General features: G+C 66.5%; 59 protein-coding genes, 2 pseudogenes and 1 riboswitch (1 of these 62 only partly in view). Of the genes and pseudogenes, 28 read left to right on the top strand and 33 right to left on the bottom strand.

Annotation, left to right across the window (positions count from 1 at the left end; translation table 11 throughout):
- Both G9373_RS12390 and G9373_RS12385 read left to right on the top strand, forming a co-directional pair.
- Window positions 1-257 (top strand): annotated as a pseudogene (locus tag G9373_RS12390) (MHS family MFS transporter); the annotation flags it as partial.
- The gene (locus G9373_RS12385) at window positions 254-1,006 is read left to right on the top strand and encodes a 3-hydroxybutyrate dehydrogenase (RefSeq protein WP_133986097.1); all 753 of its coding nucleotides are present in this window, start codon (window positions 254-256) and stop codon (window positions 1,004-1,006) included. The pseudogene G9373_RS12390 and the gene G9373_RS12385, both read left to right, overlap by 4 nt.
- An 81-nt stretch (window positions 1,007-1,087) precedes the next feature.
- Here the strand turns inward: G9373_RS12385 and purD are convergent, their stop codons facing one another.
- A complete protein-coding gene (purD, locus tag G9373_RS12380) occupies window positions 1,088-2,341 on the bottom strand; it encodes a phosphoribosylamine--glycine ligase (protein ID WP_005566389.1) in 1,254 nt (417 codons plus the stop codon).
- Between the two features lie 138 nt (window positions 2,342-2,479).
- Here purD and G9373_RS12375 point away from each other — a divergent pair, with 138 nt between their 5' ends.
- Together G9373_RS12375 and G9373_RS12370 are read left to right on the top strand one after the other, a co-directional pair.
- The gene (locus G9373_RS12375; RefSeq protein WP_206032098.1) at window positions 2,480-3,442 is read left to right on the top strand and encodes a serine hydrolase; all 963 of its coding nucleotides are present in this window, start codon (window positions 2,480-2,482) and stop codon (window positions 3,440-3,442) included.
- On the top strand, window positions 3,439-3,912 hold the full coding sequence (locus G9373_RS12370; protein WP_005573431.1) for a metalloregulator ArsR/SmtB family transcription factor: 474 nt from the start codon (window positions 3,439-3,441) through the stop codon (window positions 3,910-3,912). The genes G9373_RS12375 and G9373_RS12370 overlap by 4 nt, the downstream gene beginning before the upstream one ends.
- A gap of 7 nt (window positions 3,913-3,919) precedes the next feature.
- On the opposite strand, the gene G9373_RS12365 is transcribed toward G9373_RS12370, so the two are convergent.
- Entirely contained in the window at window positions 3,920-5,854 is a 1,935-nt protein-coding gene (locus tag G9373_RS12365; RefSeq protein ID WP_120659697.1) for an FAD-dependent oxidoreductase, read from the bottom strand.
- Between the two features lie 110 nt (window positions 5,855-5,964).
- On the opposite strand from G9373_RS12365, the gene G9373_RS12360 reads away from it, so the two are divergent.
- The 6 genes from G9373_RS12360 (at window position 5,965) to G9373_RS12335 (ending at window position 12,288) form a co-directional block, all read left to right on the top strand.
- On the top strand, window positions 5,965-6,660 hold the full coding sequence (locus G9373_RS12360) for an alpha/beta hydrolase (RefSeq protein ID WP_120659698.1): 696 nt from the start codon (window positions 5,965-5,967) through the stop codon (window positions 6,658-6,660).
- A 79-nt stretch (window positions 6,661-6,739) separates the two neighbouring features.
- On the top strand, window positions 6,740-7,777 hold the full coding sequence (locus G9373_RS12355) for an extracellular solute-binding protein (protein WP_043793469.1): 1,038 nt from the start codon (window positions 6,740-6,742) through the stop codon (window positions 7,775-7,777).
- The gene (locus G9373_RS12350; protein WP_005254916.1) at window positions 7,774-8,553 is read left to right on the top strand and encodes an SDR family oxidoreductase; all 780 of its coding nucleotides are present in this window, start codon (window positions 7,774-7,776) and stop codon (window positions 8,551-8,553) included. The genes G9373_RS12355 and G9373_RS12350 overlap by 4 nt, the downstream gene beginning before the upstream one ends.
- Before the next feature lie 61 nt (window positions 8,554-8,614).
- Complete coding sequence (locus G9373_RS12345; RefSeq protein ID WP_133986096.1) at window positions 8,615-9,778, top strand: ABC transporter ATP-binding protein; 1,164 nt, start codon at window positions 8,615-8,617, stop codon at window positions 9,776-9,778.
- Window positions 9,778-11,478: an ABC transporter permease subunit gene (locus G9373_RS12340; RefSeq protein ID WP_037203392.1), complete on the top strand. Its 1,701-nt coding sequence runs from the start codon at window positions 9,778-9,780 to the stop codon at window positions 11,476-11,478. The genes G9373_RS12345 and G9373_RS12340 overlap by 1 nt, the downstream gene beginning before the upstream one ends.
- 45 nt (window positions 11,479-11,523) lie before the next feature.
- Complete coding sequence (locus G9373_RS12335; protein ID WP_005254922.1) at window positions 11,524-12,288, top strand: SDR family oxidoreductase; 765 nt, start codon at window positions 11,524-11,526, stop codon at window positions 12,286-12,288.
- 58 nt (window positions 12,289-12,346) lie between these two features.
- Here G9373_RS12335 and G9373_RS12330 read toward each other — a convergent pair whose 3' ends face one another.
- From G9373_RS12330 to G9373_RS12260, 15 genes are all read right to left on the bottom strand, one after another.
- Window positions 12,347-13,378: an NADP-dependent oxidoreductase gene (locus G9373_RS12330; RefSeq protein WP_005562143.1), complete on the bottom strand. Its 1,032-nt coding sequence runs from the start codon at window positions 13,376-13,378 to the stop codon at window positions 12,347-12,349.
- A 17-nt stretch (window positions 13,379-13,395) separates the two neighbouring features.
- Complete coding sequence (locus G9373_RS12325; RefSeq protein WP_133986805.1) at window positions 13,396-14,397, bottom strand: MBL fold metallo-hydrolase; 1,002 nt, start codon at window positions 14,395-14,397, stop codon at window positions 13,396-13,398.
- A gap of 11 nt (window positions 14,398-14,408) precedes the next feature.
- On the bottom strand, window positions 14,409-14,744 hold the full coding sequence (locus tag G9373_RS12320; RefSeq protein ID WP_169693447.1) for an EthD family reductase: 336 nt from the start codon (window positions 14,742-14,744) through the stop codon (window positions 14,409-14,411).
- Between the two features lie 75 nt (window positions 14,745-14,819).
- Window positions 14,820-15,428: a TetR/AcrR family transcriptional regulator gene (locus G9373_RS12315; protein WP_005254930.1), complete on the bottom strand. Its 609-nt coding sequence runs from the start codon at window positions 15,426-15,428 to the stop codon at window positions 14,820-14,822.
- An 82-nt stretch (window positions 15,429-15,510) separates the two neighbouring features.
- Window positions 15,511-17,019: a class I adenylate-forming enzyme family protein gene (locus tag G9373_RS12310; protein ID WP_005254932.1), complete on the bottom strand. Its 1,509-nt coding sequence runs from the start codon at window positions 17,017-17,019 to the stop codon at window positions 15,511-15,513.
- A 74-nt stretch (window positions 17,020-17,093) separates the two neighbouring features.
- On the bottom strand, window positions 17,094-18,161 hold the full coding sequence (locus G9373_RS12305) for an NAD(P)-dependent alcohol dehydrogenase (RefSeq protein WP_133986095.1): 1,068 nt from the start codon (window positions 18,159-18,161) through the stop codon (window positions 17,094-17,096).
- A gap of 15 nt (window positions 18,162-18,176) precedes the next feature.
- Complete coding sequence (locus G9373_RS12300) at window positions 18,177-18,938, bottom strand: SDR family oxidoreductase (protein WP_005562147.1); 762 nt, start codon at window positions 18,936-18,938, stop codon at window positions 18,177-18,179.
- 37 nt (window positions 18,939-18,975) lie between these two features.
- Window positions 18,976-19,737, bottom strand: a complete 762-nt coding sequence (locus tag G9373_RS12295) for a glucose 1-dehydrogenase (RefSeq protein ID WP_005254940.1) — start codon at window positions 19,735-19,737, stop codon at window positions 18,976-18,978.
- A complete protein-coding gene (locus G9373_RS12290; RefSeq protein ID WP_133986094.1) occupies window positions 19,734-20,936 on the bottom strand; it encodes an acyl-CoA dehydrogenase family protein in 1,203 nt (400 codons plus the stop codon). The genes G9373_RS12295 and G9373_RS12290 overlap by 4 nt, the downstream gene beginning before the upstream one ends.
- A gap of 50 nt (window positions 20,937-20,986) precedes the next feature.
- The gene (locus G9373_RS12285) at window positions 20,987-21,949 is read right to left on the bottom strand and encodes a phosphotransferase family protein (RefSeq protein ID WP_133986093.1); all 963 of its coding nucleotides are present in this window, start codon (window positions 21,947-21,949) and stop codon (window positions 20,987-20,989) included.
- Complete coding sequence (locus G9373_RS12280) at window positions 21,946-23,151, bottom strand: acyl-CoA dehydrogenase family protein (protein ID WP_231137814.1); 1,206 nt, start codon at window positions 23,149-23,151, stop codon at window positions 21,946-21,948. The genes G9373_RS12285 and G9373_RS12280 overlap by 4 nt, the downstream gene beginning before the upstream one ends.
- Before the next feature lie 9 nt (window positions 23,152-23,160).
- Window positions 23,161-24,309, bottom strand: coding sequence for a thiolase family protein (locus tag G9373_RS12275; RefSeq protein WP_167115304.1), 1,149 nt, complete (start codon window positions 24,307-24,309; stop codon window positions 23,161-23,163).
- Window positions 24,309-24,686 carry an OB-fold domain-containing protein gene (locus G9373_RS12270; RefSeq protein WP_005254946.1) on the bottom strand — a complete coding sequence of 126 codons (378 nt, stop codon included), beginning with the start codon at window positions 24,684-24,686 and terminating at the stop codon, window positions 24,309-24,311. The genes G9373_RS12275 and G9373_RS12270 overlap by 1 nt, the downstream gene beginning before the upstream one ends.
- Window positions 24,687-24,723: 37 nt before the next feature.
- Window positions 24,724-25,512, bottom strand: a complete 789-nt coding sequence (locus G9373_RS12265) for an enoyl-CoA hydratase/isomerase family protein (protein WP_005254947.1) — start codon at window positions 25,510-25,512, stop codon at window positions 24,724-24,726.
- Between the two features lie 121 nt (window positions 25,513-25,633).
- Window positions 25,634-26,773: an acyl-CoA dehydrogenase family protein gene (locus tag G9373_RS12260; RefSeq protein ID WP_037203393.1), complete on the bottom strand. Its 1,140-nt coding sequence runs from the start codon at window positions 26,771-26,773 to the stop codon at window positions 25,634-25,636.
- Window positions 26,774-26,873: 100 nt separating this feature from the next.
- Here G9373_RS12260 and G9373_RS12255 point away from each other — a divergent pair, with 100 nt between their 5' ends.
- The 3 genes and pseudogenes from G9373_RS12255 to G9373_RS12245 all read left to right on the top strand — a co-directional run bounded on the left by G9373_RS12255 (window position 26,874) and on the right by G9373_RS12245 (window position 28,928).
- Entirely contained in the window at window positions 26,874-27,260 is a 387-nt protein-coding gene (locus G9373_RS12255) for a hypothetical protein (protein ID WP_005573361.1), read from the top strand.
- The gene (locus G9373_RS12250) at window positions 27,244-27,642 is read left to right on the top strand and encodes a hypothetical protein (RefSeq protein WP_120659700.1); all 399 of its coding nucleotides are present in this window, start codon (window positions 27,244-27,246) and stop codon (window positions 27,640-27,642) included. The genes G9373_RS12255 and G9373_RS12250 overlap by 17 nt, the downstream gene beginning before the upstream one ends.
- A gap of 108 nt (window positions 27,643-27,750) precedes the next feature.
- Window positions 27,751-28,928: pseudogene (locus tag G9373_RS12245) on the top strand (IS3 family transposase).
- A 712-nt stretch (window positions 28,929-29,640) separates the two neighbouring features.
- Here the strand turns inward: G9373_RS12245 and G9373_RS12240 are convergent.
- The 7 genes from G9373_RS12240 to G9373_RS45890 all read right to left on the bottom strand — a co-directional run bounded on the left by G9373_RS12240 (window position 29,641) and on the right by G9373_RS45890 (window position 35,159).
- Entirely contained in the window at window positions 29,641-31,785 is a 2,145-nt protein-coding gene (locus G9373_RS12240) for an acetate--CoA ligase family protein (RefSeq protein ID WP_167115301.1), read from the bottom strand.
- Window positions 31,770-32,558 carry an enoyl-CoA hydratase-related protein gene (locus G9373_RS12235; protein WP_005262819.1) on the bottom strand — a complete coding sequence of 263 codons (789 nt, stop codon included), beginning with the start codon at window positions 32,556-32,558 and terminating at the stop codon, window positions 31,770-31,772. Before G9373_RS12235 ends, G9373_RS12240 begins: the two co-directional genes overlap by 16 nt.
- Entirely contained in the window at window positions 32,555-32,953 is a 399-nt protein-coding gene (locus tag G9373_RS12230; RefSeq protein ID WP_005262820.1) for an OB-fold domain-containing protein, read from the bottom strand. The genes G9373_RS12235 and G9373_RS12230 overlap by 4 nt, the downstream gene beginning before the upstream one ends.
- Window positions 32,943-34,067 (bottom strand): thiolase family protein, encoded by a 1,125-nt coding sequence (locus G9373_RS12225; RefSeq protein ID WP_346842821.1) that lies wholly within the window; start codon window positions 34,065-34,067, stop codon window positions 32,943-32,945. Before G9373_RS12225 ends, G9373_RS12230 begins: the two co-directional genes overlap by 11 nt.
- Before the next feature lie 198 nt (window positions 34,068-34,265).
- Complete coding sequence (locus G9373_RS12220) at window positions 34,266-34,535, bottom strand: zinc-ribbon domain-containing protein (RefSeq protein WP_167115298.1); 270 nt, start codon at window positions 34,533-34,535, stop codon at window positions 34,266-34,268.
- Between the two features lie 92 nt (window positions 34,536-34,627).
- Window positions 34,628-34,852: a transposase gene (locus G9373_RS47655; RefSeq protein WP_259465771.1), complete on the bottom strand. Its 225-nt coding sequence runs from the start codon at window positions 34,850-34,852 to the stop codon at window positions 34,628-34,630.
- Window positions 34,761-35,159 (bottom strand): transposase, encoded by a 399-nt coding sequence (locus G9373_RS45890; RefSeq protein WP_259465772.1) that lies wholly within the window; start codon window positions 35,157-35,159, stop codon window positions 34,761-34,763. Before G9373_RS45890 ends, G9373_RS47655 begins: the two co-directional genes overlap by 92 nt.
- Window positions 35,160-35,524: 365 nt before the next feature.
- Between G9373_RS45890 and G9373_RS12210 the strand changes: the two genes are divergently transcribed.
- Window positions 35,525-35,911, top strand: a complete 387-nt coding sequence (locus G9373_RS12210; protein ID WP_167115296.1) for a hypothetical protein — start codon at window positions 35,525-35,527, stop codon at window positions 35,909-35,911.
- Window positions 35,895-36,293 (top strand): hypothetical protein, encoded by a 399-nt coding sequence (locus tag G9373_RS12205; protein WP_167115293.1) that lies wholly within the window; start codon window positions 35,895-35,897, stop codon window positions 36,291-36,293. The genes G9373_RS12210 and G9373_RS12205 overlap by 17 nt, the downstream gene beginning before the upstream one ends.
- Window positions 36,294-36,352: 59 nt before the next feature.
- Here the strand turns inward: G9373_RS12205 and G9373_RS12200 are convergent, their stop codons facing one another.
- Both G9373_RS12200 and G9373_RS12195 read right to left on the bottom strand, forming a co-directional pair.
- Complete coding sequence (locus G9373_RS12200) at window positions 36,353-38,446, bottom strand: glycosyltransferase family 39 protein (RefSeq protein WP_054247156.1); 2,094 nt, start codon at window positions 38,444-38,446, stop codon at window positions 36,353-36,355.
- Window positions 38,443-39,696, bottom strand: a complete 1,254-nt coding sequence (locus tag G9373_RS12195; RefSeq protein ID WP_005573358.1) for a bifunctional glycosyltransferase family 2/GtrA family protein — start codon at window positions 39,694-39,696, stop codon at window positions 38,443-38,445. The genes G9373_RS12200 and G9373_RS12195 overlap by 4 nt, the downstream gene beginning before the upstream one ends.
- Before the next feature lie 140 nt (window positions 39,697-39,836).
- Here G9373_RS12195 and G9373_RS12190 point away from each other — a divergent pair, with 140 nt between their 5' ends.
- The gene (locus G9373_RS12190; protein WP_182623624.1) at window positions 39,837-40,262 is read left to right on the top strand and encodes an HIT family protein; all 426 of its coding nucleotides are present in this window, start codon (window positions 39,837-39,839) and stop codon (window positions 40,260-40,262) included.
- Between the two features lie 3 nt (window positions 40,263-40,265).
- Here G9373_RS12190 and G9373_RS12185 read toward each other — a convergent pair whose 3' ends face one another.
- The gene (locus tag G9373_RS12185; RefSeq protein WP_054247161.1) at window positions 40,266-41,648 is read right to left on the bottom strand and encodes a HAMP domain-containing sensor histidine kinase; all 1,383 of its coding nucleotides are present in this window, start codon (window positions 41,646-41,648) and stop codon (window positions 40,266-40,268) included.
- Window positions 41,649-41,728: 80 nt separating this feature from the next.
- Complete coding sequence (locus G9373_RS12180) at window positions 41,729-42,445, bottom strand: response regulator transcription factor (RefSeq protein WP_005561510.1); 717 nt, start codon at window positions 42,443-42,445, stop codon at window positions 41,729-41,731.
- Between the two features lie 773 nt (window positions 42,446-43,218).
- Window positions 43,219-43,280, top strand: a riboswitch (guanidine-III (ykkC-III) riboswitch).
- 10 nt (window positions 43,281-43,290) lie between these two features.
- Between G9373_RS12180 and G9373_RS12175 the strand changes: the two genes are divergently transcribed.
- Genes G9373_RS12175 through G9373_RS48155 form a run of 7 tightly spaced genes read left to right on the top strand, consistent with a single transcriptional unit; the run spans window position 43,291 to window position 46,800 of the window.
- Window positions 43,291-43,605: a multidrug efflux SMR transporter gene (locus G9373_RS12175; RefSeq protein WP_005262845.1), complete on the top strand. Its 315-nt coding sequence runs from the start codon at window positions 43,291-43,293 to the stop codon at window positions 43,603-43,605.
- Between the two features lie 48 nt (window positions 43,606-43,653).
- Window positions 43,654-44,457: a hypothetical protein gene (locus G9373_RS12170; RefSeq protein ID WP_005244499.1), complete on the top strand. Its 804-nt coding sequence runs from the start codon at window positions 43,654-43,656 to the stop codon at window positions 44,455-44,457.
- Window positions 44,458-44,498: 41 nt separating this feature from the next.
- Window positions 44,499-45,326, top strand: a complete 828-nt coding sequence (locus tag G9373_RS12165) for an LLM class F420-dependent oxidoreductase (RefSeq protein ID WP_054247151.1) — start codon at window positions 44,499-44,501, stop codon at window positions 45,324-45,326.
- 49 nt (window positions 45,327-45,375) lie between these two features.
- On the top strand, window positions 45,376-45,726 hold the full coding sequence (locus G9373_RS12160) for a hypothetical protein (protein ID WP_005561504.1): 351 nt from the start codon (window positions 45,376-45,378) through the stop codon (window positions 45,724-45,726).
- A gap of 55 nt (window positions 45,727-45,781) precedes the next feature.
- Entirely contained in the window at window positions 45,782-45,904 is a 123-nt protein-coding gene (locus tag G9373_RS48165; protein ID WP_259465606.1) for a hypothetical protein, read from the top strand.
- A 9-nt stretch (window positions 45,905-45,913) separates the two neighbouring features.
- Entirely contained in the window at window positions 45,914-46,417 is a 504-nt protein-coding gene (locus G9373_RS48160) for an epoxide hydrolase family protein (protein ID WP_259465607.1), read from the top strand.
- On the top strand, window positions 46,402-46,800 hold the full coding sequence (locus tag G9373_RS48155) for a hypothetical protein (RefSeq protein WP_037206477.1): 399 nt from the start codon (window positions 46,402-46,404) through the stop codon (window positions 46,798-46,800). The genes G9373_RS48160 and G9373_RS48155 overlap by 16 nt, the downstream gene beginning before the upstream one ends.
- A 64-nt stretch (window positions 46,801-46,864) precedes the next feature.
- On the opposite strand, the gene G9373_RS12145 is transcribed toward G9373_RS48155, so the two are convergent.
- The 3 genes from G9373_RS12145 to G9373_RS12135 all read right to left on the bottom strand — a co-directional run bounded on the left by G9373_RS12145 (window position 46,865) and on the right by G9373_RS12135 (window position 48,826).
- On the bottom strand, window positions 46,865-47,830 hold the full coding sequence (locus G9373_RS12145) for a ferritin-like domain-containing protein (protein WP_133986091.1): 966 nt from the start codon (window positions 47,828-47,830) through the stop codon (window positions 46,865-46,867).
- A 29-nt stretch (window positions 47,831-47,859) separates the two neighbouring features.
- Complete coding sequence (locus G9373_RS12140; RefSeq protein WP_167115290.1) at window positions 47,860-48,087, bottom strand: hypothetical protein; 228 nt, start codon at window positions 48,085-48,087, stop codon at window positions 47,860-47,862.
- Between the two features lie 430 nt (window positions 48,088-48,517).
- Window positions 48,518-48,826 carry a MerR family transcriptional regulator gene (locus tag G9373_RS12135; RefSeq protein WP_005262852.1) on the bottom strand — a complete coding sequence of 103 codons (309 nt, stop codon included), beginning with the start codon at window positions 48,824-48,826 and terminating at the stop codon, window positions 48,518-48,520.
- Window positions 48,827-49,066: 240 nt separating this feature from the next.
- On the opposite strand from G9373_RS12135, the gene G9373_RS12130 reads away from it, so the two are divergent.
- On the top strand, window positions 49,067-49,447 hold the full coding sequence (locus G9373_RS12130) for a hypothetical protein (RefSeq protein ID WP_133986090.1): 381 nt from the start codon (window positions 49,067-49,069) through the stop codon (window positions 49,445-49,447).
- A gap of 15 nt (window positions 49,448-49,462) precedes the next feature.
- Here the strand turns inward: G9373_RS12130 and G9373_RS12125 are convergent, their stop codons facing one another.
- Window positions 49,463-49,816, bottom strand: a complete 354-nt coding sequence (locus tag G9373_RS12125) for a helix-turn-helix transcriptional regulator (protein ID WP_051055484.1) — start codon at window positions 49,814-49,816, stop codon at window positions 49,463-49,465.
- A 288-nt stretch (window positions 49,817-50,104) separates the two neighbouring features.
- Between G9373_RS12125 and G9373_RS12120 the strand changes: the two genes are divergently transcribed.
- The 3 genes from G9373_RS12120 to G9373_RS12110 all read left to right on the top strand — a co-directional run bounded on the left by G9373_RS12120 (window position 50,105) and on the right by G9373_RS12110 (window position 51,419).
- Window positions 50,105-50,248, top strand: coding sequence for a hypothetical protein (locus G9373_RS12120; RefSeq protein WP_037206481.1), 144 nt, complete (start codon window positions 50,105-50,107; stop codon window positions 50,246-50,248).
- Window positions 50,249-50,314: 66 nt separating this feature from the next.
- The gene (locus tag G9373_RS12115) at window positions 50,315-50,461 is read left to right on the top strand and encodes a hypothetical protein (protein WP_164709551.1); all 147 of its coding nucleotides are present in this window, start codon (window positions 50,315-50,317) and stop codon (window positions 50,459-50,461) included.
- A 43-nt stretch (window positions 50,462-50,504) separates the two neighbouring features.
- Window positions 50,505-51,419 carry a SigB/SigF/SigG family RNA polymerase sigma factor gene (locus tag G9373_RS12110; protein WP_005561495.1) on the top strand — a complete coding sequence of 305 codons (915 nt, stop codon included), beginning with the start codon at window positions 50,505-50,507 and terminating at the stop codon, window positions 51,417-51,419.
- Here the strand turns inward: G9373_RS12110 and G9373_RS12105 are convergent.
- Window positions 51,404-52,168 (bottom strand): NAD(P)H-binding protein, encoded by a 765-nt coding sequence (locus G9373_RS12105; protein ID WP_005561492.1) that lies wholly within the window; start codon window positions 52,166-52,168, stop codon window positions 51,404-51,406. The genes G9373_RS12110 and G9373_RS12105 overlap by 16 nt on opposite strands.
- A 105-nt stretch (window positions 52,169-52,273) precedes the next feature.
- Between G9373_RS12105 and G9373_RS12100 the strand changes: the two genes are divergently transcribed.
- Window positions 52,274-52,289, top strand: the 5' end (the start) of a protein-coding gene (locus tag G9373_RS12100; RefSeq protein ID WP_005561491.1) for a sigma-70 family RNA polymerase sigma factor. 872 nt of this gene lie beyond the right edge of the window; only the first 16 of its 888 coding nucleotides appear in the window; it begins with the start codon at window positions 52,274-52,276; its stop codon lies beyond the right edge, outside the window.

Raw genomic sequence — 52,289 nt, 5'->3', positions numbered from 1 at the left:
GTGTCTCCCTCGGCTACCAGGTGACGTCGATCGTGGCCGGTTCGCTGGCGCCGATCATCGCGGCCAGCCTGCTCAGCAAGTACGACTCGTCCGTTCCGATTGCGATCTACCTGGCGATCGCGTGCCTCGTCACCGTCGTCGCCGTCATCGTCGCCCGGGAGACCAAGGGCATCTCGCTCGAATCGATCGACGCGGCGGACGCCCAGATCCTGGCCGACGAGAAGGCTGCCGGCGCGAAGGACGGGGTCCCCGCATGACCGAGCAGAACCTGACCGGACGCACCGCGCTCGTCACCGGCGGCGCCAGCGGGATCGGCGCGGCCTGCGCCCGAACACTCGCCGCGCGCGGAGCCCACGTCACGGTCGCCGACCTCGACGACGTGGCCGCCAAGAGCCTCGCCGACGAAATCGACGGAACCGCGTGGCACGTCGACCTCCTCGACACCGATCCACTCACCGAGCTGCGGCTGGAGACCGACATCCTCGTCAACAACGCCGGTATCCAGACCATCAGCCCCATCGAGGAATTCCGCCCCGAGGACTTCCGGCGCATCCAGACACTGATGGTCGAGGCACCGTTCCTGCTGATCCGTGCCGCCTTGCCGCACATGTATTCCACGGGATTCGGGCGCATCCTCAACGTCTCGTCCGTGCACGGGCTCCGCGCATCAGCGTTCAAGTCCGCGTACGTCACCGCCAAGCACGGACTCGAGGGACTGTCGAAGGTGACGGCGCTCGAGGGCGGCCCGCACGGCGTGACCAGCAACTGCGTCAATCCCGGCTACGTGCTGACACCGTTGGTGCAGAAGCAGATCGCGGATCAGGCACAGGTGCACGGCATCAGCGAGGCCGACGTGATCGAGAAGGTGATGCTCACCGAGAGCGCGATCAAGCGACTGGTGGAACCGTCGGAGGTGGCGTCCCTCGTCGCGTGGCTGGCGTCCGCCGACGCAGGCATGGTCACCGGCGCCTCCTACACGATGGACGGAGGATGGACCGCCCGGTGACGTGACGAAAAAGGCGTGCACCCCCGGATGTTCCGGGGGTGCACGCCTGTCGGTCGTTTGCGCCGCTGGAGCGCTTCGACCTCAGGGAAGGGCGATGCGTCCCTCGACAGCGGCCAGTCCGATGTCCTTGCGGAAGTGGCTTCCCGGCAGCTTGATCGCGGAGATCTTGGAGTACGCATCCGCGCGCGCAGCGTCGAGGTCGGCTCCGACTCCGACCACGCTGAGCACGCGCCCGCCGGCGGAGACCACCTGATCATCGACGAGCTTGGTGCCTGCGTGCAGGACGCCGTCACCGTCGGCGCCGGTGATCACGTCGCCGGTGCGCGGGGTGGCCGGGTAGTGCTCGGCCGCGACCACGACGGTCACCGCCGAGCCGTCCTGCCATTCGAGCGGCGCGACCTGATCGAGCGTTCCGGTGGCGGCCGCGTTCAGCAGTTCGCCGAGCGGGCTCTTCAGCAGGGCGAGGACCGCCTGCGTCTCGGGGTCGCCGAAGCGGCAGTTGAACTCGACCACGGCGGGGCCGTCCTTGCCGATCGCCAGCCCGGCGTACAGCAGGCCGCTGAACGCGCTGCCCCGGGCGACGAGCTCGGCCGCGACCGGCTTCACGACGTCGTCGACGATCTGGGTCACGGTCTGCTCGGGCAGCCACGGCAGCGGCGTGTACGCGCCCATGCCGCCGGTGTTGGGTCCGGTGTCGCCGTCGCCGACGCGCTTGTGGTCCTGGGCCGGCAGCAGCGGCACGACGGTCTCGCCGTCGACGACGCAGAACAGCGACACCTCGGGACCGTCGAGGAAGGACTCGAGGAGAACGGGGTGACCGTTCTCGAGCAGTTCGGCAGCGTGATCGCGGGCCGCGTCCCGATCCGTGGTGACCACGACGCCCTTGCCTGCCGCGAGGCCGTCGTCCTTGACCACCCAGTTGGGCCCGAAGCGGTCGAGCGCCTCGTCCAGCTTGGCGGGCGAGTCGACGATCTCGCTGTGCGCGGTCTTCACACCGGCGGCGGCCATGACGTCCTTGGCGAACGCCTTGGAACCCTCGATGCGCGCGGCGTCGGCCGACGGTCCGAAGCAGGCGATGCCCGCCGCGCGGACGGCGTCCGCGACACCCAGCACCAGCGGGACCTCGGGGCCGACCACGACGAGGTCGGCGTCGAGCTTCTTCGCGAGGGCCGCCACCGCCTCCCCGGACGCGATATCGACGGGATGCTGCTCGGCGATCTTGCCGATTCCGGCGTTGCCGGGCGCGCACATCAGGGCACTGACCCCTGGATCGCGAGCAAGAGCGAGAAGGAGGGCATGTTCACGGGCTCCGGAGCCGATAACGAGTACGCGCACGGGTGTCAGCCTACGGGCCGCGCCGGACGGGACGTTCGGAGCGTGCGGTCTCGACACTCCCGCCGGTACGGGTTACCGTACTTCTAGAATTCCGCAATTCCGGATTATCGAATTTCCACAGGTGAGGGGATCTTCTCGATGAGCAGGAAGCTGGGCACGGTCGCAGCAGCAGTCGCGGTCGCGGTGAGCCTGGGCGCGTGCAGCACCGACGGCACCGCCACCTCCTCGGACGAGCAGGCAGCGCCGCCGGCCGTATGCGCACCGCTGCCACCCGCCGACATCACGACCGCCGCCGGATGGGTCGGGTACGTCGGCTCCCACCCCGACGACATCGCCTTCGTCGTCGACGACGGTCGCGGCCGCACGGTCGAGCACCGCACCGGCGACACCGTTCCGCTGGCGTCCGCGATCAAGGTGGTGCACCTGGCCGCCTACGCCCGGGCCGTCGCGTCGGGTGAACTCGACCCGGCCGAGCCGGTGCCGCTGTCCGAGTGGGAACGCTGGTACCTCCCGAACACCGACGGCGGCGCCCACCCGAAGGCCCTGCAGCGGCTCGGCGTCACCGAACCCGGCGCCACGGTCCCGCTCGAGCAGATGGTGATCGCGATGATCCAGGAGAGCGACAACGCCGTCCCCGATTACCTGCGCGACCGACTCGGCGACGCCGCCCTCGCCGACGCCGCCGCGCAGTGCGGCTGGGACGACCTGGAGGTGCCGACCCTGCTGGGCTCGACCATCGCCCTCCTCGATCCGGCGATGTCGCGGGATGCCCGGTGGGACGCCGCCCGGCGCTACGCACACGACGACGCCTACCGCGAACAGGTCGTGCGGATGTCGCCCGGCGACAACTTCCCGGCGGTCACGGCCCGGGTCCAGGAGTCCGGGGTGACGGGTTCGGCCGCGGGCCTGGCGTCGCTGCACCGCGCGATCGCGAGCGGCGACTTCGGTCCCGGCTCCGATGTCGCACGCCGAACACTCGAATGGCAGCCCGCCCCGCCCGGGCTGGACGGGCCGGGTTTCAAAGGCGGCAACCTTCCCGGGGTGGTCACCGAGGCGATGACCGATCCCGACACGACGTCGCAGCTAAGTTGTGCCGTGTGAACGACGAGTACGACACCCGGCTCGCCGACCTCGAGGCCCGCGTCCACGCCCTCGAATCGGCCCGGCCCGCCGAAACCCCGACAGCCGACGTCGGCGAGAGCATCGGGCAGATCGGATATCAGGGCACCGTCGACCTGGGCGGCGAGATCCAGTGGACAATCCGCTACGACGCCGGCGCAACCCTCGACCTGTCCCCCACGGCCGTATCGAATGTCCTCGCCGCCCTGGGACATCCGACCCGCCTCGAGATCGTCCGCACACTGCTGCGCGGTCCCGCCGGCGCGGCCGAACTGCAGACCGCGGTCGGGCTGTCCTCGCCCGGTCAGCTCTACCACCACCTGCGCGCCCTCGGCGGGGCACGCATCGTCGAGCAGGAGTCGAGGAACCACTACCGCATCGCGGCGGCGAAGGTGGTGCCGTTGCTGGTCATCACCCTCGCCGCCGCGGATGTCGGCGAACACCCCCTGTGAGTACTTGTTAACCGCCCGCGGTTAACAAGTACTCACAGGCGACAGCACGGCCTTCGGAGATGGCGTGTGCGACTTTGCGCGGTACGAGCGCGTCGCCGATGACGTAGACGCGTGCGCCTTCCGGTGCCAGTTGCGACCAGTCGCGCGGGCGCCGCTCACCGGCCACGACCACCCGGTCGACGTCGAGGCGCGTCCTTTCCCCCGACAGCGTGTTCTCGAACTCGACCGACCCGTCGGAGACCGCGACGAGCGACGACAGCACGCGCACGTCGACCGGTTCGCCCGACAGCCGACGCAGGTACTGCACGCGGCCCTCCGCGGGAAGACCCGACGCGAAGGCCGCGGCGGGCGTCAGAACCGTGACGCGGTCGGCACCCGCGGCAAGCGCCGCTTCGACCGCGCTCGCTGTTGGCCATAGCCCGAATCCGTCGTCTACCACCACGACGTGGCCCGCGCCGCGAAGGGCTCCTCCCCCACCGAGCAGCGCCTGAGAGGTGAGCACGGACGACGTTCCCGCCAATTCCTGGGGAAGTTCTTCCACGGCACCGACGGCCAGGACTATGTCGTCGAAGTCCTCCAGGTCGTTGGCGTTCACAGTGTGCGCCAGACGGATTGCCACCTTCGGCATGTTGTCGGCGTAGTAGTCGAGGAGGCGACGCCAGCCGCTGCGATGCGGCGCGTCGGCCGCTGTCGCAAGCTGGCCTCCGATTCGCTCTCGTTGTTCGAAGAGTGTGACGTCGTGGTCGGGCCCGAGCCGCATCGCGCACTCGAGCCCGGCGGGGCCTGCACCGACGACGGCGATCCGTCTCCGCACTCTCGACCCGCGCGTGGGCCCCAGCGTCAGCGGGTACGCGGGACGTGCGGAATGACCCGGCGGTGCGAGGTCGGGATTGACCGAGCACAGTAGGACGGGGTCGAATGCCCGGCAATCCTCGTTGCAGGACACGCACGGGCGGATCGACGCCTCGCGGCCGGTCAGTATCTTCCGCGGGAAGTTCGGGTCGGCGATCAGCGGTCGTGCCACACCGACGAGGTCGGCTCCCGATTGCAGTGCAGTCTCGATGGACGCACCGGTCCGGAACGACTGTGACACGAGCAGCGGGGTCACTGCGGCGGCGCGTAATCGCCCGACCGAATCGAGCAGCGGCGGGTCGGTTACGGCCATGTCCCGGACGTAGGTGGTGCGGACGCCGACCGTGACGTTGACGTAGTCGAAATCGGAGAGGTGCGGTAGTACGTCGCAGAGACCGTCCATACTCAGGCCTGCCTCGTCGCCGCCGTCGGAAGAGACGCGGACTCCGAGTACGACCCCGGGGCAGGCGTCGCGGACCGCTGAGGCGATGCGGTCGAGGATCCGCACACGCTGAGCACCCGTCGCAGCGTCTCGACCGAGGTTCGTGTTCGGCGAGAGGAATTGCGCAAGTAGATATCCGTGGGCTGCATGCAGTTCGACGACCGGGAAGCCGGCCGACCACGCGTGGACCGCGGATGTGCGGAATGCGTCGACGACCGCGTCGACGTCGGCGCCCGAGAGGGCGCGCGGTCGCGTCGGTTCGCGGGGCGAGCGGACAGCGGACGGCCCGACGGGGTGACTCCACATCTCGGCGCCCAGAGTTTCGCGTCCGAGGTGCACCAGCTGGCAGGCCGCGATGGCTCCTTCCTCGGTGATTGCCCGCGCCCGAGCCTCCAGGCCCGCGAGGACTTCGGGACGCCAGGCCTCGGTGATGTTGCCGTTGCGATTGGTCGAACCGGGCGACACCACCGTGCCGCCGACGATGAGCATTGCGGCACCGCCGGCCGCGCAGCGTCGCCAGTAGTCGTCGTCGCCGCGTGAGGGGAGGCCGCCGGCGACGGCACCCGACGCGTGCGGCGTACCGACGAGCCGGTTTGCCAACCGAAGCGAACCGAGCTGCAGCGGCCGCGCTGCACGTGGATTCGTCACACGGACCCTCCTAAGTGAACTGGATTCACTTCACATTATCAGGTGATTGACATCACACGGCGATTTCCCTAGATTCAAACTGATATCAGTTCAATTTAGCGAGGAGCAAAATGTCGTTCGTTCTCGTCCACGGCGCAGGAATGGGCGCCTCCTGCTGGGCGCCCCTCCTCCCCTTGCTCGAAGGTGACACTCTCGCAATCGATCTCCCGGGGCGGGGAGGACGGCGCTCCGTCGACCCGCGGTCCGTCACCCTCGACGACTGCGCCGCCGCCGTCATCGACGACGTGGAGGCGGCGAACCTCGGGGACGTCGTCCTCGTCGCACACTCTTTCGCGGGAGTGACGGCCCCTCGGGTCATGCAGGCACTCGCACACCGACTACGGCACGTCGTCTTCCTGTCCGCCGTCGTCCCGCCCGACGGGACGCGAGTGATCGACCAGATCGACCCGGACGTCCGCGCCGCGGTGGAAGCCTCGATAGAAGATGGTGCGTACCGCCAGGATCCGATGGGCGCCGCCGCGATGCTCTGCAACGACATGGACGCGGAACAGACCGAATGGATGATCGCCCAGTTGGTCGACGATTGCGGCGCGCTACTCACAGAGTCCGTCGACCTGTCCGGTCTCCGCGCCGATATACCCCGTACATACGTACGTTTGTCCAAGGACACCTGCTATCCACCCGAACTCCAGGAAAGATCGGCTGTCCTCGTCGGCGGCGACACCGCATTCCTCGAATCCGGCCACATGGCCATGGTCACGATGCCCGATCGCGTTGCCGCGCTGCTCAACGGTGTCGCGCCGTAGGCCTCATTCGACTCCTCCATCCATCACCGAACACACGGGTTCGCATTCGTCGAACCGATACCGGAAGGGCCTTCATGCCATGAGAAGTATGCCGATAAAGCTGATCGCGGTCGCAGTGGTCGCCGCTTTCGCCTCCGCCGCTTGCGGGTCCGGCGGTTCCGGGTCCACCGGTCCCGTGTCCGGCACGTGGGACGACGTCGTCGCCGCAGCCAAGGCCGAAGGCAGTGTGCTGCTGTACTCGAGCCAGAAGCCCGCCAATCTCGACGCTCTGAAAGTGGCCTTCGAGCAGGAGTATCCCGAGATCTCCCTCGAATACGTCCGGGGAACCGACGCTGACATCAACCCGAAGGTCGAGGTCGAGAATCAGACGAAGCGGGGAACGGCTGATGTGCACATGCTGACCGACGCCGCCTGGATCGAGACTGCCGCCGGGTCGGGCACCTACTCGACCGATCTCGTCGGCCCGGCATTCGATGCGCCGGAGTACGAACCGCAGACGAGCATCATCTCCGACAAGTTCTTCCTGACCAGCGCGGCGGTGTTCGCTCTCGGCTGGAACACGACAGCACTTCCGGGAGGTCTGCAGAAGCCGGCAGACCTCCTCGACCCAGCATTGAAGGGCAAGATCGGAATCGTCAACCCGTCCGGCATCGCCTCGTACGTCGACCTCTACCGATTCTTCGAGAAGAACTTCGGCGCCGATTATCTCCAGAAGCTCGCCGAACTGAAACCGCGGATCTACCCGAGTGCACTGGGCGTGGCTCAGGCCCTGACCTCGGGCGAGATCGTCGCAACCCCTATGGTGCAACCGCTTGTGCGAGAGAAGGAATCGGGAGCACCGGTGGACTGGGCACTGCCCTCGCCCCCGTGGGGAACCCCGTGGTTCACACACGCACTGTCCGCGGCGCCGCACCCGAATGCCGCACAGGTGCTGGCGAACTTCATGGTCACCCCCGCCGGCCAGAAGGCGTTATCACACGGTTACGCGAGCGCACTCCCCGGCATCGAAGGAAGCGTCGCACGGGCCCAGGACATCGCGCTGCCCAACCCGTCCGACCTGACACCCGAATCGCTCACCGAATACCAGTCCGATTGGGAAAAGAGATTCATCCAGTGACTACGACCGACGAGCGACTACGTGACACCTGCGCTCTCGTCACCGGTGCTGCACGAGGGATAGGTGCCGCGACCGCGGAACTCTTCCACGCCCACGGGGCCACGGTCTACCTCGGCGACGTCGACGACGAGCTGGGTGAACGTGTCGCGGCGAAAATCGGTGCGCGAGCGCACTACCGGCACCTCGACGTCACCGACGAATCTCAGTGGACGCGCGTCACCACCGAGATGGCGGATCGCGGGCATCCGATGCGTGTTCTCGTCAACTCCGCAGGCGCCGCATCCAAAGCGTCCATCATGCAGACGTCACTCGCCGACCTACGACGCATGATCGACCTCAATCTGGTGGGGACTTTCCTCGGCTTGCAAGCCGCAGGTGCCGCGATGACCACCGGCGGGTCCGTCGTCAACTTGTCCTCGCTGCGTGGCGTCCTCGCGACGGCCGAGCTCGGTGCATACGGCGCGTCGAAGTTCGGTGTTCGCGCCCTGACCCGCGTTGCGGCGTTGGAGTTCGCGGAATCGAAGATCCGGGTCAACGCGGTGTGCCCGGGCAGCATCGAGACGGCAATCACCGCCGGCGCCGACTTCGCCGACGACGACATGGACGCGTATGTGAAAAGCATTCCGCTGCAGCGCCGAGGCCTACCACTCGAGGTGGCGAAGGCCATCCTGTTCCTCGCGTGCGAGGACAGCAGTTACATTACGGGCTCCGATCTCATGATCGACGGCGGAACCTCCGCGGGCGCCAAGACTCCGAAGCACCCGACGAGACCGTAATATGAACTGAATTCACTTTCTTTTTCCTCGACAAACCACTCGCAACCAAGCAGGTGCCAAGGTGACATCACAATTCAAGGTTTCCAACCTGACCAAGACCTTCGGGTCCAACACCATTGTCGATCAACTCGACCTCGACATCCAGGACGGTGAATTTCTCGTCCTACTCGGCCCCAGCGGTTGCGGGAAGACGACCACCCTACGATGCATCGCCGGTCTCGAGACACCCGAGGGCGGGTCGATCACGTTCAAGGACAACACCGTCTTCGATGCGTCGACCCGCATCAACGTTCCGGCATACAAGCGCAACATCGGCATGGTCTTCCAGTCCTACGCGCTGTGGCCCAACATGACAGTGCGAGAAAACATCCGGTACCCCTTGAAGGTTCGGCGGATGAAGAGCGCCATCGCCGCCGGACAGGTCGAGACCGCCGCAGACATGGTCGATTGCGGAGCCCTGCTCGACCGGTATCCGTCCCAGCTCAGCGGTGGACAGCAACAGCGAGTCGCCGTGGCCCGCGGCCTGGTCGCCCGACCCGACCTGGTGCTGTTCGACGAGCCCCTGAGCAATCTCGACGCACGGCTGCGCGATCAGGTGCGGTCCCAGATTCATCAACTACACCAACGACTGGGCTTCACTGCCGTATTCGTCACCCACGATCAGGCCGAGGCGTTTGCGCTCGGTGACCGACTCGCCATCATGAAGGCGGGCAGGATCGAACAGTACGACACCCCGGAGCGGGTCTACCAGACCCCTTCCTCCGACTATGTCGCCGCATTCATCGGGATGGCGAACCGGCTCGAACTCGTCCGCAGGCACGAGGGGTGGACCACGCGAGCGGGGGCTCCCGTCGATCTCGACGCGGCGGGCGTCCAGGGCGACTACATCAGCGGCGATACGGCTGTGGGACGACTCCGGCCCGAAGACCTCGCACTTCATCATTCACTCGACGAGGTCCGTGCGGGTGACGTCGGCTTCGTCGGCGAACTCGTCACCTCCGAGTACGGAGGCCGCTATTTCGACGTGACGGTCGATGCCGGAGGCGAGCAGTTGTTCGTCCGCGCGGACGCGGAACGACACGGACGCTGGTTGCGTGCTGCAACCATCGGATCTCCTCTGGTGGTGAGCTTCTCGCCCACCAAGTTGCGAGTGTTTCCGCATCCGGACGGGCACGTGGATCTGCAGGTTCCCGTGCTCGCCCAGGCCGCCCGATCGGAGGCGTGATGGCTACGGTTGCGGTGAGTCGCGGCGCGCGTCCGTTCGTCGTCAGTACGGTGTGGCGTACCCGACTCGGGTACGGCGCACTGCTGGCGGTTCTGGCGTATCTCGTCGTGCTCCCGCTCTTCCGGTTACAGTCGCTGGCGTTCGAGGACGGCGCACGCGGTTTCGAAGCCCAGTACGGCCGGTACGATATCGGCCAGACCATCCGAACAACGATTGCCCTCGCTCTCTCGTCACTGGCTATCGCAATGGTATTGGGGACGATACTTGCGTTCGCGGCGAGCCGGCTGCCACGTCGGCTGAGCTTTCTCAAAATCGTCCCCATCCTGCCCATCGTGATGCCCGCGGTAGCCAATGTGGTCGGGTGGGCATTCCTTCTCTCGCCCGGACCCGGGTATTTGAACGCACTCCTGCGCAAGCTCCCCTGGTGGAACCACGTGGACTCCGGACCCGTCGACATCTACAGCACACCGTGGATCATCATTCTCACGGGTTTCGGACTCACCTCCTTCGTCTACCTCTTCGTCAGCGCGGGAATGCAGAACATCAGTTCCGAGCACCTCGAGGCAGCACAGATCAGCGGTTCGTCGACACTCGGGGTGTTCTTTCGTGTAGTGCTCCCGCTGCTTCGCCCCTCCCTGGTGTACGGCGGTGGAATCGCGCTGCTTCTCGGATTGGGCCAGTTCACCGGACCACTCCTGCTGGGACAGAACACCGGCGTGAAGGTCCTCACCACCGAAATGTATCGGCGGGTGTCCGAGTCGCCGGCGGACTTCGCCGCCGCAGCCGCGGCGGGTTCTCCGCTCGTCATCTTCGGCGTCGTCGTCGTGCTGGCGCAGAAGATGCTTCTCGGCAATCAGTCACGCTTCGTCACGCACGGCGGAAAAGCGTTCGCACCCGACACCGGACGCTCGGCGTGGGCCGCCGTGTGCATCTCCGCGTATGCGATGCTCGCGCTCGTCGTTCCGCTGATCGGACTCGCCATCGTGGCCGTGTCTCCCTACTGGTCGGAGACACTGTCCTGGAATCTCTTCACACTCGACAACTTCCGGGCGCTGTTCCGGACGGCGAGCATCGTCGACTCCGTGTACACGAGTCTCCTCACCTCCGTGGTGGCGGTCGCCGTCTGCGTGCCGATCGGTTACCTCACCGCCACGCTGCTCGTGCGAGGCCGCAAACACAGAGTGCTGGGAACCATCGGTGACATCATCACTGCTCTACCCCTGGGCATTCCAGCGGTGATCTTCGGCGTCGGGTTCCTGCTCACGTACACCCAGCCTCCGCTGATCCTCTACGGGACCAAGGCTGTCATCATCCTCGTCTACATCGTGCTGATGGTGCCCTTCTCCACCCGGATGCAAATGACGGCGATGCTGTCGCTAGGCGAGACCTATGCCGAGGCGTCGGCAACGAGCGGCGCGAGCCCGTTCGTCACCAATGTGCGGGTGATTCTGCCGCTGATGAGGCCGACCGTGCTCAGTTCCGTCGCCCTGATGTTCATCCTGCTGACCCACGAGTTCGCCGCCTCACTGCTCGTCCGTGCCGCCACGACACAGGTGATGGGGACGCTGCTGTTCGACCTGTGGGAGAACGGCTCCTACCCGCTCGTGGCCGCGATGGCTCTTCTCATGACCGCGGTGACCAGCATCGGTGTAGTGGTCGCGATGCTCGTCGGTGGCCGAAACGTGTTGAGCAACCTCTGATGTCGACCTTCCCTGCCCGAGCCGAACAAGTGACAAGGAGTCCAGATGACTGTCGGCCCTGACCGACTTCGCGACAAGGTCGTCCTACTGACGGGTGCGACCGGTGGTATCGGCGCGGAGATCGTCCGAAGGCTCGCCGAAGAGGGCGCTCACGTCGTCCTGACTGATCTCGAGAAGTCGGGCTGCCAGGACTTGCTCGATACGCTCACCCAGCCCGAGCGACATACAGCGCTCGCCCTCGACGTCTCCTCCGAGGAACAGTGGGAAGACGTCGTGGCAGCAACCGAGAGCACGTTCGGCGCGCTGCACGCCTTGGTCAACAACGCTGCCATCGGCAGCGTCGCCACGGTCGACGAGGAAACCCGATCACAGTGGGATCGGGTGATCGGGGTCGGCCAGACCGGCACGTGGCTGGGTATGAAACACGCCGGCCCGCTGATCGAGCGGAGCGGCGGCGGTTCGATCGTGAACATGTGCTCGATACTGGGAACGGTGGGCGGCCTGGGCAACAGCGTTGCCTATGCAGCCGCCAAAGGGGCAGTCCGCACGATGACCAAGAACGCTGCCCTGCACTGGGCGAAAGCGAGGGTGCGCGTCAACTCTCTGCACCCGGGATTCATCGGGACGCCCCCACTACTCGAGCGCTGGGAGGGCAGCGAGCGTCACCGCGAGATGCTGGCCGGCACCCCGATGGGTCGACTCGGGCGGGGTGAGGAGATCGCGGCCGTCGTCGCCTTCCTGGCCGGCGACGACTCCACCTTCGTCACCGGCTCGGAGATCTACGCCGACGGTGGGTGGACGGCGGCCTGAGCTACGCAGAACGAACATGGCCTCCGCGTGATGCGGAGGCCATGTTCGTCTGGGAGCATCAGCGTAGGCAGCACAGCGTCTTTCCCACGGTCCGGCCCTGCAGCATCGCGACGATGGCGTCCGGCGCCGACCCGAGGCCGTCGAACACGGTTTCCTCGACAACGAGGCGACCGTCGCGGAGGTAGCTTCCCACCTCGGCCCGCATGTCGCCGAGCAGATGGTCGTAGGCTCCAGCCCGGAAACCCTGCACCGTCAGGTTCTTCGCGACGATCTGAAAGAGATTGCCCGGACTCGGTGCCGCCGTGTCCGCGTCATAGGAGGCGACGGCGCCCGCCATGGCCACGCGGCCGCCCGTCCGGAGGTGATACAGGGCGGCCTCGAGATGCGCTCCACCCACGTTGTCGAAATACAGGTCGATGCCGTCCGGTGCCGCGCACCCGAGTGCTTCCACCAGGTCCGGGCTGTGGTAGTCGAATGCTGCATCGAGTTTCAGTTCGTCCAGCAGGAACCTGACCTTCTCACCGGAACCTGTGCTGCCGACCACGTAGTGACCTCGGAGCTTCGCAATCTGCGCGGCGAGGCTGCCGACCGCACCCGCGGCCGACGAGATCCACACGACGTCTCCGCTCGTGAGTCCACCGATGCACTGCAATCCCACGTACGCCGTGAGCCCGGAACTGCCCAGCGCTCCGAGATAGGATTGCGGCGGGTGCACGCTCGTGTCGAGGCGTGTCACTCCGCCTGCCCCGGCCAAGGTTTCGCTGCCCTGCCGGACCACCGCGAACTCGCGAAAACCCTTGATGTGCAGAACCGTGTCGCCCTTCTCGAAGCCGGGGTCACGGGACTCGAGTACCTCGCCGACAGCCAACCCGGTCAGTGTCTCCCCGATGCGGAACGGTGGGAGGTAGCCCGCGGGACCCGTGGGGCCGAGACGCATCCTGACAGACGGGTCGATCGACAACCACGAGTTGCGCACGAGAATGTCACCGGGCGTCAGTTCTTCGGGAACCGTCACCATGTCGAGGCGGAAGTCCGACGGCCGGACCTTCCCCTGGGGATGGCGCGCCAGTTTCAACTCGTGACTCTGCATTGGGAATCCTTCCGCACTCAGACGACGGAGAAGACGTCGCGGTCGTCTCGTCTTCGGACCGTCAGCCGGCCACGATCGACCAACATGTCGAGGTGGGCGAGGGTCTCACAGGTGGCGATCATTTGATTGAACGGGTCGAGAGTGGAGAACGGCCTCTCGCGACGGGTCCACGTGACCGCGTCTGCGACGGCAATCGCGGTCGCGGGCCCGAGCGAGACCAGCGCATCGCGCATGGATAGGAAACGCCGGTCATGATGTGCGAGAAGTTCTTCGACGCGCAGGTGCACGCTCGGCGTCGGATCTCCGTGCGCCGGGAGCAGTTGCGAGTCGGGGCGTTCGAGCAGACGGGTCAGCGACTCGAGGTAGCGCCCCAACGGCAGATCCCAGTCGCCGAGTTCGAAGCCGATCGACGGTGTGATCGTGGGCAGGACGTGGTCGCCACTGAAGAGCACCTCTTGTTCTTCGTCGTGAAATACCATGTGCCCCTTCGTGTGACCGGGCGTGTGCACCACGTCGAGTGTGCGCCGTCCGATCCGGACCGGACCTGCGGTGAGCCAGTGGTCGGGCTGTTCCCAGTCCGAGGGGTGGAACGGCTCCGCAGCGGTCAGAACCTCGACCGTGTCTGCCAGGAGAGTGGCACCGGCGCGGCGGAGTTCGTGTAGCGAATCCGTCGGCACGTTACTGCCGAGTGCACTGACGGCTGCCAATCCGTCAGCCTCGGCGATCCCGAGGTGGACGCGGGAGCCGTGTCGGCGGCGGAGTTCGATCGCGAACGTGTAGTGATCGCGGTGCACGTGGGTGACATAGATGTCGTGAATCTGCTCGGTGCTGCGCCCGATCCGAAGCAGGGCGCGCTCCATCTCGTCGAAGGTCGTGCCGACTCGCCAGCCACCGTCGATGAGGGCAAGCCCGTCCTCGGTCTCGAGGGCATAGATGTTCACTGCCCCGAGGCCGTCTCCAGGCATCTGGAGGGGCACTCGATGCACACCGGGCGCCACCTCGTAGCAGCCCGGTTCCATCCAGTGCGCCCTCATGATTGACCGCTGTCCACTTCGACCATCGTTTTCTCCTCCCCCATGACGAGGATGCGTTTTCCACGCATCTGGCCGACGTTGTCCACTGCGGCTTGCCATTCCGGGCTGGCGAGCGCGGCATCGAGGTCCTCACGGGAGTCGAAGCTCAGAATCGAGACGCCGTCCCATTCCCGGGACCGGTCGTCCATGGCGTCGAGCACCTCGGTGTGCTGCCAGCGCCGCAGGCCCGGCAGCGGGTAGGTCACGTCGGCATGTTCACCGCGCCACCACTCGATGAACTGCTCATGACTCCAGTCGTGCGGACGCGCGGCCAAGACGATCAAGTTGTACATCATCACTCCATAACTGACCTGAATTTAGTTCAAATATCGAGAGTAAGAAAAACCACCCCTCCGCAGACGCCCGCGTTACGCGCGGACGATGCGCAGGGTGGCGTCGCGAACGTGCTGGTTGAGCTGGTCCAGGGTCATGTCCCCGCCGGGGCGATACCACCGCCACACACTGACGACGAGTCCGAGAATCAGCCGGGCAATCAGACGTGGATCGGCGTCGGCGAAGACTCCGGCGCCGATCCCCTTCGCAATGAGGAGAGACCACGCCTCTTCGATCGAGTTCACCAGCGCACGTGAGGTCTGGCGCTCGGCTTCTTCCTTCTCGGATTGGCGGGGAGTGGCGAGCAGATCCATGTGACTCTGGAGGATGCGACGCTGCAAGGCGTCCCGGGGGGTCGCTTCCAGCGCACTGGTGACGGCGGCACCCAACGCCTCCACCGGGTCGTCGACGCCCTCGATCGCGGCCGTGAATCGCTCGAGGGACTCCGCCAGTTCGAGACGCATGATGGTCAGCAGGCAGTGACCCTTCGACTCGAAATAGTGATAGAGCGCCGTCTGGCCGATACCGACCTCGTCGGCAATCGACGCCCACTTCGTGTGCTCGAAGCCGACCTCCCCGAAGCGTTCGATCGCGGCCGTCAGAATGAGCCCACGCTTCGAACGCGGACCATCGCGGAGCGTCATAGCTTCTACGGACACGGGTCCCCCATCCATCTGTTTTTCGGGTCGGCACCTCAGAGACTACCTGAACTGAGGTGAAGTCGGGTCAATATGAGTGGCTGTCGGCACCCGCGAGCAGGCGTGTTGCAAGGTCCACCGCATCCGGCCGAGACAGCTTCCCCACCCGATTCTGCGGCAGATCGTCGATCGTGAAGACGAACTCCGGCCACTTGAACTTCGGGAACTCGACGTCTCCGAGGTGCGCAGTCACCTCATCTAGGGTAACCGGTGCACCCGTGCTCACGACCAAAGCCGCGGCACGTTCACCGAGTAGCTCGTCCGGAACCGGGACCACACACACCTGGGACACGGTCGGGATGCGCGCGATCGCGGCCTCGACCTCGTTGATATCGATGTTGCGGCCCCCACGAATGATTATCTGCTTCTGACGCCCCATCACCCGGATGGTGCCGTCTTCGGCGACTTCGACGAGGTCGCCGGTGGGCAGGAATCCGTCCGCGGTGAGTTCGGGGGGCGCAGGAACCCCAGACCGTGCATAACCGACGAAGAGGGAGGGACCCTTGACCTGGGCATCGCCCACGCGGCCCGGTGGCAGAGGAGCGCCGTGTGCGTCGACCGCCCGGACGACGGTCCCGGGGAAGGGACGACCGTCCCGCCCCAGGCGGACGTCCGGTTCGTCCGCGGGCAGCGGGGTCGTGTGCCCGAGACACTCGGACATACCGAACACACGCAGGAACGTGGTGCCGAGAGTCTGCTCGGCGCGCCCGAGCGCGCCGGCGTCCATGGGACCGCCGCCGACGGTCATTGCGCGCAGCGACGTCAGCGCTCCCGCAGCGTCCGGCGCGACGGCCAGCTGAAGCGCCATGGTCGGGACGAGCATCGTCCACGCGACCCGGTGTTCCCGGACGATCTGGAGGGCTGTCGCAGGCTTCCAGCCGTCCATGCAGACCATCGGCGCGGCCAGCACGGCGGGGAGATAGAGCCCGAAGCAGAAAGCGGCTACCGACGACAGTGGCACGAACGCCGCGACAGGATCTCCGGGTTCGAGACCGACCGCCTCGATCGTGCACCGGCAGGCGTACCGGATTGCAGATTCGGACTGCACCACGCACTTGGGATGTCCGGTCGACCCGGACGTCATCGCGATCGCGATCCCGCCGTTCCACCGCTCGATGTCGCTGACCGGTGATCGCGACCAGCGCATCACCCAGCCTGCCGTCGCGACCGCCTCCTCGCAGAACCGGTCCTCCGGTACACCCCACTGCGAGAGCGATTGCCGGTCGGCGATCACCACGTCGGGTGCGACGTCGTCCAAGGCCACAGCGAACTCCGACGGGGTGGCGTGTCGACTGAACACCGCGATCAGACCGCCGCGCAGTCCGACGGCGATGGCCGCGGCGAGTGTGCGCCACGTGTTGTCAGCCTGCACCAGCACCGTCGGTGAGCCACCCGTCGCGGCGTCCAGCTGGGCGGCGAGCCCGGTTGCCGCCGCGACAACCTCCGCCACCGTGTGCTCCCCCGTCGCATCGACGACTGCGATGTCATCCGGAGAATTCGCTGCGCGAGCAACGAATTCGCGTGCCAGCTCCCACATTCCGCCGACCTTTCATTGAAGTGAACTAGTTTCATTATTGACTACAGCGCGCACCGCATCCAGCTTTTCGTCCGTTACGGGATCACGACGGCCCTCCCGGTGATCTCGCCGCGCCGCAACTTCGAATACACGTCGAGAACGTCGTCCAATGGGTACGCGGTCGCCTCGACGGCCAGCAAGCCTCGGTTCGCAAGGTCGACCACGGCCTCGAGGTCTGCGCGCGTTCCCCAGAACGGCGCAGTCACCTGCCACCCCGTCGCGAGTCCCACGTCTTTGCCCACCGTGAGCCGGCCGCCGGCGCTGCCGACGGTGACCAGTCGGCCGCCGGGGGCGAGCAACTGCGCCGCCGATTCCATCGTGTCCGGCGCTCCCACGAAATCGAAGACCACATCAGCGCAGTGACGCCGGGCGACACCGGGCCGAGAGGCCGCAACCTCCGCGATGTCCGACACCGCAATGTCCGCCCCCAGTCGACGCGCGAGGTCGCGCGAACTCTCACGCGGATCGACCGCGATGATCGTTCCCGCGCCGAGCGCGCGAAGAACCTGGACCGCGATATGGCCCAGTCCCCCGACACCGACCACCACGGACACGGAGTCGGCGTCGACGAGATCCCGGTTGGTACGGATTGCGTGATACGCCGTCAGGGCGGCATCGGCCAGTGGGGCGGCACTCTCGGGGGCGAGCCCGTAGGTGCGTACCAGGCACCGCTCCGATGGAACGATCATGGTGTCGGCCAGGCCACCGTCGTAGCCGATGCCGTTGCCGATCGCGGCGAGACGACCGTCCTCGCGTGGGCCCAATTCGAAGCAATAGTTCTCGCGGCCTCGGCGGCAGTTGCGGCACTGCCCGCACGACCAGACACCATGGACCACGACGGACTCACCGATCCAGGACTTGTCGGCCTCCGGGCCCGCAGCGACGACGGTTCCCGCCACCTCGTGCCCGAGCGTGAACGGGAGGGGATAGTCGAATACTCCTGCGGGTGCGTCCATCACGTGCAGATCGGATCTGCACAGCCCGGCGGCGGTGACCCGGAGGAGCAGCTGATGCCCCTGAGGTTCGGGAACCGGGACGCGCACAACCCGCGCACCGTCACCCCAGCTGGTCAGGCGCACTGCGCGCATCGTCGGAACTTCCATGGGTGTCACCTTTGCCTACCGGGCGGTCCAGCCGCCATCGACCACCAGAGTCTGGCCTGTGACGTAGGAAGACGCGTCCGATGCCAGGAAGAGCACGGCGCCGTCCACTTCGCCGGGGCGTCCGCCGCGGGCGAGCATCGTGTTGCGGCGCACCCAGTCCGCCGAGCGCTGGTTGCTGAATAATCCATCGGTCATTTCCGTGTCGAACCAGCCCGGCACGATGGCGTTCACGCGAATGCCACGTCTACCCCACTGCCCGGCGAGCTCACGGGTCAGCCCGAGCACGCCGGCTTTCGATGCCGCATAGCTCGCACCGCCAATGGGTGCCGTCGAGACGAGCCCGACGACGGAGGAGATATTGATGATCGATGCTGCCTCGCCCGCCGGTGTGGCCGAGGCGACGCACGTGGCGAGATGAAATCCCGCGGCCAGATTGACGTCGAGAATCGAGGAGAACTCCTCCGGGCTCTCGTCCTCGGCGTTCGGTCTGCCGGGTCTGCCCGCGTTGTTGACGAGGACGTCGATCCGCCCGGCCCGCGCGAGTGCCCGATCCACGAGCGAGCGCCGGTCCGAGTCCACGGTGATGTCGCACTCGACGGGGACGACCCCGTCGACCTCGCCTGCCAGCGCCGCGAGACGCTCGACACGGCGGGCGGCCGCGAAGACCGTCGCCCCCGCCGACGCCAGTGTCCGCGCGAATCCCATTCCCAGGCCGGACGACGCACCTGTGACGACGGCGACGCGACCGCTCAGCTGGAACAGCTCGGGTACCTGCATGTGGTTGGCTCCTACTCGTGTTCGTGGCACGCGCGCGTCAGTAGACGGCGGTGCGCCCGCCGTCGACCGGGATGACGGCCCCCGTGGTGTAACCGGCACGGTCACCCGCCAGATGCACGACGAGACCGGCGATTTCGTCCGGGTTCCCCAGGCGCCCGGCCGGGAGTCGGTCGATGATCTTGCCGACGAACTCGTCGTCCCAGTCCGCCGCCATGTCGGTCGCGAATCCGCCCGGCATGATGCAGTTCACCCGTACCCGGGGCGCGTATTCCTGAGCGAAGGCCATCGTCAGCGCGTTGAGGCCGTTCTTCGATGCCGCGTACATCGCCTCCGGCGGGCTGGGCCGCAGTGCGCCGATGCTCGAGATGTTGATGATCGAACCGCCTCCGGCCGCGCTCATCCTGGCGCCGGCCACCGCCATGAGCCGGAACGGGCCCTTGAGGTTGACCTCGATCGTCTTGTCGAAGAGCGACTCGGAGACCGATTCGAGATTCGGCGACAGCGGCGCGATGCCGGCGTTGTTGACAACGATGTCGAGGCTTCCGAACTGCGTGAGAATCTGGTCGACGGCGAGTTCGATCGCGTCCCACTTCCCGACGTGCAGTGCGAGCGGTTCGGCGATGCCACCGGTGTCCCTCGTGATCGCGAGGGCCGCGGAGATGCACGCGTCCTCCTTGCGGCTCGACACGATCACGGTGGCCCCCGCGGCCGCCAGCCCGCTCGCGATGGCGTATCCGAGCCCACGGGTGGCCCCCGTGACGAGAGCGACCTTGCCTGTCAGTTCTCGCGTTGCGTTCATGCGTACTTCTTCAGTTCGAGGCGCGCAATGGTGCGCAGATGGACTTCGTTGGGGCCGTCGGCGATCTGCAGTGCCCGGGTGATCGCATACAGCCGGGCCAGGATCGTGTCGTCACTCACCCCTGCCGCGCCGTAGGTCTGGACGGCGTGGTCGACCACTCGATGAGCGACCTCCATGGCCGCAACCTTGATCGCGGCGACTTCCGAGCGGGCGGCGGCGTTGCCACGGGTGTCCATCAGCCACGACGACTTCAGGACCAGCAGCCGGATCTGATCGATCTCCACCCGGCTACGCGCAATCCACTCGCGCACCACACCGCGCTCGGCGAGCGGCGCACCGAAGGCAGTGCGCTGCAACACTCGTCGGCACATCAGTTCGAGGGCGCGTTCGGCCATGCCGATCGCCCGCATCGCGTAGTGCATGCGCCCCGGCCCCAGCCTGCCCTGCGCGATCGCGAAACCGTCGCCCTCGGCGCCGAGCATGTGATCGGCAGGTACCCGGACGTCCGTGAACTGGACCTCGCCGTGACCGAGCCGGTCGCGGTACCCGAACATGGGCAGATCGCGGAGGACCTCGATACCGGGAGAATCCGCGGGCACCAGGATCATGCTCTGCTGCCGGTACGTCGGAGCGTCGGGATCGGACTTTCCCATGAAGATGACGAGCTTGCAGTCGGGGTCGAGAATGCCTGAGGTGTACCACTTCCGGCCGTTCAGGACGTACTCGTCGCCGTCCCGGCGGATGGTCGACGTGATATTGGTGGCGTCCGAGCTCGCCACATCCGGTTCCGTCATGGCGAACGCCGACCGGATCGTGCAGTCGAGGAGCGGCGCGAGCCACCGGGACTGCTGTTGCTCGGTGCCGAACATGGCGAGGATCTCCATGTTGCCGGTGTCGGGTGCCGAACAGTTGATGGCTTCGTTGCCGATCACCGAGCGCCCGACCAGCTCGGCGAGCGGGGCGTACTCGAGGTTGGTGAGACCGGCGCCCCACTCGCCGTGCGTCATGAAGAGATTCCACAATCCGAGCTCGCGCGCCTTCGCCTGCAGGTCCAGCATGACCTTGGGCTGCTCGTGTGGGTTGTCGTTCGACTTGATCTGCTCGTCGTACACGGCCTCGGCCGGATAGACGTGCTCTTCCATGAAGGTCCGCAGCTGCTCGAGCAGTCGCTCGGTGCGCGCGGAGTATTCGAAGTCCACGTGAGGTCCTCTCTGTTCCGTCATCGCGTCACGCGATGATCGGAGGTTGATCAGGCAAGTAGCGCGGTTCCGCTGCGGATGAGCTGCGAGATGGTGTCGGGCAGCCGTTCCTGGTCGGGGTCGTGGTGGCGGCCCTCACGGTGCCGGCGCAGGTTGTGGCCCATGATCGCCGCCATCTTCAGACGGCCGAGCGCGTTGAACCAGTTCATGTCCGGCAGTGCCGGGTGGTCCCCGGTGTAGAGGTCGATCAGTTCGTCCGCGGACGGCAGGTCCGGCACCGCGCGCCCCACGCCGGGAAAGTTCGCACCGTCGGCGAAGACGAGGAACCAGCCCAATTCGACCCGCGGGTCGCCCAGGCTCCAGATCTCCCAGTCGATCAACGCCGCCGGCTCGGTGTCACGCGCGATGATGTTGCCGAGCCGGTAGTCGCCGTGCACCAGCGTCGGTGGCAGCGCGTCGGGGACATCGGCGGCGAGCAGACGCAGCAACTCGTCGCCCCCACTGACGAGCTCGGGGGGAACGGCGTCCAGGGTGCGTTTCCACCGGGCCAGCTCCGCAGCGGGTGACAACGGATCCCCGGCCGCCGGGATCGTGTCGACCGGCACCGCATGCAGCAGCGGCAGTACCGCGGCCGCACGGCGCATCCGCGCCGCCGCGACGGCAGGTTCGACCGGAGGGGAATCGAGCACCGGCTCGAGTGATTCCCCGGCCACACACTCCATCGCGAACCACGCCGGCCCGTCCTCGTCGACGGCGACGATCCGCGGCACGGGAACCTCTGTCGCACCGAGTGTTTCCATGATCCGCGCCTGACGCACCATGTCGTGCCGCCCGATGGGGCGTTGCCCCTCGGGAACCGCCTTGACCACGAGGTCGCCGTCGCTGGTCGGCACTTTGTACGTCAACCCGGAATGCCCACCGAGAAGTGGCTCGAGTGCGCCGACGTCGAGGCCGGGGCTCTGCTCGCGCAGGCGCTGGGCCACCCGGACGCCGAGCGTGCTGTTCGTGATCATCGGCGCGGCTCCCTCGGCAGACCGAGAACACGCTCGGCGAGGATGTTGCGCTGGATCTCGTCGGTGCCGCCCGCGATCCGGTACCCGGGTGCGCCGAGCACATGCTCCGTCCACGCGAACGTTCCCCACTCGCCCGAGTCGGCAATCAGATCGCGTCCCAGCAACAGCCGGACCACCTCCGACGTGCGCGCCATGGTGTCCGTGGCAAGCAACTTGCCCACCGAAGCCTCGGGGCCGGGGTCCTTGTCGGCGACCACTGCCGCGGCCACCCGCATTCCGGTCACGCGCTGGACATAGCTGCGGGTCACGAGGTCCGCGACCTTGTCACGCTCGATCTCGGTGAGCGGCCGGTCGAGATGACGGGCGAGTTCGACGGCGTGATCGGCGTTGGCCAGACCCAGGTTCCCGGCATCGAGTCGTTCGGCCGCCAGCACCGTCAAGGCGACCGGCCACCCCTCCCCCACGGGCCCCAACCGGTGGTCGTCCGACAGTTCGACACCGTCGAGATAGACCTCGTTGAAGGAACTGCCCCCGGTCATCTGGCGGATCGGGCGGACGGTGACCCCGGGAGCATCCATCGGGACCAGGAACACCGTGAGGCCTGTGTGTTTGGGCGCTTCGGGGTCGGTACGGCACACCGCCACCCCGACGTCGGCGACGCGGGCGCCGGACGTCCAGACCTTGTGCCCGGTGATCGTCCACCGGCCATTCCGTTCGACTGCCCTCGTCCGGACGGCGGCAAGGTCGGATCCGGCTTCGGTCTCCGAAAAGAGCTGACAGGCAATGATATCGGTCCGGAGCATCGCGCGCACATACCGCTCGCACTGTTCCGGTGTTCCCCACTGGGCGATCGCCGGGGCTACCAGTTGCTGAGTCACCGAGAACATTTCGGTCCGGCGCGGCACGTCGAATGCGTTCTCCTCCCGCCGGAACGCGAGGACGTAGGACATCGGCAGGCCGCGGCCACCGTACTCGGCCGGCCAGTTCATCGAGCCCCAGCCGGCGTCGAACTTCGTCTGCTCGTACGCGCGGATATGGTCGGTCTCGTCCCGCTCCTGCTCCGCTGTCCAATTCTCGAAGACGGCGACCGAGTCGGATCCCACTCCCCATTTGATCTGGGTGCGCGGTTCGGCGACGGTTCTCAGCCATGCCCGCGCTTCATCCACGAACTGGTCCAGGTCGGGCATCGTTGCTTGATTCATGGCTCTTCCTCAGACGGACAGGACGGTGCAGGCGCTGATTCCGGGCGCACCGTAGACATGGGTGAATCCGATGCGCGGGTGTCCGGGAACCTGTCGGGCACCGGCCTCCCCGCGTAACTGCGTGACGATCTCGTGTATCTGCCGGAGGCCGGAGGCGCCGATCGGTTCCCCGTTGGCGATGCATCCGCCGTCGGTGTTGATCGGGATCCGGCCGCCGATCTCCGTCTCGCCTGCCGCGATCAGTTTCTCCTGTTCGCCGTGCTCACAGAATCCGCACTCGGCCATGTGCATGATCTCGGCACCGCTCTCCGTGTCCTGGAGTTGCGCGACGTCCACATCCGAGGGACCGAGTCCGGCCTGCTCGAATGCGGCGGCGGCGGTAGACGTGCTCACGCTGGGTGGGGTTCCCCGGCCCTGTATCGACGGACCGAACACCTCGAAGGAACCGAACCGGCGGGTGCCCGCCGAGATTCCGCGCAAGTGCACCGGCCTTCCGCCGAGGCGCCGGGCGGCGGCCTCACTCGCCACGACGACGGCGGCACCCCCCTCGCCGGGAGAGCAGAACATGTATCGCGTCAGCGGGTCGTTGACCATGTCCGCTGCGGCGATTGCCTCAGCGGACATCGGTTCGCGCCGCCAGGCATTCGGGTTCAGCGAGCCGTTGCGGTACGCCTTCTCCGCCACGGCGGCCAGAGTCGGTGCACTGATTGCGTGCTCGCGCATGTACCGCGCGATCTTGATGCCGAAGAACTGGGTGGTGACCATCAGGCCCGCCTCGCCGTAGCCGACGGGCAGACCCCAATCCTCCGGTGTCGGGTCGAAGGCGCCGCGCGGATGTTTGTCGAATCCGACCGCGAGTGCGATGTCGGCGGCACCCGCACGAATCGCGTTGACGGCCGACACCAGCGCGCTACCGCCGGTCGCGCAGCCGTTCTTGACGTTGGTGAAGGGTATTCCCGTGAGCCCGAGTTCGGCGACGAGGGTGTCGGCGAGCCCGGAACCGTCACTGCCACCGAATGCGACCTGAACATCGGTCCACCCGATGCCGGCGTCCGTCAACGCGGACGCAATCGCATCCAGCGCCAGCTGTCGACCGCTCTTGCCCGGCTGACGTCCGAACTTCGAGAGTCCGGCCCCGATGATCGACACGGTGGACATCAGCGGATCTCCTTCAGATAGGCATCGGTGGCGAACCGGGGCACCGGCGCCGTGGCGATCAAGGTCACCGGCGCCCCGTCGTCCAGCTCGTCGAAGTCGTGGCATTCGAGCACGGCTTCGATCTTGATTCCCTCGGGGAGTTCGACGTAGCCGACGGCGAACGGCGCGAAACCGTTCGCCGGCGGGACATACGGCGGGGATTTCGGGGCGAACCGCTGAACCGTGTACGCCCAGACCGTCCCGCGTGTGCTCAGGGTGAACGGCGACATCGCCGGTCGTGAGCACTGCGAGCACAGGCCGGTGGCCGGGAACGCGACAGTCGAGCAGTGGGAGCACCGGCTCGCGCCGAGCGCAGGCGCGGTATGTGTCTCGCCCATCCTCATTCTCTCCTCGGGATTCGTCGTCGGCGTCGGATCAGCGACCGACCCAGACCGGCTCACGCTTTTCGAGGAAGGCGTTCACGCCTTCTCGGGCGTCCTCGGACTGCAGCGCGTTGCCGACGGCGAGGTGCTCCATCACCATCAGCGACTGGATGTCCGCGTCGAGACCGCGGTCGATGCACATCTTGGTGAGCTTCATCATGAACGGGCTCTTGTCGACGATCGGGGCGATGAACTCGGCGAGAAGCTTGTCGAGGTCTTCGGGCGGTGCCGAGGCGTTGATCAGGTCGAAGGCCTCCGCCTCCTTGCCGGTGAGGAGTTTGCCGGTCAGCATGAGCTCCTTGGTCTTCCGAATGCCGATCATCCGCGGGAGCCGGTAGATCGGGCCTGCCCCACCGAACAACGCGCGGCGGATGTGGAAGTCGCCGATCCGGGCGTCGTCGGCGGCGATGGCGAAGTCGCAGGAGATCATGAGCTCGAAACCGCCTGCGGTGACGAAGCCTTCGAGCACCGCGACGGACGGCGTGTTCATCGAGTACAGGCGGTCGCACACCTTGGCGGACAGTACGGCGACGTCCATCGCGGTGGTGGAGCCGACGTACTTCTCCCGCAGTTCGTCGAGGTCGAAGCCCGAGCAGAAGGTGCCGTCACGTCCACGCAGGACGAGCACCTTGAGGTTGGGGTCGTTGTCGACCTCCACGATGATCTCGTCGAGGCGATGCAGCAGCTCGACGGTGACCGCGTTCTTCTTGTGCGGGCGGTTGAGCCATACGCGGGCGACGTCGCCGTCCTTCTCGAGCACGATGTGGTCGGTGTCCACCATGTCGGTGTCCTTTCGAAGAATGAAACTGAACTGGATTCACTTCAGTTCTACTGGGTGGGCGAGGGTCCGTCAATAGGGCGGAGCAAGAGGTTTCGATTCAGCCGGGGCAGACGCCCCCGATTCAGAGCCCGACGAGATCCGCGACGCGACTGCGGTGCGCCCGTGAATCACCGAGAAGCGGTTCGTCGCCGAGCGCGCGGCGAACGTAGGAATGCGCGGCATGTTCCCAGGTGAAGCCGACACCGCCATGCAGATGCACGGCCTCGAGAGCGGTGCCGATCGCGGCCTCGGTGCAGATCGCCCCCGCGACCGCGGCCGGGAGCGCCGCGGAGTCCGGGTCTTCCGAGAACACGGCGGCCGCATACCGCGCCGCCGATCGAGCCTTCTCCAACTCGACCAAAGTGTTGGCCAGTCGATGCTTGACGGCCTGGAAGGAGCCGATCGCTCGCCCGAACTGGTGACGCTGCATCGTGTAGCCCGTTGTGCTTTCGAGTAGACGATCGACGATTCCCACATGTTCGCAGGCCAGCCCGATCACTCCCAGGCTGTGCAGTGATGCGGCCGTCCGCACTGCGTCGCCGGGTCCGACGAGACGCACGGCGTCCGCGTCGTCGAAGAGCAGATTCGCCTGCCGCCGACTGGGATCGATGACCGGAAGCTCCGTGCGCCGCACCGGGGCTGTACGCAGATCCACCGCGTAGAGGCCGGGCCCCTCGTCACCGCGCCCGAGTAGCACGACGATATCGGCCGCGCCGCCCTGCACGACGTTGGTCGCGCGGCCGGACACCGACCAGCGACCTCCGGTCCGGGTGGCGTCGACGAAATCGGTCTCCTCGCTCAGAGCTGTCACGGTCGCGACGAGTTCGCCCTGGACGACCCGCCCCAGCAGTTCGTCGACCTGCGGGCACCTGTCGGCGGCGAGTAGGGCGTGCACCCCCAGCGTCGCGGACGTGAGCACGGGTTCGCCGACCAGCGCGCGCCCGCATTCTTCGAGAACGATCCCGAGTTCGACCACGCCGTAACCCAGACCGCCGCGCTCCTCCGGCACCGCCAGCGCGGCGACGTTCATCTCCTTGACGAGAAGCGACCACAACTCGGGTGAATAGCCGATTTCCGACTCGGCGGCGAGACGGCCGGCCTCGAGCGTCGAATGTCGATCCAGCAACTGGCGGACCACCGCCCGGATATCGTCGTGCTCGGCGACGGGCGTCATCGCCGGGGGTTCGGTCTCGGGCCAGGGATGGGAATGGGGGGACGGCATGAAACTCTCCTCAAATTGACGTGAGTTCAGTTTAGTTTCGCCCAAGCCATCGCGGCAAGGACTCTCGACAATCGGCGTTGGGTTGAACTAAGTTCATTTCATGACCGATGCACTCATGATCGAGCGGTACTACGCGATCCTCGACAGCGGCCGGATCGACGACGCAGTTGCCCTGCTCGACGAATCTATCGAGTTCGCCATAGCCCTCCCGGGTACCGTCCGCAGGGGATACAACCGCTCCGACATGCTCGACTACCTGAGGGGACGGCCCCCGGTCGATCGACGACACGTGCTGCTCCGAACGAGCAGCGCCGGCGACGTCCAGTTCGCCTACGGCTCCGTCGTCGAGAACGACGTGAAGACAACCGGCTACTTCCTCGCCGCGATGCACCTCGGCAGCGACGGTGCCATCGACGCGTACGAGGTGTCCTTCGACACGGAATTCAGCATTCTCACAAAGGAGTTGACCCATGGGAAGCGCGACTGACCTGACCGAGACGACGTCTGCGACTCCCGTGCTGATCGCGTGGTTCGCGATCATGGATTCGGACGATCCCGACCGCGTCCTGAACATGATCACCGACGATTTCCGGATGTCGGTGCAATTCTCCACCGGCGGTGGGAATGCCGCCGAATTCGTCGGGGATCGCGCCGGACTCGTCGAGTACCTGCAGCAACGCGAGAAGAGTGTGCTCGTACACGAAATCCTCGCGGGAGCTCGTGTCGGAGAGGTCGAGCTGGCGCTGGGACGCACCACACGGAACGGCGATTTCGAGGCCTCGTTCAACACCTCGGCACAGCTCGACGGCTCGGGCCGCGTACGGAGGTTGCTGATCTGCCGCACACCCGAACTTGCTTTTATGTCCTGAGGGCATCGTGTCGACTCCCACGGGTGATCGTTCGACACGGGACTGCCCCGGCTCTGGTTGACACCTGACCTGTGAGGGATCTGCCCTCACGGTGGAAGGATGATCGACATGCCGAAGCCGTATCCCGAGGAGTTCCGCCGCGACGTCGTCGCCGTGGCCCGCAAACGCGAAGCCCCGCTGGAGCAGATCGCGAAAGATTTCGGGATCTCCGAGACTTGCCTGAAGAACTGGCTGCGCAAGGCCGACATCGAGGACGGCACCCGGCCCGGCCTCACACGGGACGAATCCGACGAGCTCCGCGAGGCCCGCAAACGTATCCGGCTGCTCGAACAGGAGGCGGAGGTGATGCGTCGGGCGGTGGCCTACCTATCGCGCGATGTCAACCCAAAATGATGTTCCCGCTGGTCCGTGACCTTGCCGCCGACGGTATCTCCGTCGCGGTGACCTGCCGGGTGCTGGGATTCTCCCGGCAAGCGTTCTACAAGTGGAACACCGATCCCGTGTCTCGACGGGATTGGGACGATGCCCATCTGATCAACGCCGCACTCGATATCCACGCCGGCGATCCGGAATTCGGATACCGGTTCATCGCCGACGAGCTACCCGCCCACGGCATCGTCGCCGGCGAGAACCGCGTCCACCGGCTGTGTTCGCAGCAGCGGATCTTCTCGGTGTTCGCCAAGAAGCGCGGACTTCATCGCCGATCCGGGCCACCGGTCCATGACGACCTCGTCAGGCGGCAGTTCAGCGCCCAGCGGCCCGACCGGTTGTGGTTGACCGACATTCCCCCGAGCACTCCGTGCAGGGAGGTGCCCCCACCGAGCACTGGACCGATGAGGGCAAGCTCTACCTCTGCGCGATCAAGGACTGCTTCTCCACCGAAGATCGTCGGCTATTCGATCGCCGACCGGATGACCGCGGACCTGGCGTGTTCGGCGCTGCGAAACGCTATCGCGCTCCGCAACCCGGACGACACCGTGGTTCATTCCGATCGCGGCAGCCAATTTCGTTCCGGAATGTTCGTAGAGTTGTTGGCCTGCAATGGTTTACAAGGTTCCATGGGGAAGGTGGGGGCATGTGGTGACAATGCCGCGATGGAATCGTTCTTCGCGTTGCTGCAACGCAATGTCCTCGACCGTCGCCGCTGGAGCAGCCGTGAGGAACTACGGTTGGCGATCGTCGGGTGGATCGAGACGACCTACCACCGGCGGCGCCGGCAACGCGGGCTCGGTCGACTGACACCCGTCGAATATGAGACGCTCCATCAGACCGCACACGCGGCCTGAAACTGCACACCCCGTGTGTCAACCAGGGTGGGGGCAGTCCCTCGGATGCACTTCGCCGCCACACGCACGCTGCCTGTCACCGACTTCTTCGATGAGGCGGGGGCACAGGGTGTTGCGACGGCTCAACGCCGATCTTCGCTCGCCGCGGAGCGTTTGAACTGGGCTCCCCGCGGCCTCGCAGAGCAGCTCATCGAAGACGGCCAAGCCATGTGCCCGCGCCACCATCGCCGTCGACCGGGTGCTCGACAAGCTCAATTCTTCGTGCCGACCACTGTGCTCCATCCTGGACGAGCGGTCTGACCGACCCAGGCAGAAACACCGTCCGAGGCTACTCCAGGACGTGCGGCGCCGCGTCTGCCCGCCACGGGGAAGCACACTCCGACGGCGCACCAGGCGCATGGCGGGATGGATCTCGCGGCTCCAGCTGCGCCCGCAGGCCAGCCTGGAGGACGCAAAAGGCGAGCGTGAACGCCGACGTCCGCGACCGGCACCGGCACCGGCACACGCAAGCGTCCGCTAACGGTGATGGGCAGCCACCCCACTCGCGAGCCCCGCCCGCGAGTGGGGTGAGATCTTGCTCGAGCGTTGATATGCGCAGCTGCGCGCAATGCGTCACCCGCTGTTGGCGACGCATTGCGCGCGAGGACTTCTCGACCGAGAATAGGCACACTGGCAGCTGTATTCCGGCAAGCACACTCCTCACGACATCTTCCTATGGGTGCGCCTCATCGCTGCCACGTGGCGCCCAGACGATCGACGCATCGAGGGCTTCGACGGTCGAGCCCTCCACTCGGAACGGGTTGATCTCGATGGATTCGAGCGAGTCGCCGAGCCGCTCGGCCAGGCTGGCGACGTTAAGGATCGCAGCCACCAACGCATCGAGGTCGACGGGCCTGGAGCCGCGGACACCGTCGAGCAGAGCCTTGCCGCGCAGCTCCGACAGCATCTGTCGCACGTCGGTCTCACTCACGGGAAGGGTCCGCAGCACACTATCGTCGATGACGTGCACGAGGACACCACCAAGGCCGACTGCGAGAGTAAGCCCCCACTGCTGGTCGCGCACGACCCCGACGATCATCTCCACGCCTCCAGATCGCATCGATGAGATCAGAGCACCTTCGGATTGCGCGCCCGGTACTGCGAGCACCGCAGCCTGCACCTGGCGATATGCCCGTCGGACGGCCTCGGGCGAATCCAGGCCGAGGAGGACTCCACCGATGTCGCTTTTGTGGACGATATCGGGCGACACGAGCTTGACCACGAGCGGCGAACCGAGCCGACCCGCCGCCTCGACGGCCGCCTCCTCGTCCCTGACATGGGCGTACGGAACCGCGGGGACACCGTGCTCGACCAGGAGCGCCAGCGACTCAGCCTCACTCCACACCCCACCGGCCCCCGCGAGGTAGGACAGGTCCGGGGCGCTCGCTGTAGGCAGGTGGTCCGGGCGAAGCCACTGCGACCACCAGATCGCATGGCCAGCCGCCTCGACCACGTGGTCAAGACCGGTCATGGCGAGCGGGATGCCGAGCTCCTCGAGATTGCGCACCGTCCCGGGGTCTATCGTCGCGATCGTCTGGTCGAGCAGGATCACCGGCGTGGCGGAACCGGCGAGCGCCGGTGCGTCGATCCGCAGTCGGGCCTTGATTGCCTCGCCGCGTTCCTCGGTGGGATGAACGTGGATCGCAGCGACGATCGCCACCGACGGATCATCGGCGATCGCGAAGATCGAGTCGCGAAAGAGCTCTGGCTTCGCCGATGCCGCACCCGTCGAGTCGAGCGGGTTGCGCAGGGTGCAGAACTCCGGCAGCAACTCGGCGAGCCGCGCCTTCGTCGCGTCCGCGAGGATGGGAAGCCTGACACCCGATGCATCCGCCCGGTCGGCAACAAGGTCGCAGGCGCCGCCGGACATCGAGACGACTCCCAGGTCACCCGTGGCCAGCGGACCGGTACGTGACAGCAGCCCGGCCGTCATCACCAGCTGCTCCAAAGACCTGACCCGGATGACGCCGAACTGCCGAAGCGCCGCATCGACCAGACGGTCGTCACCGACGAGTGCACCGGTGTGACTCTGGGCGATCTCGGCGGCGAGCTCGCTCGAGCCGATCTTGAGCGCCACGATCGGCTTGCCGAGCTCGGCCGCCCGACGCGCCAGACTCCGGAAGGTTCGGGCATCGCGGATCGACTCGATGAACATCGCCACGGAGCGGACCCGCTCGTCCTCGATGAGGATGGTCGCCATCGTGGTCGTGTCGACCATCGACTCGTTGCCGGTTGAGACGACGTGGCTGACGCCGATGTTCTGCTGCGCTGCGAAGGCCGCGATAGTGTGCGCGGTCGCGCCGCTCTGTGACACGACCGCCATTGCGCCCGTGGTGAGCTCGGCCATCCGGCCGGACCAAGCGGGCACCTTGTCGACGAGGTTGATGAACCCCAGGCAGTTCGGTCCCACGCAGGTTACCCCGAGCTCCAAAGCGAGCTCGGTGATCTGCTGCTGCATGGCGCGACCGTTGGCGCCGATCTCGTCGAAGCCGGCAGCTAGGACCACGGCGAAACGGATCCCGGCCGCGGCGATGTCGCGCAGCGCGTTCGGGACGGCCTCGGCGGCCACCAGCAGCAAGGCCAGGTCGACCTGCTCGCCGATCTCGGCGCACGACCTGTGTGCCGGCTGTCCGTGGACGGTGCCCCCCTTGCGGTTGACGAGATGCACCTGACCCTCGAACCCCAGCCGGGCGAAGTTGGAGAACGACCCTGCGGACCAGGCGGAGCGCTCCGACGCACCGACGATGACGACGTTGCGGGGCGCGAGCAGCGCGCTCAGGGAGTGGGGCCCGGTCATGTCGATCAACGTCCTGTCCATCTGGGTTGTCTCTTCTCCGCGAAGGCCTTTGGCCCCTCGACGAAGTCGTGCGAGGCCAGCAACCGATCGCGTCGGCCGTTGTCCTTACGGAAGGCGTCGTCGATGCTCAGGAACTGGGCGTCGAAGACCGCCTCCTTGGTGAGCTGCACGGACAATGGCGAGCACCTGATGATCCGGTCGGCCCACGACTGCGCCGTCGTCATCAGCTCGTCGTGGGGAACGACCTCGTTGATCAGCCCGATCCGATGGGCCTCGGGCGCATCGATCAGGTCGCCGGTCAGGAGCATCCCCATGGCCAGCTTGAAGGGGACCTGACGTGCGAGCCGGTGAGCGCCCCCGGCACCGGCGAAGAGGCCGACCTTCGGCTCGGGAAGTCCCATGCGGGCGTGCTCCGAGGCCACGACAATGTCACAGGCCAGGATGAGCTCGAGACCGCCGCCGGCGGCGACGCCGTTGACCGCCGCAATGATGGGCTTCGGGCAGTCGAAGTCACGGGTAATGCGCCCGAACGGGGGGCGGGCCTCGCCCTGGACGTCGCCGCCCTGCGCCGTACGCTCGGCCGTGACCTTGAGGTCGTTCCCTGCGCAGAAGGCGCGGTCACCTGCTCCGGTCAGAATCGCGACCCACACGTCAGGATCGTCGCGGAAATCTTCCCACGCCCCCGCGAGCTCGCGGTGCGCCTCGAGATGCAGGGCGTTCATCGACTCCGGCCGATTGAGCGTCACGACCGCGACACGGTCGCGCTTTTCGTAGGTGATGAAGTGATAGCTCATGAGGCTCTCCGGAATCTGGGAACGGTGAACGGCTTCTCGGTGCGGTCGAAGACGGCGACCATCTCCGATCCAATCGGTGTGCTCGCGGCGTTCTCGCCGACGAGCGAGGCGTTGAACCGGACACCCTCCTGCGTTTCGACCGTTGCGAGGACGTACGGGCTGGGGAACCTCGGGTGGGCCTGGTGTACGACGGTCAGGCTGTACAACGTTGCCTCGCCGCTCGCTGCACGCCATACGACGGCGGGTGCGAAGCAATGGGGGCAGCGGTATTTCACCGGCCACATGTACCCATCGCACGACTCGCAGAACTGCAGCATGAGCTCGCCGCGGGCCGCGCCCTCGAAGAACGGGGCGCTGGCGTCGTCGTAGGTGAGCTCTGAGGCGTCAGTCGGCATGCTTGCTCCAGATCGTTGTCGAGTGGAAGTTGAGGACGCCGCCGTTGCCACTGGCCAAGACGATGTCGTTCTTGGCCACCTGGCGGTCGCCGGCCTGTCCCCGTGCCTGCATGATGGCCTCCGAAAGGGGGGTGAAGCCCCACATGTAGTAGCCCGATAGCTGCCCGCCGCCGGTGTTGGTGGGCAGCGAGCCACCGGGACCGAGCTTGCCGTCCGCGACGAATTCACCGCCCTCACCTTTTTCGCAGAAGCCGTAGTCCTCCAACGTCACCAGGACCGTGTACGTGTAGCAGTCGTAGAGCTCGAGGATGTCGACGTCGTCGCGCGTGATCCCCGCAAGCGCGAAGGCCTGCTCGCCGGCCTGCTGCGCGCCCGTGACGATCCCCGGGTCGCGTCCGGACATCTGGTTGTCCCCCGGCGCGGCTTGCGTTGCAGCCTTCAGGTGGATAGGCGGCTGCCGCAGGTCCTTCGCGCGTTCGGCCGTGGTCATCACGACGGCAACGGCACCGTTGGAGACCAGACAGCAGTCGAAGAGGTGGAACGGGTCGGCCACCATGCGTGAGGCCTGGTGGTCCTCGAGCGTCATCGGCTTCTGCATCTGCGCGTACGGGTTCATCTGCGCCCACTCGCGCTGGGCCACTGCGATAGCGCCGAGCTGCTCGCTCGTGGTGCCGTAGAGCTCCTGATGCCGACGCGCGGCCAGGGCGTAGGGGACATTGCCACCGAACTCGCCATACACCACCTTGAGGACGTTCATCCCGTCCCAGACCCCGCGTGCCGCGTACGCGGCACCCGCACCGACAGCGGGCTTCAGTGGGGTATCGCCATATACAAGGACCACATGGTTGACCAAGCCCGCTTCCAGAGCAAGGCTGGCGTACTGGACCATCGAGCCGACTGTCGAGCCGAATGCCCTCATCGAGTTCATGATCGACAGATCCTCGAACCCCAGCGAGAACTGCAGGCGCGGGTCCATGTCCAGGTTTCCGTTGCCATTGAGCAGCAGCCCGTCGATGTCGGTCTTCTGCAGTCCCGCGTCGTCGAGGGCTAGGCCGATCGCCTCAGCGGCGAAGTCCGCGGTGGTTCGTCCGTAGATCTTTCCCATGGCCGTCACGCCCAAGCCTACTACCGCGGTGTTCGCCGACCATCTCCGATGCGCAGTCACGCGACCGAACGTAACTTTGCGGATCCGATCTGTCAAACTGAATTCGGTTTAGCATGGACACGGGTTGGTTAGAGCCATATGGGTTGCAGGATCAGGGACTGGCGGCACTGCCACTGAATCACGTTTGCGACGACGGAATTCGCACCATCAGCACCAGATGACACTGCCCGTCGTGCTCCTGGTGGCCGACTTCCGCGTCCACCACGACTGGCGGATTCGAGCGGTCGTCGCAACACTTGCGTGATCATTGTGACATTCGAGTGGCGAAAGCCGTTGCCGGCGTGGCCCAGTGCAAGCTCTTGCGCGGGCGATTGTTGAGAAGGTCCTCGTCCCGTCGTCCCGCGCCCGGACGCTGTCCTGCCATTCGTGACCGCAGCAATCCGCCCGCCACCAGACCCTGCGCTGCGAGTCCCACACACGTTCTGCGGAGAATGCGGTAGCGTCCCATTGGGTGGTGTAGTTCGGATCGGTGAACCCTCTGGTTCGTGATCAACGAGTCATGTTGTAGGTTATGCGGTTTCGAGTTCGGGTGTCAACGACTGCGGGTTCGCATCGGTGGCGCGGGCTCGTCCTTTGGCTGCGATGACCACCCTGAGCTCGTCCATACTCACATCGGAGACATAGCGGCGGGTGACCTGCCATTCATCGTGCGCCTCGATCACCACCGCCGTCGTCAGACGCAAGAACGCGGCCGGGTTCGGGAAGATTTCCACGACGTCGGCGCGGCGTTTGATCTCCTTGTTCAGCCGTTCGATCGAATTGTTCGACCAGACCTTCTGCCCAATGGGCGTTCAGGAAGACCCGGAACGCGAGCACATCTTCCTTCGCATCCCGCATCATCGACGCCACCTTCGGGAACGACTCGTTCAAGGTGTCGGCGACCTGATCCCACTGCTGTACAACAGCATTTGCTTCGGTGTGCGCGAAGATCGTTTTGATCGCAGCCATCACCGGCGGCACATGCTTCGACGAGACCGCCGACCCGACGTTCCGCATGAAATGCTCGTGTGGCCCGGGTGGGCACCTTTGTCCGTCGGGCACGCTCAGATGCTGATCGGCGAGCGTGAGCAGGCCGCTGGCCTGCGCCAATGCCATCACCGGGACCAGTCCCGCGGTCGACACCAGATTGGGGTCGTCGAATCTGGCCGCGGCGACGGGCCAGGTGTGAGATTGCATCCGCGAGATGCCTTCTGTGTGGCTGAATCTGACCCTAGAGAAGTCTCATTCTTCCACTATGACAAGGCATTTCGCCCCAATGACACTCTCCAGACGCTCATACCAATCGGTGCTTCCAGGCTTATGCGGGCGGTTGAGCCACACACGGGCGACGTCGCCGTCCTTTTCGAGCACGATGTGGTCGGTGTCCTTTCGAGGGAGAAACTGAACTGGATTTACTTCGGTTAGAGATGGCCGATGCACTCGTGATCGAGCGGTACTACGCGATCCTCGACAGCGGCCGGATCGACGACGCAGTTGCCCTGCTCGACGAATCGATCGAGTTCGCCATAGTCCTCCCGGGTACCGTCCGCAGGGGGTACAGCCGCGCCGACATGCTCGACTACCTGAGGGGACGGCCCCCGGTCGATCGACGACACGTGCTGCTCCGAACGAGCAGCGCCGGCGACGTCCAGTTCGCCTATGGTTCCGTCGTCGAGAACGACGTGAAGACGACCGGCTACTTCCTCGCCGCCATGCACCTCGACAGCGACGGAACCATCGATGCGTACGAGGTGTCCTTCGACACGGAATTCAGCATTCTCACAAAGGAGTTGGCCCATGGGAAGCGCGACTGACCTGACCGAGACGACGTCTGCGACTCCCGTGCTGGTCGCGTGGTTCGCGATCATGGATTCGGACGACCCCGACCGCGTCCTGAACATGATCGCCGACGACTTCCGGATGTCGGTGCAATTCTCCACCGGCGGTGGGAATGCCGCCGAATTCGTCGGGGATCGCGCCGGACTCGTCGAGTACCTGCAGCAACGCGAGAAGAGTGTGCTCGTACACGAAATCCTCGCGGGAGCTCGTGTCGGAGAGGTCGAGCTGGCACTGGGACGCACCACACGGAACGGCGATTTCGAGGCCTCGTTCAACACCTCGGCACAGCTCGACGGCTCGGGACGCGTACGGAGGTTGCTGATCTGCCGCACACCCGAGATCTCGTTCCCCCTCTGAAACAGCTGTGAGTACTTGTTAACCGCGGGCGGTTAACAAGTACTCACAGCCGGTTTCGGTCAGGACATGAGGTCGTACAGGGTCACGCCGTCGACGGTGACGGCGGTGAAGTTCTCCTGCACCCAGGTGGAGATCTCCGATGCCGTTCCGTCTCCACCCATTCCGCCGCCTCGGCCGCCGGAGATGAAGTAGTGGATCTTGCCGTCCGCCACGTACTGCTGGAACTGCTCCAGCGTGGGTGACGGATCGCTGCCGTTGAATCCGCCGATCGGCATGACCGGATCCTCGGTGGCGAGCTGGTAGCCGGATGCACTGTTGGATCCGATGGCCGCTGCCACCCAGGTGTAGTTGCCGGAATCCTGTTCGAGCAACGCCACCAGCTCGGCGCCCGGCTCGCTGCCGGAGAGCAGTCCCCCGGCGGCGCCGCCCATGGCACCCATACCGCCCATGCCGTCGGTGGCTCCTGCCGCCGCGCCGTCCGTTGCGCCGGCAAGGGCACCGCCCGGCAAGGTGGGCACCGCGGCACCGTCGGTGCGTCCAGCACCCCCCATGCCGCCAGGGCCACCCATTCCGCCGGGGCCACCCATCCCGCCGGGGCCTCCGTGGGCGCCTTCGACGTTGGGTCCGGCCGAGACGATCGAACCGGTGTGCGGCGTCGCGATGGTGTCGACGGCGTAGGCCGTCGGACCGGCGAGGCCGGTGAACAGCGCGGCCAGCGTGACCACGGCACCGATCCGGCCTCGGGTCAGCGCCGGGACGAGCACGGCAACCGCAGCGACGACGCCGACGACGACCACGGCCCACTTCAGCCACGGCACGAACGACGCGCTGCGTCCGAGCAGAACCCAGGACATGGCAGCGGTGGCCAGCAGTGTCGTGGCGAGAACCGCCCGCACCCACAGCGTGTCCCGTCGACGCCACAGCGTCGCCGAACCGATCGCCACCAGCGCGGCCACGGCAGGTGCGAGTGCGACGGTGTAGTACGCGTGGAAGATGCCCGCCATGAAGCTGAAGGTCAGTCCGGTCACGAGCAGCCAAAGACCCCACACGAGGAACGACGCACGCTGGGTGTCGACGCGAGGTGCCCTGCCGCGCAGTGCGAGACCGGCGACCAGCAGGATCAGTGCGGCCGGCATCAGCCAGGCGATCTGACCGCCCTGAGCCGACTCGAACATCCGCGTGATGCCGGTGCTACCCCACATACCGCCACCGCCGGGGGCGCCTCCTCCGGGGAAGCGGCCGCCCGCCATGGCCTCGCCGGCACCGCCCATGGCCGCTGCCACCTCCCCTCGACCGCCCCCGGGCATGACACTGCCGGTCTCCTCACCGTTCAACCGGCCGAGACCGTTGTAGCCCAGCGTGAGTTCGAGGATCGAATTGTTCTGCGAACCGCCGATCCAGGGCCGCGACGACGCCGGCCACAGTTCGACGATCAGCAACCACCAGCCCGCGGAGACGATCATCGCGCCGAGCGCCGCGAAGCACTGGGCGAGGCGCTTGCCGAACTTCGGCGGTCCCGCGACGAGATAGGTCAGAGCGAGCGGCGGGACGACGAGCATCACCTGAAGCTGCTTGGTCAGGAACCCCAAACCGACGAACACGCCGGTCAGCACCATCCACCGGGTGCGTCCGTCCTCCACGGCCCGCAGCATCGCCCACACGGAGGCGATCATCAGCAGCACCAGCAGGGCGTCGGGGTTGTTGAACCGGAACATCAGCACCGCGATCGGCGTCAGCGCCAGCACGAGACCCGCGAGCAGACCCGCCGGGGCGCCGAACCACCGCTTCACCGTGGCGTACAGCAGGGCGACGGAACCGACCCCGAGGAGGGCCTGCGGTACCAGCATCGCCCATGAGCTGAGCCCGAAGACCCGGACCGACAGCGACATCAGCCACAGCGACATCGGGGGCTTGTCGACGGTGATGGAGTTGGCGGCATCGGAGGATCCGAAGAAGAACGCCTTCCACGACTCCGAACCCGCCTGGACCGCGGCGGCGTAGAACGAGTTGGCCCAGCCGGAGGCGCCGAGCCCCCAGATGTACGCGACCGCGGTCCCGACCAGGAGTGCGGCGAGCGCCCACGGCTCCCACCGCATGCGGGCGGGAGGTGGTTCGGCCCCTTCGACCTTCGGTTGTTCGAGGGTCGTCGTCATGCGTGAGCTCCTTCGGGGCGTGCGTTCCGGAACACCCAGCGAAGGGCTATGAAACGACTGATGGTGGCAACGAGATTGGCGAGGACGAGGACGGCGAGTTCGACGTGCTTGGACACGTCCGGGGCCGCCGAGTGGAGGACGTACAGCGAACCGCTGGTGAGCAGCAGTCCGAAGGCGAACACGAGCAGCCCCTGCATCTGATGCCGGGCGGCGCCCTGGGATCCGCGGACACCGAACGTGAACGCGCGGTTCGCGGCCGTGTTGAGCACGGCCGTGACGAGCAGTGAGACGGCGTTGGCCCACTGCGCGCCCACGATCGGATGCAGGATCAGGTAGAGCAGCGCGTACGCGACGGTCGACGCGACGCCGATCACGGCGAACCGGGCCAGCTGCCCGACCATGCCACGCGGAACTCCGGGCACCAGCGGCTCGCGGCCGAAACTGTCGCGCAGGCTGCCGATGGGCAGCGATCCGGTGGACAGTGCCCGGCCCACCCGCCACACGCCCTTGAGGTCGGCGACGGCGGTCGCGACGATGTCGACGCGACTGTCCGGGTCGTCGACCCAGTCGACGGGGACCTCGTGGATGCGCAGGCCGGCGCGTTCCGCGAGCACCAGCAGCTCGGTGTCGAAGAACCATCCGGTGTCCTCGACCAGCGGCAGCAGGCGCTGCGCGACGTCCGCCCGCATGGCCTTGAACCCGCACTGCGCGTCGGAGAACCGCGCGTGCAACGCGCTGCGGAGGATGAGGTTGTAGCTGCGGGAGATGAACTCGCGCTTCGGTCCCCGGACCACCCGCGACGAGCGGGCGAGACGGGACCCGATCGCGATGTCCGAATGCCCCGACAACAGGGGCGCAACGAGCGGCATCAGGGCGTTGAGGTCCGTCGACAGGTCGACGTCCATGTACGCCACCACCTCGGCGTCGGAGCCGCTCCACACCGCACGCAGAGCGCGGCCGCGCCCTTTCTCGTCGAGGTGCACGACACGGACGCCGTCGATCTCGGCGGCCAGACGGTGCGCCACTGCGAGGGTGGCGTCGACGCTGGCATTGTCGGCGATGGTGATCCGGGCGGAGTAGGGAACGTTCTCGTCGAGGTGCCGCCGCAGCCGGCGCACGCAACGTTCGAGTCCGGCTTCCTCGTTGTAGACCGGCACGACAACGTCGAGCACGGGCGCGGTCTCGGAGGTTTCGGGGGTCTCGAGTCGTCCCATGGCGCCCGGTGCGCGGGAGAGGGAATTCGTCGTCATGCGTCCAAGATTCGTCCCGTACGCTCCGATGACTCTGGACGCAGGCTGGGAGTTTCCTGTGCGCTTCGCGCCCGTGAGTACTTGTTAACCGCGGGAGGTTAATAAGTACTCACGGGGGGCGAAGCCGCATAATGGCGGCCATGGGATCTGTATTCAGCGCCATCATCAACGGAGATCTGCCCGGACGTTTCGTGTGGGAGGACGAGGACGTCGTCGCGTTCCTCACGATCGCCCCCGTCACGCAGGGCCATGCGCTCGTCGTACCCCGCAAGGAGGTGGACCAGTGGCAGGACGTCGACGGTGAGATCTGGACGAAGGTCATGGACGTCGCCCGCACGATCGGACAGGCCGTCCGCCCCGCTTTCGACGCACCGCGGGCGGGTCTGCTCATCGCCGGTCTCGAGGTGCCGCACCTGCACGTACACGTCTTCCCGGCCTACGACCTCGGCGATTTCAACATCAGCAACGCCGAGCAGAATCCGTCCCAGGAATCGCTCGACGAGGCGCAGTCGAAGCTCAAGGCGGCGCTGCGCGAACTCGGCCACGGCGGCAACGTCCCCGACTGACGGTCAGCTCGACCGCGGCAGTTCCACCCGGAACGTGGCACCCTCACCGGGCCGGCTGTCGACGGTCACCGACCCGCGGTGGGCGGCGACCAGGGCCGCCACGATCGACAGGCCCAGCCCGCTGCCGCCGCTCTCCCGGGTGCGGGAGGCGTCGGTGCGGTAGAACCTCTCGAACACCCGGGCCGCGTCCTCCTCGCTGAGTCCGGGTCCGGTGTCGGCCACCTCGAGCACGACGCTGTGTTCGGTGGTGCTCAGCCGCACCGTCACGTCCGCGGTGGCGGGGGTGTGTTTGACGGCGTTGGCGAGCAGGTTGCCGAGGACCTGCCGCAGCCGGGCCTCGTCACCGATCACCTCCGGTGTCCCGGGTCCGGGGCGGACGTCGAGCGCGATGGACCGATCGGGGGCGAGAGCGCGTGCCCCGTGCACGGCGTCCGAGGCCACCGACAGCAGGTCGACGGGCCGGGTCTCGAGGGGGCGCTGGGCATCGAGCCGGGCGAGCATCAGGAGATCCTCCACGAGGAGTCCCATCCGCGACGCCTCCCCTTCGATGCGACTCATCAGGGTTTCGGTGTCGGTCATCGCGCCTTGTCGATACAGTTCGGCGAAGCCGCGGATCGTGGTGAGCGGGGTGCGCAGCTCGTGGCTCGCGTCGGCGACAAATCGCCGCATCTTCTCCTCGGAGCGCCGCGCCGATTCCTCCGACGCCTCGGTGGCGGCGAACGCGTGCTGGATCTGAGCGAGCATTCCGTTGAGCGCCACGGACAGTCGTCCGATCTCGGTACGGTCGTCCCGTTCCGGAACACGCCGGTGCAAGTCACCCGACGCGATCGCCGCTGCGGTCTCCTCCACTTCGACGAGGGGTCGCAGACTGCGCCGGACCACGAAGTACGCGACCACTCCCAGCGCGATCAGCACCACCACACCGATGATGAGTTGCAGGACGATCAAACGGTTCACCGTTTCGTCGTTCTCGGTGAGTGTCATCGCGACGGTGGTCTCGGTTCCGTCCGGCGCGGTCGTCGTCAGCACCCGCCACCGCACGTCGGAGTCGTCGGTCGAGCCGACCGTGTCGGGCCCGGCCGCCGGGTTCTCGGGCAGCGCGGGGGAGACGGATTCGTCGTTGATCTCGCGCAGGACCGTTCCGTTCGGCAGCGTCGTGCGGACGTAGAACGGGCTCGGTGGGCGGCCGAGGTTCGGTTCGACCGGCGGCGGCAGCGGGCGCGATTTGCCGGGCTTCGCCCACCCCTGAGCCGCGTCGTGCAGCTGGTGATCGACGCGGTTGGTCAGCGAATTCTCGAGCGCCGACGTCACCGCGATACCGGACGCGAGGAGTCCGAGCGCAGAGAGAAGGAGAACCGCGCCGACGAGCGTGATGCGCAGCGGCATCGAGCGAATCCACCGTCGCGCAGGCCTGTTCGGGACAGCGGCGACCGCCTCGGCCGACTCCCGCGGAGCCGCAGGCGCGGTCATCGCCGCGGTTCTCGCATCACGTAGCCGACTCCGCGGAGGGTGTGGATCAGCGGCGTCTCACCCGTGTCGACCTTCCGGCGAAGGTAGGACACGTACGACTCGACCACTCCGACCTCACCGCCGAAGTCGTAGTTCCAGACGTGGTCGAGGATCCGCGGCTTGCTCAGCACGGTGCCGGCGTTGACCATGAAGTACCGCAGCAGCGTGAACTCCGTCGGCGACAGCGACACCAGGTCGCCCGCCTTCCAGACCTCCCGCGTGTCGTCGTCGAGTTCGATGTCGGCGAACTTGATGCGGGCGGACTGTTCCTCCACCGACACCTTGCCTGCCCGCCGCAGGATGACGCGCAGCCGGGTCACCACTTCTTCGAGGCTGAACGGCTTGGTGACGTAGTCGTCCGCGCCGAGCGTGAGTCCGCTGATCTTGTCCTCCACCGCGTCCTTCGCGGTAAGGAACAGCACCGGAGCGTCCACACCGTCGGCGCGCAGCCGCTTGAGCAGGCCGAACCCATCCATTCCCGGCATCATGACGTCGAGGATGACGGCGTCCGGGCGGAACGTGCGGGCCGTGTCGAGTCCCTCGGCCCCGGTCGACGCCGTCGCCACCTCGAATCCCTGAAACCGCAGACTCACGGACAGCAACTCGAGGATGTTCGGCTCGTCGTCGACGACGAGGACGCGGGCTTCGACAGGCTTCTCATTCACGCAACCCATCATCACTCGCGCCGCTGGATCGTCGCTGTAGGTTTCCTGGGAGATTCCTGGGAGCCGGTACCGTCGGCCCGTGTGGTCGGTTTCCGGTCGTCAGTTCACCACGATGTTGAGGTTGAGTACTACCCCGCCGAACGTCAGGATCGTGTTGGCCAATCCGAGTGTGACACCGCTGTTGAGTGCCCCGAGCAGTCCGAGCATCATGACCTCCATCGTTGCCCCTGGGAAGGGGTGGTTGCGCGTTGTCCGTGCGCGTTGCGGATGACACTAGGTCAACTCCGAAGAATTCGCGGCGACACACGCACGCGAATTCCCCGAATAAAATCACCCATTCTTCTTTACCGAAAAAGGGGGAAATTCTCGGCGCATGAGCAAGGATGGGAAAGTTGCGCTCCGCGTGCCGTCGCCTCCGGTCGTCGCACGCACGAGACAACCCGGCCGTCTATCCGACAGCGGGGTTGTGGGAGCGGAGTTGCCTTGACAGGCAGGAAGTTCAGGCTACGACGTTCAGGTTGAGTACCACTCCACCGAACGTCCCGATCGTGTTGGCGAGTCCGAGGGTGAATGCGCTGTTGATTGCCGCGAGCAGTCCGAGCATCATGATGTGCCTCGTTATCTTCCGTGGTATATGCACAGAATTCACTGTTTCGCTCGACAATAAATGAGGCGACCTCGATCTGCGAGATAATCGGCGCATTCGCAACCCGTGCGCGTCCGAGGAGTGTGTGTACTCGCTCACCACTCACAGGCGCGGAGCGCCCCGTTGGGTACCGTGGAAATCGTCGACACGACATCCGGACGAGCGCACCGTACCCGGCCAGCGACAAGACGGTGCCCGGAGGTTTGTCATGGCGTGGATCGTGCTTGTGCTGTCGGGAGTCCTGGAGGCCGTCTGGGCCACCGCCCTCGGCCGATCGGACGGGTTCAGCAAACTCGGACCCAGTGTCGTGTTCGGCGTCGCGTTGATTCTCAGCATGGCGGGTCTGGCGTTCGCGATGCGCAGTCTCCCCATCGGAACGTCGTACGCGGTCTGGGTCGGCATCGGCGCAGCCCTCACGGTCGGGTTCGCGATGGTGACCGGCGCCGAGAGTTCCTCGCTGGTGAAGATCCTCCTGATCCTGGGCATCGTGGGATGCGTCGTCGGACTGAAGGTTCTGCACTGACCGGATCGCGACACTCGATGCTTGTGTGTCGCGGGTTACAGTAATTCCATGAACCTGGTGTCGTTGATGACCCTCCCGGTGCGTGTCGGTCTCGCGGCGGCCGATGTCGGTCTCGGAATCGCCGAAGCCAGCCTGGTGACCGTCCGGACGGCGGTCGCCGGAACTGGTGTGGTCACGGGGATGAGCACCCAGGGCAGCCCGTTGCAGGTGATCAGCCAGCTGTCGTCGCTCGCGGCCAACGACCGGCCGCTCGGGCAGGCCCTCCAGCCGGGTGGTCCGCTCGACCGCCTGCTCGCTCCGGGTGGTCCCGTCGACCGTCTCACCTCGGAGGGCGGCACCCTCGAACGGCTGCTCGAGCCGGGCGGCCCGCTCGAGCGGGTTCTCGCCAAGGACGGCCCGCTCGACCGGGTGCTCGCCGAGGACGGAACCCTGGAACGGCTTCTCGCGAAGGACGGCCTGCTCGACCGTCTCACCGCCGAACAGGGACCGCTCGAACGGCTGACCGCGCAGGACGGTGCGGTCGAGCGGCTCACGGCGCCGGGTGGACTCGTGGACCGGGCGCTCGCCGAGAACGGCATCCTCGAGACCCTGCTGTCGGAGGGTGGCGCGTTCGAACGTCTCATCGCCGAGGGCGGCCCGCTCGACCAGATCGTCGCGCTGTCCGAGACCTTGACGGCGCTGGCGCCCAATCTCGAGCGGATGAGCGCCAGCATCGACCTGCTGCAGGAAACGGTGGGGATTCTCAGCGCCGCGGTCGGGCCGCTCGGCGACCTCGCCGGCAAGTTGCCGGGACGCTGGCTCAAGGGCAAGGGCGACCGCCCGGGCGTCGACTACACACTCGGGCCCGCCTGACGCCTTGACCTGAACGTGACTCGAGGTTTTACGGTCGGTTGATGACTCGCATCGAAGGCCTCGGACCAATCGGCATCTCCCTGAACATCTCACCGGACGAGACGTACCTCGACGAGGCGGCCCGGCTGGAATCCCTCGGCTATTCGGCGATCTGGCTGCGGGGCGGTCAGATCGACAGCCTGGACCGGATCTCGGCTGTCGTCCGGGCGACCGACTCGATCCCCGTCGCGACCGGCATCATCCCGGTCGGCGTGTACGACTCGGGCGCCGTCGCACAGCTTCATGCGGATCTGCAGACCACGGCGCCGGACCGGTTCGTCGTCGGACTGGGTGGCCCGCAGGTCCCCCGGCCGTTCCGGGCGTTGAACGACTATCTCGACAGGCTCGACCGGTTCGATCCGCCGGTGCCGGCGGAGCGACGGATTCTGGCCGCGCTGGGCCCGCGCAAGCTGGAACTCGCGCGGGACAGGGCCGCGGGGGCCGTCTTGCTCCTCGTCACCCCCGACTACACCGCCGAGGCGCGGCGCATCCTCGGTCCGGACGCCACGCTCGTCGTCTCGCTGATGACGGTGCTCGGCACCGACGCCGCGCAGGCCCGCGACACGGCCCGCGTTCCGCTCCGCTTCCTGTCCGGGGTGGGCGGCTACGCCACCAACTTCGTACGGATGGGTTTCGGCGCCGACGACATCGCGGGGTTGAGCGACCGGCTCGTCGACGACCTGGTCGCCTGGGGCGACGCGGACGCGATCGTCGCGCGGGTCCACAGCCACCTCGCGGCCGGTGCCGATCATGTCGTCGTCAACGAACTGGGTGAGCGGCCGGACGAGGCGGCCCGGCAGCTCGCGAGACTGCTGCCACTTCGTGCATAGGACCGACCGGCCGACAGCAGCCGACCCGTGCCTCTGGTATGTATTTCGCATGACACGAACCATCGTTGCGCTGTTGATCCCTGCCGCCCTGCTGCTCGGGGCATGCAGTTCCGAATCGACCACCACCCAGGCCGAGTCCCCGGCGAGCGCAACGATCGAGGCCACCGAGGCATCCTCCGCAGACCTGCCCGCCGTCGCGGACCTGTGCAAAGGCCTGCTCCAGTACGCGAACGGCGCGGAGGCTCGCGCGCAGCAGAGCGGCGAGACGTTCGACCGCACGAAGGCCCTCGACGACCTGTTCACCCAGTCGGCCGAGACACCGGAGTGGAAGGACGCCCCGCAGGAGCGCAAGGACCAGATGATCCAGGCCTACGACGCCGCCAAGACCGGGGCCTGCTGACCCGGCTCAGCATCGAGGACCGGAACTGTCCTCAACCCTTCGTAGCGTGCCCGGTATGACCGACACGACGAAGACCATCCGTCCGTTTCGCATCGACATCGCGCAGGAGCAACTCGACGATCTCGCCGATCGACTCTCGCGCACCCGGTTCGGCACACCCCTCCCGGGTGACGACTGAGCGAGCGGTGTGCCCACGTCCTACCTGGTCGAACTCGTCACGTACTGGCGCGACGAGTTCGACTGGCGGGCGCAGGAGAAGTCGCTCGACACCATCCCGCAGTTCGTCACCGAGATCGACGGTCAGAACATCCACTTCCTCCATGTGCGCTCACCCGAACCGGACGCATTGGCCCTCGTCCTCACCCACGGCTGGCCGGGTTCGTTCGTCGAGTTCCTCGACGTGATCGGGCCCCTCACCGACCCCGCAGCGCACGGGGGCAACCCCGCCGACGCGTTCCACGTGGTCGTGCCGTCGCTGCCCGGATTCGGGTTCTCCGGACCGGTCCGCGAATCGGGCTGGGACACTACCCGTATCGCCACGGCGTGGGCTGAGCTGATGAGCCGGCTCGGCTACCACCGCTACGGTGTCGCGGGATCGCCTGAACCGGGTGTCCCGGTACATGTCCGAGGAGTTCGGCTACATCTCCATCCAGTCCACGAGACCCGCGACTCTCGGTGCCGCGCTGGCTGATTCGCCGGTGGGCCAGCTCGCCTGGATCGTCGACAAGTTCCGCGAGTGGACGCATCCCCCGCGAGGCGCTCCCCCACGACGTCGTCGGCATCGACCGGCTGCTCACCAACGTCATGCTGTACTGGCTCACCGACACCGCGTCTTCGTCCGCGTACGTCGGCTACATGCAGGAATCATCCTGGGGCGCCGCCAAATCCGCGTCCGGGATCCCGACCGCGGTCATCGTCTTCGCCCACGACGTCGGCATCCGTCGCTACGCCGAACCGGAACACGCGATCACGCGGTGGACCGACGTCGAGGACCGTGGCGGTCACTTCGCCGCACTCGAAGAGCCCGAGACCTTGACCGCGGACATCCGGGAGTTCTTCGCCGGACTCCGCTGAGCGGGACACGACGAACTCGCCGGCCCCGGGCATCGGGACCGGCGAGTTCGTCGACGGTGTTGCGTCAGTTGCCGATACCGGCAACCTCCTGGGCAATGCCGGCCAGCCGCGTCTGGGCCGCGGACACCACGCCCTGACGGTCCTTGTGGGCTTCCTCGTAGGCGACGACGGTGCGCACGTCGGAGGGATCGGTCAGTTCCTTGACCGCGGCGACGGCCTGGGACACGTTGAGGTCGTCGTAGTCGGCGATCGGGAGTTCATCCGCCTCCAGGACGCCACCGGCGGCGCGTGCGGAATGAATCGCGTCTGCGACTCCATCAGCGCCTTCGTTGCGAGTGACCTGCTCGGCCGTTTCGAGGGCGGCATCACGCGATGCCGCGAGCGTCTTCACCGCGACGTCGCCCGCGTGGGCGCCTCGCCCGAGCAACGCGCTCAGCATCGGCGGGGTGGTGCGGGCCGTGTCGAGAGCACGGTCGATGCCGCGCGCGGACCACGAGACGGGGACGTTGATCAGCCGGATCGTGGCGCCGGTCGCCGCCTGGAACGGGGTGCGTCGCAGTGCCGCCGGTCCGCCGAGCGCCTCCTCCGCGAGCACCGTGGTCAACCAGTCGACGGTCGCGGCGTGCGCGGTGACCAGCCGATCGGCCAACCGGACGACGTCCTGCTTCCCAGCCGCGGTCGCGAGGGCCTTCACGTACCGCGCCCGGTCGAGCAGCTGGTGCTCTAGGGCGAGGTCGCCGAGCAGGGCCTCGTCGAACGGCTGTGCCTGCTCCGCCATCGCCTTCAGCGCCGCTGCCACCCGGCCGAGCAGGGGGCCGACGATCTCCGGCACTCCCCCGAGATCGCGGATGGCGCGTGAGATCGCCTCCGCGCGAAGGCGTCCGTTTTCGGCGTTCTCGGTCAGTTCTCGGCGCACGGCCTCCGTGCGCGCCTGCGTGACGCGCGCTTCGGCAACCTGGATTTCGGTATTGGTGAGATCGAGGACGGCGTGCAGCTGGGTGATCAGTGTGGGGACGGTGGTGACGGTCATGGTGTGTCCTTCCAGTACGTGGGATGCGGTCAGATCAGGCTGGAGATGAGATATGCCGCGAGTAGGACGCCGATCAGAACGGACGCACCGGTGACGGCCGCGAGGACCGCCGATCCGGTCACGGACACCGCGGGCACGGCGGCAACGAGCGCAGCGACGAGAGCGGTCCCGAGCGAGAAACGACGGTCGGGCTCGTCCTGCTGATTCTTCGCGTGCCGGGGAGTGCGCGTGCGGAGTGCATTGTGGGCAAGGGTCATGGTTCGATTTCCCGTCTGGAGTCGAATGCGGACCAGAGTCGGGACTACACGAGAGGACGTTCGCCGGACGACGCTGTCGGCGCCTTCGTGCAGTGCCCGGGTTTCGCGATATACAGCGGTAGCGCGCTGACGACATCGACTGGACGGGCAGTGTCTCGTTCGGCCATTGCTTGTTCTCTCCCTGCCGCAACGTCACATGCTCATATGCGTGCGGCTCGTTCGGGTCGTCAACTTATCTGCTCTGGCTGATACAGATTTCATCATAACTACTCGACAGTAAAGTTCAACCCTTGCGAGCAAGAGAATCGACCGACGCGAGGATCACCGCTCTGAAACCCACCAGGACCAGCACAGATGCTCTCGAATGTCGGAGGCCGAGACCGACGTCGATCGTGGAATTCGTCGATCCCCAATGGCATGGCCGTACGGATCACTCTCCGGCCGAGTCGCCCCCCGAGCCTTCCAACCGGGACGCCAGATCCGCATTCTCGGATTCGAGCGCGAGGATCCTCCGAATACCCGGGACGTTCACTCCGTCCTCCATGAGCTGCGCTATGCGCGCCAGCCTGACCAGATCGTCTTCGCTGTATCTACGGGTGCCGCCGCTGGTCCGGGCAGGGGTCAGCAATCCGCGACGTTCGTACAGCCGCAGGGTCTGCGGGCCGATGCCCGTCAACTCCGACGCCACCGCAATTCCGTAGACCCCGCGACACGAGCGAGGTAGGGCATCGATGGTCACAACAGGCTCCCTTCTGCTTAAGGAACACCTGATGTTAACAAACGAATGAAACGAATCTGCAATTGGAGATATAGATTTTGCATATTGCACTCAGCACGCACCCTCGGCTGCGGCGAGGATCAGGACCGGGTGACGTAATCTCGGATCCGAACCGAACACGAACCGAGGCCGTCCAGGCAGGGTTCGTGGAGGTGTCGTGGCCGCGAGTGCCACGGCCTCTGCCCCAGAGACGAGAAGACGGTGCCCCGCACTCAGGAACACGCAGACCGCTACCGCGACGCTCTCACCGCGCTCGCCGCGGCAACTCAGCGACCGGCAAATGTGGTCAACACCGGTGCGGGCTATGCGATCCGGGTCGATTTCGAGTACAACCGCTACCTTCTCGCATCCAACGCCGCCGACGGACTGACCGACACGGTCGAGAACACGTCCGAATGGCGGGTCAGCCTCTACCAGGGCGTCACCGACGGAACGTCCGAACTTCTTGCCGCCGCCGAGCACGCATGGCTGGTGGACGCGTTCGACCTCGCGTTCGCCGATATCCGGGCGAAGGGCAAATGGCAGTCGGCCGACGCGTCGTTCGACGAGTTCACCCCCACCAACGACCAGTCTGCGAGCTGAGCCGGTAGGCGCGGCTCAGGCGCGATCCGGAACCTCGGACTGCACGAGCCGCTCGAGTTCGGCGTTGCGCGCCGCGAGGATCGCGTTCTCGGCTTCGAGCTGAAGGATCTGACCGATTCCGATCAGATTGACACCGGCCGCGACGAGTTCGGTGATCTTCTGGAGGCGCGCGACATCGTCCTCGCTGTACCGGCGTGTTCCACCGCCCGTGCGAGTCGGTGTGATCAACCCTCGCCGCTCGTACAAGCGCAGCGTCTGCGGCCCGATACCCGTCAACTCCGACGTTACCGAGATCCCGTACACACCCCGCTGCGAACGAAGCGGCACATGAGAGGACGTCACCGGATCTCCCTTCTTCTCAGGGCGCATCAATCCTACCAAGGTTCGGTAGACACAATGTGCCGCAGGGGGTGCAGGTTCGCTCCGCCCTGCGCGTACCGCGCTGTCCCCACTCCTGCATCGCAGTTCTCGGCAGCCGGAGGGCCACCCGGCGTCATCTGATCTCTTCCCGGTCCGGTTCTCCGGCCCGGCGAAGCACCGTCTCGAGCAGCTATCTTGCCGATTCCGCTTGAACTTCCTGCGCTATGACTGTAGAACAAATCTATATCCTTCAACGCAGATAAGTTCTCACCATGAGTTGGGCACCAAGGAGAAGCGATGACCACACACAACCCGCAGAACGCTCCCCACGACGGCGAAGTCCTCGTTCTCGGCGCACGCAGTGGTGGAGCGATCGCCGGCGGCCTGATCGCCACGCTGGCCCTCAGCGCACTCACCCTCCTCTCCTCCCTGCCGACCTGACGGCCGGCCCGGCCACCGCTCTCCGTCTCATACCGACCCTTCACACCCGACAAGGACACATCGCTCATGCCCGCCAGTTCCACATCCCACGCTTCCGCCACCACTACTGCCTCGCGAGGCGGAGCAACGATGAGCACCGAGGAAATCAAGGCCCGGATCGAGGCGATGTTCGCCGACGAGGCCGCCGACACCTCACCCGCACTCGTCGAATAGCGACGCCATTGCCGATGCCGGCCGGTCAGAGAAGGGCAGAGCCATGAATGTGTCCACCCAGCTCCTAGCACCATCCTGCGAGATCCGTCGCATCCCCCCGAGGACGACGCCGACGCGTCGCACGAAGCCTGCGGCGGAGGTCGCAACAGACGAACGACGACTGGAACGCCCGCAGGCCGCGCGCGGCGAGCGCGACCAGTACCGTGACGTGCCCGCACAGTGCGAGGCCATCGGCCGGCTCGCCGCCTCCGACCCCCGCCGCGAAGTGTTGCGACAGCGACTGATCGAACGTTGCCTGCCGCTCGCCGAACACATCGCCCGGCGTTTCCACGGTCGCGGCGAACCACTCGACGACCTGATCCAGGTCGCCCGCCTCGGCCTGGTCAAGGCCGTCGACCGCTTCGACGCCCGCTGCGGAGGGAACTTCGTGTCCTACGCCGTCCCGACCATCACCGGCGAGGTGCGCAGGCACTTCCGCGACACGGGCTGGGCCATGCGCGTCCCGCGCAGCATGCAGGAACTGCACCTCTCCCTCACCAACGCGACAACCGACCTGACCACGACGCTCGGACGCGCTCCGACGGCGAGCGAACTGGCCGAGGCCCTCGGGATCGACAAGGACGAAGTAGTCCAGGGGCTCCGGGTCGCCGACGCGTACAGCACCCTGTCCGTCGATTTCCCGCTCGGTGAGAACGAACGCCCGCTGTCGGAGACGATCGGCGACGTCGACCCCGCCCTCGCGCACGTCGAGGACCACGTGGTCCTCGCACCTCTGCTGGAATCACTTCCCGACCTCGAACGCACTGTGCTGGTCCTGCGCTTCTTCGGCAACATGACCCAGTCGCAGATCGCAGCGCGGGTGGGTGTCTCGCAGATGCAGGTGTCTCGGCTCCTGACCAAGACCCTGGCGGATCTGCGCGGGAAACTCGCCGACGTCGGCGGTCAGATGCTCTCGTAGTCGGCCAGGAAATCCTCCCACGTCCGCTTGCCCGTCGCTGCGACGTCGAGTGACAGGTTCGCGCCCTCCCGGTACGCGCGGCCGGCCTTTCCCGGCATCCGGACCGGCATCATCAGCCGATGCCTTCCGGTCGCCTTCAGGTATCCGCGCATCAGATCGGCCATGCCGTACACGGTCGGCCCGGGCAGGTCGGGTACGAGGCCGGCCGGTGCCGCGAGCGTCAGTTCCACCAGTCGCGCCGCGACCTCCCCCGAATCGACCGGCTGGAAGCGCAGTCCGCCCGGCACCGGGATCACCGGCAGTTTCACCATCTTCTGCAGCATGGTCAGCACCAAATCGTGGAACTGGGCCGCGCGCAGCGTCGTCCACGGCACACCCGAGTCGGCCACCGCTCGTTCCGCTGCCAGCTTGGATCCGAACCAGCCGAGCGGAACGCCGTCGGCGCCGATCACCGAGATGTACACGAGGTGCTGCACCCCGGCGCGCGAGGCGGCCTCCACCAGGTTCCGCGTCGCGACCTCGTCACCCTTGGGTCCGCCCGCCAAGTGCAGAACGATCTCGACCCCCTCCAGCGCAGGCTCTATTCCCTTGCCCTCGAACAAGTCACCGGCCAGGTACTCGACGCCGTCGCCGGGCTCGCGGCCGTGCCTGCTGAGAACCCGCACGTCCCGACCCGCTGCCCGCAGCAGTGGGACGACCTGACGTCCGAGCGTGCCCGTACCGCCGGTGATCAGAATGGGTGATGTCATGATCTCTCCAGATTCGTTGGATGCGGGACTCGGTTTCCCGGTCTCGGCAGCTGGTTTTCGGTGGATCTACTGCTAAGACACGCGGCGAGGAAGGAATGTGACACGGTGGACGACCGCGATC

It is taken from the genome of Rhodococcus sp. A14, from assembly GCF_011603105.1.
In the GTDB taxonomy this organism is placed as follows: Bacteria; Actinomycetota; Actinomycetes; order Mycobacteriales; family Mycobacteriaceae; genus Rhodococcus_F; species Rhodococcus_F opacus.
The sequence above is the reverse complement of the archived record's forward strand: the minus strand, read 5'-3'. Positions and strand labels throughout refer to the sequence as shown.

Coding starts and splice junctions, on each gene's coding strand:
- G9373_RS12385 (WP_133986097.1), top strand. CDS start 254: ATGACCGAGCAGAACCTGACCGGACGCACCGCGCTCGTCACCGGCGGC.
- G9373_RS12375 (WP_206032098.1), top strand. CDS start 2,480: ATGAGCAGGAAGCTGGGCACGGTCGCAGCAGCAGTCGCGGTCGCGGTG.
- G9373_RS12360 (WP_120659698.1), top strand. CDS start 5,965: ATGTCGTTCGTTCTCGTCCACGGCGCAGGAATGGGCGCCTCCTGCTGG.
- G9373_RS12355 (WP_043793469.1), top strand. CDS start 6,740: ATGAGAAGTATGCCGATAAAGCTGATCGCGGTCGCAGTGGTCGCCGCT.
- G9373_RS12340 (WP_037203392.1), top strand. CDS start 9,778: ATGGCTACGGTTGCGGTGAGTCGCGGCGCGCGTCCGTTCGTCGTCAGT.
- G9373_RS12335 (WP_005254922.1), top strand. CDS start 11,524: ATGACTGTCGGCCCTGACCGACTTCGCGACAAGGTCGTCCTACTGACG.
- G9373_RS12330 (WP_005562143.1), bottom strand. CDS start 13,378: ATGCAGAGTCACGAGTTGAAACTGGCGCGCCATCCCCAGGGGAAGGTC.
- G9373_RS12325 (WP_133986805.1), bottom strand. CDS start 14,397: ATGGAACCGGGCTGCTACGAGGTGGCGCCCGGTGTGCATCGAGTGCCC.
- G9373_RS12320 (WP_169693447.1), bottom strand. CDS start 14,744: ATGTACAACTTGATCGTCTTGGCCGCGCGTCCGCACGACTGGAGTCAT.
- G9373_RS12315 (WP_005254930.1), bottom strand. CDS start 15,428: ATGACGCTCCGCGATGGTCCGCGTTCGAAGCGTGGGCTCATTCTGACG.
- G9373_RS12310 (WP_005254932.1), bottom strand. CDS start 17,019: ATGTGGGAGCTGGCACGCGAATTCGTTGCTCGCGCAGCGAATTCTCCG.
- G9373_RS12305 (WP_133986095.1), bottom strand. CDS start 18,161: ATGGAAGTTCCGACGATGCGCGCAGTGCGCCTGACCAGCTGGGGTGAC.
- G9373_RS12300 (WP_005562147.1), bottom strand. CDS start 18,938: ATGCAGGTACCCGAGCTGTTCCAGCTGAGCGGTCGCGTCGCCGTCGTC.
- G9373_RS12295 (WP_005254940.1), bottom strand. CDS start 19,737: ATGAACGCAACGCGAGAACTGACAGGCAAGGTCGCTCTCGTCACGGGG.
- G9373_RS12285 (WP_133986093.1), bottom strand. CDS start 21,949: ATGATCACGAACAGCACGCTCGGCGTCCGGGTGGCCCAGCGCCTGCGC.
- G9373_RS12280 (WP_231137814.1), bottom strand. CDS start 23,151: ATGAATCAAGCAACGATGCCCGACCTGGACCAGTTCGTGGATGAAGCG.
- G9373_RS12275 (WP_167115304.1), bottom strand. CDS start 24,309: ATGTCCACCGTGTCGATCATCGGGGCCGGACTCTCGAAGTTCGGACGT.
- G9373_RS12270 (WP_005254946.1), bottom strand. CDS start 24,686: ATGGGCGAGACACATACCGCGCCTGCGCTCGGCGCGAGCCGGTGCTCC.
- G9373_RS12265 (WP_005254947.1), bottom strand. CDS start 25,512: ATGGTGGACACCGACCACATCGTGCTCGAGAAGGACGGCGACGTCGCC.
- G9373_RS12260 (WP_037203393.1), bottom strand. CDS start 26,773: ATGCCGTCCCCCCATTCCCATCCCTGGCCCGAGACCGAACCCCCGGCG.
- G9373_RS12255 (WP_005573361.1), top strand. CDS start 26,874: ATGACCGATGCACTCATGATCGAGCGGTACTACGCGATCCTCGACAGC.
- G9373_RS12250 (WP_120659700.1), top strand. CDS start 27,244: ATGGGAAGCGCGACTGACCTGACCGAGACGACGTCTGCGACTCCCGTG.
- G9373_RS12240 (WP_167115301.1), bottom strand. CDS start 31,785: ATGGACAGGACGTTGATCGACATGACCGGGCCCCACTCCCTGAGCGCG.
- G9373_RS12235 (WP_005262819.1), bottom strand. CDS start 32,558: ATGAGCTATCACTTCATCACCTACGAAAAGCGCGACCGTGTCGCGGTC.
- G9373_RS12230 (WP_005262820.1), bottom strand. CDS start 32,953: ATGCCGACTGACGCCTCAGAGCTCACCTACGACGACGCCAGCGCCCCG.
- G9373_RS12210 (WP_167115296.1), top strand. CDS start 35,525: ATGGCCGATGCACTCGTGATCGAGCGGTACTACGCGATCCTCGACAGC.
- G9373_RS12205 (WP_167115293.1), top strand. CDS start 35,895: ATGGGAAGCGCGACTGACCTGACCGAGACGACGTCTGCGACTCCCGTG.
- G9373_RS12200 (WP_054247156.1), bottom strand. CDS start 38,446: ATGACGACGACCCTCGAACAACCGAAGGTCGAAGGGGCCGAACCACCT.
- G9373_RS12195 (WP_005573358.1), bottom strand. CDS start 39,696: ATGACGACGAATTCCCTCTCCCGCGCACCGGGCGCCATGGGACGACTC.
- G9373_RS12190 (WP_182623624.1), top strand. CDS start 39,837: ATGGGATCTGTATTCAGCGCCATCATCAACGGAGATCTGCCCGGACGT.
- G9373_RS12185 (WP_054247161.1), bottom strand. CDS start 41,648: ATGCCGCTGCGCATCACGCTCGTCGGCGCGGTTCTCCTTCTCTCTGCG.
- G9373_RS12180 (WP_005561510.1), bottom strand. CDS start 42,445: ATGGGTTGCGTGAATGAGAAGCCTGTCGAAGCCCGCGTCCTCGTCGTC.
- G9373_RS12175 (WP_005262845.1), top strand. CDS start 43,291: ATGGCGTGGATCGTGCTTGTGCTGTCGGGAGTCCTGGAGGCCGTCTGG.
- G9373_RS12170 (WP_005244499.1), top strand. CDS start 43,654: ATGAACCTGGTGTCGTTGATGACCCTCCCGGTGCGTGTCGGTCTCGCG.
- G9373_RS12165 (WP_054247151.1), top strand. CDS start 44,499: ATGACTCGCATCGAAGGCCTCGGACCAATCGGCATCTCCCTGAACATC.
- G9373_RS12160 (WP_005561504.1), top strand. CDS start 45,376: ATGACACGAACCATCGTTGCGCTGTTGATCCCTGCCGCCCTGCTGCTC.
- G9373_RS48165 (WP_259465606.1), top strand. CDS start 45,782: ATGACCGACACGACGAAGACCATCCGTCCGTTTCGCATCGACATCGCG.
- G9373_RS12145 (WP_133986091.1), bottom strand. CDS start 47,830: ATGACCGTCACCACCGTCCCCACACTGATCACCCAGCTGCACGCCGTC.
- G9373_RS12140 (WP_167115290.1), bottom strand. CDS start 48,087: ATGACCCTTGCCCACAATGCACTCCGCACGCGCACTCCCCGGCACGCG.
- G9373_RS12125 (WP_051055484.1), bottom strand. CDS start 49,816: ATGCGCCCTGAGAAGAAGGGAGATCCGGTGACGTCCTCTCATGTGCCG.
- G9373_RS12120 (WP_037206481.1), top strand. CDS start 50,105: ATGACCACACACAACCCGCAGAACGCTCCCCACGACGGCGAAGTCCTC.
- G9373_RS12115 (WP_164709551.1), top strand. CDS start 50,315: ATGCCCGCCAGTTCCACATCCCACGCTTCCGCCACCACTACTGCCTCG.
- G9373_RS12110 (WP_005561495.1), top strand. CDS start 50,505: ATGAATGTGTCCACCCAGCTCCTAGCACCATCCTGCGAGATCCGTCGC.
- G9373_RS12105 (WP_005561492.1), bottom strand. CDS start 52,168: ATGACATCACCCATTCTGATCACCGGCGGTACGGGCACGCTCGGACGT.